This is a genomic window from Streptomyces sp. NBC_00568 (assembly GCF_026341855.1).
Lineage (GTDB): Bacteria > Actinomycetota > Actinomycetes > Streptomycetales > Streptomycetaceae > Streptomyces.
The window spans coordinates 6,265,048-6,320,672 of sequence record NZ_JAPENW010000001.1; the positions used below are offsets into that span (position 1 = coordinate 6,265,048).

58 protein-coding genes (2 of these 58 only partly in view) are annotated in these 55,625 nt (G+C 72.2%); 35 read left to right on the top strand and 23 right to left on the bottom strand.

Annotated features, from left to right (window positions below; all coding sequences use genetic code 11):
* Positions 1 to 430, top strand: the 3' portion of a protein-coding gene (locus OOK38_RS27240) for a cysteine hydrolase (protein ID WP_266756237.1). Its footprint begins 209 nt before the window's first position; the window shows 430 of its 639 coding nt (coding positions 210-639); the start codon falls outside the window, past its left edge; it ends in the stop codon at positions 428 to 430.
* 12 nt (positions 431 to 442) lie between these two features.
* Here the strand turns inward: OOK38_RS27240 and OOK38_RS27245 are convergent, their stop codons facing one another.
* Positions 443 to 892, bottom strand: a complete 450-nt coding sequence (locus OOK38_RS27245; protein WP_266756235.1) for a Rieske (2Fe-2S) protein — start codon at positions 890 to 892, stop codon at positions 443 to 445.
* A gap of 185 nt (positions 893 to 1,077) precedes the next feature.
* On the opposite strand from OOK38_RS27245, the gene OOK38_RS27250 reads away from it, so the two are divergent.
* The 7 genes from OOK38_RS27250 to OOK38_RS27280 all read left to right on the top strand — a co-directional run bounded on the left by OOK38_RS27250 (position 1,078) and on the right by OOK38_RS27280 (position 7,320).
* On the top strand, positions 1,078 to 1,851 hold the full coding sequence (locus OOK38_RS27250) for a HipA family kinase (protein WP_266756233.1): 774 nt from the start codon (positions 1,078 to 1,080) through the stop codon (positions 1,849 to 1,851).
* On the top strand, positions 1,848 to 2,231 hold the full coding sequence (locus tag OOK38_RS27255) for a DUF3037 domain-containing protein (RefSeq protein WP_266756231.1): 384 nt from the start codon (positions 1,848 to 1,850) through the stop codon (positions 2,229 to 2,231). Before OOK38_RS27250 ends, OOK38_RS27255 begins: the two co-directional genes overlap by 4 nt.
* A 204-nt stretch (positions 2,232 to 2,435) precedes the next feature.
* Positions 2,436 to 3,197 (top strand): 3-oxoacyl-ACP reductase FabG, encoded by a 762-nt coding sequence (gene fabG, locus OOK38_RS27260; RefSeq protein ID WP_266756229.1) that lies wholly within the window; start codon positions 2,436 to 2,438, stop codon positions 3,195 to 3,197.
* 17 nt (positions 3,198 to 3,214) lie between these two features.
* The gene (locus OOK38_RS27265; RefSeq protein WP_266756227.1) at positions 3,215 to 3,976 is read left to right on the top strand and encodes an SDR family oxidoreductase; all 762 of its coding nucleotides are present in this window, start codon (positions 3,215 to 3,217) and stop codon (positions 3,974 to 3,976) included.
* Between the two features lie 271 nt (positions 3,977 to 4,247).
* A complete protein-coding gene (locus tag OOK38_RS27270; protein ID WP_266756225.1) occupies positions 4,248 to 5,828 on the top strand; it encodes an ABC transporter substrate-binding protein in 1,581 nt (526 codons plus the stop codon).
* A gap of 128 nt (positions 5,829 to 5,956) precedes the next feature.
* A complete protein-coding gene (gene ung, locus OOK38_RS27275) occupies positions 5,957 to 6,640 on the top strand; it encodes a uracil-DNA glycosylase (protein WP_266756223.1) in 684 nt (227 codons plus the stop codon).
* Between the two features lie 122 nt (positions 6,641 to 6,762).
* A complete protein-coding gene (locus OOK38_RS27280) occupies positions 6,763 to 7,320 on the top strand; it encodes a hypothetical protein (protein WP_266765582.1) in 558 nt (185 codons plus the stop codon).
* Positions 7,321 to 7,459: 139 nt separating this feature from the next.
* Here the strand turns inward: OOK38_RS27280 and OOK38_RS27285 are convergent, their stop codons facing one another.
* Both OOK38_RS27285 and OOK38_RS27290 read right to left on the bottom strand, forming a co-directional pair.
* The gene (locus tag OOK38_RS27285) at positions 7,460 to 7,930 is read right to left on the bottom strand and encodes a hypothetical protein (protein WP_266756221.1); all 471 of its coding nucleotides are present in this window, start codon (positions 7,928 to 7,930) and stop codon (positions 7,460 to 7,462) included.
* Positions 7,931 to 8,112: 182 nt separating this feature from the next.
* Positions 8,113 to 8,703, bottom strand: a complete 591-nt coding sequence (locus tag OOK38_RS27290) for a TetR/AcrR family transcriptional regulator (protein WP_266756219.1) — start codon at positions 8,701 to 8,703, stop codon at positions 8,113 to 8,115.
* Positions 8,704 to 8,825: 122 nt separating this feature from the next.
* On the opposite strand from OOK38_RS27290, the gene OOK38_RS27295 reads away from it, so the two are divergent.
* Both OOK38_RS27295 and OOK38_RS27300 read left to right on the top strand, forming a co-directional pair.
* A complete protein-coding gene (locus tag OOK38_RS27295; protein ID WP_266848866.1) occupies positions 8,826 to 10,034 on the top strand; it encodes an FAD-dependent monooxygenase in 1,209 nt (402 codons plus the stop codon).
* A gap of 11 nt (positions 10,035 to 10,045) precedes the next feature.
* Positions 10,046 to 10,957, top strand: coding sequence for a Gfo/Idh/MocA family protein (locus OOK38_RS27300; RefSeq protein ID WP_266756215.1), 912 nt, complete (start codon positions 10,046 to 10,048; stop codon positions 10,955 to 10,957).
* On the opposite strand, the gene lnt is transcribed toward OOK38_RS27300, so the two are convergent.
* Together lnt and OOK38_RS27310 are read right to left on the bottom strand one after the other, a co-directional pair.
* Complete coding sequence (gene lnt, locus OOK38_RS27305; RefSeq protein WP_266756213.1) at positions 10,875 to 12,461, bottom strand: apolipoprotein N-acyltransferase; 1,587 nt, start codon at positions 12,459 to 12,461, stop codon at positions 10,875 to 10,877. The genes OOK38_RS27300 and lnt overlap by 83 nt on opposite strands.
* A gap of 175 nt (positions 12,462 to 12,636) precedes the next feature.
* Positions 12,637 to 13,122 (bottom strand): nuclear transport factor 2 family protein, encoded by a 486-nt coding sequence (locus OOK38_RS27310; protein WP_266756211.1) that lies wholly within the window; start codon positions 13,120 to 13,122, stop codon positions 12,637 to 12,639.
* Between the two features lie 226 nt (positions 13,123 to 13,348).
* Here OOK38_RS27310 and OOK38_RS27315 point away from each other — a divergent pair, with 226 nt between their 5' ends.
* Positions 13,349 to 14,089, top strand: coding sequence for an SDR family NAD(P)-dependent oxidoreductase (locus OOK38_RS27315; RefSeq protein ID WP_266756209.1), 741 nt, complete (start codon positions 13,349 to 13,351; stop codon positions 14,087 to 14,089).
* Between the two features lie 71 nt (positions 14,090 to 14,160).
* Here the strand turns inward: OOK38_RS27315 and OOK38_RS27320 are convergent, their stop codons facing one another.
* Together OOK38_RS27320 and OOK38_RS27325 are read right to left on the bottom strand one after the other, a co-directional pair.
* Positions 14,161 to 14,340, bottom strand: coding sequence for a hypothetical protein (locus tag OOK38_RS27320; RefSeq protein ID WP_266756208.1), 180 nt, complete (start codon positions 14,338 to 14,340; stop codon positions 14,161 to 14,163).
* Between the two features lie 321 nt (positions 14,341 to 14,661).
* Entirely contained in the window at positions 14,662 to 14,835 is a 174-nt protein-coding gene (locus OOK38_RS27325; RefSeq protein ID WP_266756206.1) for a hypothetical protein, read from the bottom strand.
* Positions 14,836 to 15,456: 621 nt separating this feature from the next.
* Here OOK38_RS27325 and OOK38_RS27330 point away from each other — a divergent pair.
* Entirely contained in the window at positions 15,457 to 16,092 is a 636-nt protein-coding gene (locus OOK38_RS27330) for a hypothetical protein (RefSeq protein ID WP_266848868.1), read from the top strand.
* Between the two features lie 140 nt (positions 16,093 to 16,232).
* Here OOK38_RS27330 and OOK38_RS27335 read toward each other — a convergent pair whose 3' ends face one another.
* Positions 16,233 to 17,357, bottom strand: coding sequence for an NAD(P)/FAD-dependent oxidoreductase (locus OOK38_RS27335; protein ID WP_266756202.1), 1,125 nt, complete (start codon positions 17,355 to 17,357; stop codon positions 16,233 to 16,235).
* Between the two features lie 151 nt (positions 17,358 to 17,508).
* Here OOK38_RS27335 and OOK38_RS27340 point away from each other — a divergent pair, with 151 nt between their 5' ends.
* On the top strand, positions 17,509 to 18,219 hold the full coding sequence (locus OOK38_RS27340; RefSeq protein ID WP_266756201.1) for a TetR family transcriptional regulator: 711 nt from the start codon (positions 17,509 to 17,511) through the stop codon (positions 18,217 to 18,219).
* A 415-nt stretch (positions 18,220 to 18,634) separates the two neighbouring features.
* Here the strand turns inward: OOK38_RS27340 and OOK38_RS27345 are convergent, their stop codons facing one another.
* A complete protein-coding gene (locus tag OOK38_RS27345) occupies positions 18,635 to 19,510 on the bottom strand; it encodes an undecaprenyl-diphosphate phosphatase (RefSeq protein WP_266756200.1) in 876 nt (291 codons plus the stop codon).
* 547 nt (positions 19,511 to 20,057) lie between these two features.
* On the opposite strand from OOK38_RS27345, the gene OOK38_RS27350 reads away from it, so the two are divergent.
* From OOK38_RS27350 to OOK38_RS27360, 3 genes are read left to right on the top strand one after another with little or no spacing between them, the layout of a single operon-like run.
* On the top strand, positions 20,058 to 21,413 hold the full coding sequence (locus OOK38_RS27350; RefSeq protein ID WP_323178831.1) for a Gfo/Idh/MocA family oxidoreductase: 1,356 nt from the start codon (positions 20,058 to 20,060) through the stop codon (positions 21,411 to 21,413).
* Complete coding sequence (locus OOK38_RS27355; protein WP_266756197.1) at positions 21,410 to 22,351, top strand: PmoA family protein; 942 nt, start codon at positions 21,410 to 21,412, stop codon at positions 22,349 to 22,351. The genes OOK38_RS27350 and OOK38_RS27355 overlap by 4 nt, the downstream gene beginning before the upstream one ends.
* Entirely contained in the window at positions 22,345 to 23,073 is a 729-nt protein-coding gene (locus tag OOK38_RS27360) for a cupin (RefSeq protein WP_266765581.1), read from the top strand. The genes OOK38_RS27355 and OOK38_RS27360 overlap by 7 nt, the downstream gene beginning before the upstream one ends.
* Before the next feature lie 79 nt (positions 23,074 to 23,152).
* Here OOK38_RS27360 and OOK38_RS27365 read toward each other — a convergent pair whose 3' ends face one another.
* Positions 23,153 to 23,614 (bottom strand): helix-turn-helix domain-containing protein, encoded by a 462-nt coding sequence (locus OOK38_RS27365; protein ID WP_266756195.1) that lies wholly within the window; start codon positions 23,612 to 23,614, stop codon positions 23,153 to 23,155.
* Positions 23,615 to 23,771: 157 nt separating this feature from the next.
* On the opposite strand from OOK38_RS27365, the gene OOK38_RS27370 reads away from it, so the two are divergent.
* Positions 23,772 to 24,947, top strand: coding sequence for a thiolase family protein (locus tag OOK38_RS27370; RefSeq protein ID WP_266756194.1), 1,176 nt, complete (start codon positions 23,772 to 23,774; stop codon positions 24,945 to 24,947).
* A gap of 13 nt (positions 24,948 to 24,960) precedes the next feature.
* Here OOK38_RS27370 and OOK38_RS27375 read toward each other — a convergent pair whose 3' ends face one another.
* Positions 24,961 to 25,779: a TVP38/TMEM64 family protein gene (locus tag OOK38_RS27375; protein ID WP_266756193.1), complete on the bottom strand. Its 819-nt coding sequence runs from the start codon at positions 25,777 to 25,779 to the stop codon at positions 24,961 to 24,963.
* A 49-nt stretch (positions 25,780 to 25,828) separates the two neighbouring features.
* Here OOK38_RS27375 and OOK38_RS27380 point away from each other — a divergent pair, with 49 nt between their 5' ends.
* The 3 genes from OOK38_RS27380 to OOK38_RS27390 all read left to right on the top strand — a co-directional run bounded on the left by OOK38_RS27380 (position 25,829) and on the right by OOK38_RS27390 (position 29,023).
* Entirely contained in the window at positions 25,829 to 26,563 is a 735-nt protein-coding gene (locus OOK38_RS27380) for a DNA alkylation repair protein (protein WP_266756192.1), read from the top strand.
* Positions 26,564 to 26,912: 349 nt separating this feature from the next.
* A complete protein-coding gene (gene tuf, locus OOK38_RS27385) occupies positions 26,913 to 28,091 on the top strand; it encodes an elongation factor Tu (protein ID WP_266756191.1) in 1,179 nt (392 codons plus the stop codon).
* An 86-nt stretch (positions 28,092 to 28,177) separates the two neighbouring features.
* Positions 28,178 to 29,023: a spermidine synthase gene (locus OOK38_RS27390; RefSeq protein ID WP_266756189.1), complete on the top strand. Its 846-nt coding sequence runs from the start codon at positions 28,178 to 28,180 to the stop codon at positions 29,021 to 29,023.
* Here OOK38_RS27390 and OOK38_RS27395 read toward each other — a convergent pair.
* The 3 genes from OOK38_RS27395 to OOK38_RS27405 form a co-directional block, all read right to left on the bottom strand.
* Positions 28,985 to 30,304 (bottom strand): MFS transporter, encoded by a 1,320-nt coding sequence (locus tag OOK38_RS27395; protein ID WP_266756187.1) that lies wholly within the window; start codon positions 30,302 to 30,304, stop codon positions 28,985 to 28,987. The genes OOK38_RS27390 and OOK38_RS27395 overlap by 39 nt on opposite strands.
* 167 nt (positions 30,305 to 30,471) lie before the next feature.
* The gene (locus OOK38_RS27400; RefSeq protein ID WP_266756185.1) at positions 30,472 to 31,509 is read right to left on the bottom strand and encodes a hypothetical protein; all 1,038 of its coding nucleotides are present in this window, start codon (positions 31,507 to 31,509) and stop codon (positions 30,472 to 30,474) included.
* Positions 31,510 to 31,602: 93 nt separating this feature from the next.
* Positions 31,603 to 32,616 carry a hypothetical protein gene (locus OOK38_RS27405; protein ID WP_266756184.1) on the bottom strand — a complete coding sequence of 338 codons (1,014 nt, stop codon included), beginning with the start codon at positions 32,614 to 32,616 and terminating at the stop codon, positions 31,603 to 31,605.
* A gap of 152 nt (positions 32,617 to 32,768) precedes the next feature.
* Here OOK38_RS27405 and OOK38_RS27410 point away from each other — a divergent pair, with 152 nt between their 5' ends.
* On the top strand, positions 32,769 to 33,221 hold the full coding sequence (locus OOK38_RS27410) for a DUF4442 domain-containing protein (RefSeq protein ID WP_266756182.1): 453 nt from the start codon (positions 32,769 to 32,771) through the stop codon (positions 33,219 to 33,221).
* 94 nt (positions 33,222 to 33,315) lie between these two features.
* Here the strand turns inward: OOK38_RS27410 and OOK38_RS27415 are convergent, their stop codons facing one another.
* Together OOK38_RS27415 and OOK38_RS27420 are read right to left on the bottom strand one after the other, a co-directional pair.
* Positions 33,316 to 33,720, bottom strand: a complete 405-nt coding sequence (locus OOK38_RS27415; protein WP_266756180.1) for a PaaI family thioesterase — start codon at positions 33,718 to 33,720, stop codon at positions 33,316 to 33,318.
* 163 nt (positions 33,721 to 33,883) lie between these two features.
* Positions 33,884 to 34,333: a MarR family winged helix-turn-helix transcriptional regulator gene (locus OOK38_RS27420; RefSeq protein ID WP_266756178.1), complete on the bottom strand. Its 450-nt coding sequence runs from the start codon at positions 34,331 to 34,333 to the stop codon at positions 33,884 to 33,886.
* 78 nt (positions 34,334 to 34,411) lie between these two features.
* On the opposite strand from OOK38_RS27420, the gene OOK38_RS27425 reads away from it, so the two are divergent.
* From OOK38_RS27425 to OOK38_RS27440, 4 genes are all read left to right on the top strand, one after another.
* Complete coding sequence (locus OOK38_RS27425; RefSeq protein ID WP_266756176.1) at positions 34,412 to 35,239, top strand: SDR family oxidoreductase; 828 nt, start codon at positions 34,412 to 34,414, stop codon at positions 35,237 to 35,239.
* Between the two features lie 323 nt (positions 35,240 to 35,562).
* Positions 35,563 to 38,031 carry a beta-glucosidase gene (locus tag OOK38_RS27430; RefSeq protein ID WP_266756174.1) on the top strand — a complete coding sequence of 823 codons (2,469 nt, stop codon included), beginning with the start codon at positions 35,563 to 35,565 and terminating at the stop codon, positions 38,029 to 38,031.
* A 263-nt stretch (positions 38,032 to 38,294) separates the two neighbouring features.
* Positions 38,295 to 39,395, top strand: coding sequence for an NAD-dependent epimerase/dehydratase family protein (locus tag OOK38_RS27435; protein WP_266756172.1), 1,101 nt, complete (start codon positions 38,295 to 38,297; stop codon positions 39,393 to 39,395).
* Between the two features lie 181 nt (positions 39,396 to 39,576).
* Entirely contained in the window at positions 39,577 to 40,227 is a 651-nt protein-coding gene (locus tag OOK38_RS27440) for a DedA family protein (RefSeq protein ID WP_266756170.1), read from the top strand.
* Between the two features lie 5 nt (positions 40,228 to 40,232).
* On the opposite strand, the gene OOK38_RS27445 is transcribed toward OOK38_RS27440, so the two are convergent.
* Positions 40,233 to 40,763 carry a gamma carbonic anhydrase family protein gene (locus OOK38_RS27445; protein ID WP_266756168.1) on the bottom strand — a complete coding sequence of 177 codons (531 nt, stop codon included), beginning with the start codon at positions 40,761 to 40,763 and terminating at the stop codon, positions 40,233 to 40,235.
* Positions 40,764 to 40,903: 140 nt separating this feature from the next.
* On the opposite strand from OOK38_RS27445, the gene OOK38_RS27450 reads away from it, so the two are divergent.
* On the top strand, positions 40,904 to 41,722 hold the full coding sequence (locus OOK38_RS27450) for an acyltransferase (RefSeq protein ID WP_266756167.1): 819 nt from the start codon (positions 40,904 to 40,906) through the stop codon (positions 41,720 to 41,722).
* 44 nt (positions 41,723 to 41,766) lie between these two features.
* Here OOK38_RS27450 and OOK38_RS27455 read toward each other — a convergent pair whose 3' ends face one another.
* Positions 41,767 to 42,624 carry a DMT family transporter gene (locus OOK38_RS27455; RefSeq protein WP_266756165.1) on the bottom strand — a complete coding sequence of 286 codons (858 nt, stop codon included), beginning with the start codon at positions 42,622 to 42,624 and terminating at the stop codon, positions 41,767 to 41,769.
* Positions 42,625 to 42,717: 93 nt separating this feature from the next.
* On the opposite strand from OOK38_RS27455, the gene OOK38_RS27460 reads away from it, so the two are divergent.
* Together OOK38_RS27460 and OOK38_RS27465 are read left to right on the top strand one after the other, a co-directional pair.
* Positions 42,718 to 43,290: a helix-turn-helix domain-containing protein gene (locus tag OOK38_RS27460; protein ID WP_266756163.1), complete on the top strand. Its 573-nt coding sequence runs from the start codon at positions 42,718 to 42,720 to the stop codon at positions 43,288 to 43,290.
* Between the two features lie 44 nt (positions 43,291 to 43,334).
* On the top strand, positions 43,335 to 43,892 hold the full coding sequence (locus OOK38_RS27465) for a YbaK/EbsC family protein (protein ID WP_266756161.1): 558 nt from the start codon (positions 43,335 to 43,337) through the stop codon (positions 43,890 to 43,892).
* A gap of 308 nt (positions 43,893 to 44,200) precedes the next feature.
* Here OOK38_RS27465 and OOK38_RS27470 read toward each other — a convergent pair whose 3' ends face one another.
* Complete coding sequence (locus OOK38_RS27470) at positions 44,201 to 45,283, bottom strand: cation diffusion facilitator family transporter (protein ID WP_266756160.1); 1,083 nt, start codon at positions 45,281 to 45,283, stop codon at positions 44,201 to 44,203.
* A 62-nt stretch (positions 45,284 to 45,345) separates the two neighbouring features.
* Between OOK38_RS27470 and OOK38_RS27475 the strand changes: the two genes are divergently transcribed.
* Positions 45,346 to 45,705, top strand: a complete 360-nt coding sequence (locus OOK38_RS27475) for a metalloregulator ArsR/SmtB family transcription factor (protein WP_266756158.1) — start codon at positions 45,346 to 45,348, stop codon at positions 45,703 to 45,705.
* A gap of 184 nt (positions 45,706 to 45,889) precedes the next feature.
* Here the strand turns inward: OOK38_RS27475 and ppk2 are convergent, their stop codons facing one another.
* Positions 45,890 to 46,807, bottom strand: coding sequence for a polyphosphate kinase 2 (gene ppk2 / locus OOK38_RS27480; RefSeq protein ID WP_266756156.1), 918 nt, complete (start codon positions 46,805 to 46,807; stop codon positions 45,890 to 45,892).
* 466 nt (positions 46,808 to 47,273) lie between these two features.
* On the opposite strand from ppk2, the gene OOK38_RS27485 reads away from it, so the two are divergent.
* Complete coding sequence (locus tag OOK38_RS27485) at positions 47,274 to 48,182, top strand: alpha/beta fold hydrolase (protein WP_266756154.1); 909 nt, start codon at positions 47,274 to 47,276, stop codon at positions 48,180 to 48,182.
* 86 nt (positions 48,183 to 48,268) lie between these two features.
* Here the strand turns inward: OOK38_RS27485 and OOK38_RS27490 are convergent, their stop codons facing one another.
* The 3 genes from OOK38_RS27490 to OOK38_RS27500 form a co-directional block, all read right to left on the bottom strand.
* Positions 48,269 to 48,709 (bottom strand): GNAT family N-acetyltransferase, encoded by a 441-nt coding sequence (locus OOK38_RS27490; protein WP_266756152.1) that lies wholly within the window; start codon positions 48,707 to 48,709, stop codon positions 48,269 to 48,271.
* An 83-nt stretch (positions 48,710 to 48,792) separates the two neighbouring features.
* Positions 48,793 to 49,200 (bottom strand): CoA-binding protein, encoded by a 408-nt coding sequence (locus tag OOK38_RS27495; protein ID WP_266756150.1) that lies wholly within the window; start codon positions 49,198 to 49,200, stop codon positions 48,793 to 48,795.
* A gap of 55 nt (positions 49,201 to 49,255) precedes the next feature.
* Complete coding sequence (locus OOK38_RS27500) at positions 49,256 to 49,534, bottom strand: hypothetical protein (protein ID WP_266756148.1); 279 nt, start codon at positions 49,532 to 49,534, stop codon at positions 49,256 to 49,258.
* A gap of 101 nt (positions 49,535 to 49,635) precedes the next feature.
* On the opposite strand from OOK38_RS27500, the gene OOK38_RS27505 reads away from it, so the two are divergent.
* The 5 genes from OOK38_RS27505 to OOK38_RS27525 form a co-directional block, all read left to right on the top strand.
* Positions 49,636 to 50,394: a hypothetical protein gene (locus tag OOK38_RS27505; protein WP_266756146.1), complete on the top strand. Its 759-nt coding sequence runs from the start codon at positions 49,636 to 49,638 to the stop codon at positions 50,392 to 50,394.
* A complete protein-coding gene (locus tag OOK38_RS27510) occupies positions 50,391 to 50,933 on the top strand; it encodes a histidine phosphatase family protein (protein WP_266756144.1) in 543 nt (180 codons plus the stop codon). Before OOK38_RS27505 ends, OOK38_RS27510 begins: the two co-directional genes overlap by 4 nt.
* Before the next feature lie 418 nt (positions 50,934 to 51,351).
* Entirely contained in the window at positions 51,352 to 51,978 is a 627-nt protein-coding gene (locus OOK38_RS27515; protein ID WP_266756143.1) for a YigZ family protein, read from the top strand.
* A gap of 108 nt (positions 51,979 to 52,086) precedes the next feature.
* The gene (locus tag OOK38_RS27520; RefSeq protein WP_266756141.1) at positions 52,087 to 53,250 is read left to right on the top strand and encodes an exonuclease SbcCD subunit D; all 1,164 of its coding nucleotides are present in this window, start codon (positions 52,087 to 52,089) and stop codon (positions 53,248 to 53,250) included.
* A 55-nt stretch (positions 53,251 to 53,305) separates the two neighbouring features.
* Positions 53,306 to 55,625: the 5' portion of an SMC family ATPase gene (locus OOK38_RS27525; RefSeq protein WP_266756139.1), read on the top strand. The gene runs 686 nt beyond the window's last position; only the first 2,320 of its 3,006 coding nucleotides appear in the window; it begins with the start codon at positions 53,306 to 53,308; its stop codon lies beyond the right edge, outside the window.

A 55,625-nucleotide genomic window follows, 5' to 3' on the forward strand; every position in this document is an offset into this window, starting at 1 on the left:
GCGCCGCCCCGACGGTCGCGGCGCGAACCGCAACGCCCGGCTGTTCCGGGCCGCAGAGCGGTTGCCCGTGCAGCAGTTGACCGGTTCGACGGCGGTACGGATCGCGCCGCCCATCGAGGTCGCCGAGGAGGACTTCGTCGTACGCCGGCTGCACGGTCTGTCGCCGATCGCGGGCACCGACGTCGACCCGCTGCTGCGCAACCTGGGCTGCCGCACCCTCGTCGTGACCGGAGTCTCGGCCAACATCGCCATCCCCAACGCCGTGTTCGACGCCGTGAACCGCGGCTACACCGTCGTCGTGCCCGCGGACGCCGTCGCGGGGGTCCCCTCCGAGTACACCCCCGCCATGATCAGGAACACGCTCGCGCTGGTCGCCACGATCACGACCACCGACGACGTGCTCGCCTGCTTCAAGCGGCGCCGCCCCTGACATCGCGGGCGGTCAGGCGAGCATGATCGAGTCGCCTTCGACGGTGATGGTCTTGGCGGCCAGCGCGCTCGTCGCCGGCCCCTTCTTCACACTGCCGTCGGTGGCGGAGAACTCGCTGTGGTGGCAGGGGCAGTTGATGACACCGTTCGCGATGCCCTTGACCGCACAGCCCATATGGGTGCACTTGGACGAGAAGGCCTTGAAGGTGCCCGCCGTCGGCTGGGTCACCACGACGCCCTGGTCGGCGAAGACCTTGCCGCCGCCCTCCGGGATGTCGGAGGTCTTGGCGAGTTCCGTGCCGCCCGCGTTCCCGGCCGCGCCGTTGTCGGAGCCCACGGTGTCGGAGGCATTGTCGTCCGCCCCGCACGCGCTCAGCGCGACGGCGAGCCCCGCCGCGCCGACCGCCGCCACGACGGTGCGCCGGGCCGGTGCCGGTGCGGGGTGAAGCGATTCGCTGGTCATGCTGGCTTTCCCTTCAACGGGCGAGATGTGGATCTGCCCAGAAGTACGGTCCCGCCCCGCACGCTGTTCAGGGGATGGAGACTTCTTGACCGGATCGACAGCGTCCCGACAGGAGAGCCGCCGCGATCCGCGGACCGCTCCCGGGCAGCGTCCGCCGGGCGGGACCACCCCAGTAACCTGGGGCGATGCTCAAGGAAGTGAACGCCACCCGCTACATCACGCCGCTGCGTGAGGGCGGCTCGCTGCCGGGACTCGTCGAGGCCGACGACCTCGGGACGTACGTCATGAAGTTCACCGGCGCGGGACAGGGGCGCAAGACACTCGTCGCGGAGGTCGTCTGCGGCGAACTCGCCCGGCGGCTCGGCCTGCGGGTGCCGGGCCTGGTGACGATCGGCCTCGACCCGGTCCTCGGGCTCGCCGAACCGGACCAGGAGGTCCAGGAGCTGCTGAAGTCGAGCGGCGGCCCCAACCTCGGGATGGACTTCCTCTCCCGCGCCATCGGGTTCGACCCGCTCGCCTTCGAGGTGAGCGCCGAGGAGGCCGGCCGGATCGTCTGGTTCGACGCCCTGGTCAACAACGTCGACCGGTCCTGGCGCAACCCCAACCTGCTGATGTGGCACGGCGACCTGTGGCTCATCGACCACGGCGCCACGATGATCTGGCACCACCACTGGCCCGGCGCGGAGGCCTCCGCCGCCAAGCCGTACGACGTCTCCGACCACGCGCTCACGCCCTTCGGCCCGGACATCGCCTCGGCCGCCGCCGAGCTGGCCCCGCTGGTCACCGAGGACCTGCTCGCCGAGGTCACCGCGGAGATCCCCGAGGCATGGCTGGTGGACGAGCCCGGCTTCGACTCGCCGGACGCGCTGCGGCGCGCCTACGCACGGCCGCTCCTGGCGCGCGCCGGCGTCATCCACGAGCGGATCAAGGGCATCGACGGCTTTGAGGGGGACAAGTGAGCGAGCGGGACGTCTTCGAGTACGCGCTGCTGCGCGTGGTGCCGCGGGTCGAGCGCGGCGAGTGCTTCAACGCGGGGGTGCTGGTGTACTGCCGGGCCCACTCCTTCGTCGCGGCGCGCACCCATCTGGACGAGAACAAGCTGTTCGCGCTCGACCCGGACGCGGACGTGGTGGGCGTAAGGGCCGCGCTGCGCGCGGTCGAAGGTGTCTGCACCGGAGGAAAAGCCGCTGGTCAAGCGGCGGGCGACGACGCCGGACGGCGATTTCGCTGGCTGATCGCGCCGCGTTCGACGGTGGTTCAGCCGGGTCCCGTGCACACCGGCCTGACCGCCGATCCGCGCGCCGAGGCCGACCGGTTGCTCCAGTTGCTGGTCAGGTAATGGATCACACGCGCGCGGTGTGCCGTTGACACCGAGTGCCAGGGCTTCTAGCGTCACGTCTGCTGAAGGTACTAAGCGGTCGCTCACTGGATGGGCGTACCGTATGAGCCGCAGGTCTTTCGGGACCACCGAAGGCGCCGCAAGGTTGTCGAGACAGCTTGGCCGGGCTTGGGCCGGCTTTTCCAAGGGCGAGGAGAACCAGCAATGTCCACCACTGAGCAGCGCGTCGCCGTAGTCACCGGTGCCGCGCGCGGCATCGGCGCCGCGACCGCCGTACGTCTGGCCGCGGAGGGCCGCGCCGTCGCGGTGATCGACCTCGACGAGGCCGCGTGCAAGGACACCGTGGAGAAGATCACCTCCGCCGGTGGCAAGGCCATCGCCGTCGGCTGCGACGTCTCCGACGAGGCCCAGGTGGAGGCCGCCGTCGCGCGGATCGCCGAGGAGCTCGGCGCGCCGACCATCCTGGTGAACAACGCGGGTGTCCTCCGTGACAACCTGCTGTTCAAGATGAGCGCGTCCGACTGGGACACCGTCATGAACGTGCACCTGCGCGGTGCGTTCCTGATGGCGAAGGCCGTCCAGAAGTACATGGTGGAGGCCAAGTTCGGCCGCATCGTCAACCTGTCCTCCTCCTCGGCGCTGGGCAACCGCGGCCAGGCCAACTACTCCACGGCCAAGGCCGGTCTCCAGGGCCTCACCAAGACCCTGGCCATCGAGCTCGGCAAGTTCGGCGTCACCGCGAACGCCGTGGCGCCCGGCTTCATCGTCACCGACATGACCGCCGCCACCGCCGCCCGCGTCGGGATGGACTTCGACGACTTCCAGGCCGCGGCCGCGACCCAGATCCCCGTGCAGCGAGTCGGCAACCCCGACGACATCGCCAACAGCATCGCGTTCTTCACCGGCGAGGCCGCCGGATTCGTCTCCGGCCAGGTGCTGTACGTCGCCGGCGGACCGCTCAACTAGGGCCGGGGGAAAAGCACATGACCACTCTCCCCGAACTCTCGGGCAAGGTCGCGCTCATCACGGGCGCGAGCCGCGGCATCGGCTACGGCGTCGCGGAGGCCCTCGTGGCCCGCGGCGACCGCGTCTGCATCACCGGCCGCAACGAGGACGCCCTCAAGGAGGCCGTCGAGACGCTCGGCGCCGACCGCGTCATCGGTGTGGCCGGCAAGGCCCACGACGAGGCCCACCAGGCCGTCGCCGTGGAGCGCACCATGGAGGCCTTCGGGCGCATCGACTTCCTGGTCAACAACGCCGGTACGAACCCGGTGTTCGGGCCGATGGCCGAGCTGGACCTCAATGTGGCGCGCAAGGTCTTCGAGACCAACGTCGTCTCCGCGCTCGGCTTCGCCCAGCAGACCTGGAAGGCCTGGCAGAGCGAGAACGGCGGCGCGATCGTCAACATCGCCTCCGTGGCAGGCCTCGCCCCCTCGCCGTTCATCGGCGCGTACGGCGTCAGCAAGGCCGCGATGATCAACCTGACCGTGCAGCTGGCGCACGAGTTCGCGCCCAAGGTCCGGGTCAACGCGATCGCGCCCGCCGTGGTGAAGACGAAGTTCGCGGCCGCGCTGTACGAGGGCCGTGAGGCGGAGGCCGCCGCGGCCTACCCGCTCGGCCGGCTCGGCGTGCCCTCCGACATCGGCGGCGCCGCCGCGTTCCTCACCTCGCAGCAGTCGGACTGGGTCACCGGTCAGACGCTCGTGGTCGACGGCGGGATCTTCCTCAACGCCGGAGTCGAGTGACACGACGTCCGTGCGGACGCTGTCCGCGCGCCGGGGCCCTGCGCCCCGCGCGCGCGGGCAACCGGCCGGCATCTTGTCGGGAGTTGACGGAATCGGTGTCCGCTTCGAGGAGCGAGAAGTCCGGTATCCGGCGATTCGGCGGATTCACAGAGCTCTGACAACGTAGTCACAAATGTGCTGATCAAGTGCCCTGCCGGGAACATGGTTCCCCCGGCGGGGCACTGCGGTATGGTCTGCCGACCCTTGGTACGGCAGATCGAGGAGCGTGCGCGTGTTCAACCGGAACCGGTGTCTTCGACAGCTTGCGGCGGTCACGTCCATAACCTTGGTGGCCGGGTGCGGCGTTCTCTCCTCGGGATCGTCCGACGACGAGGGACCGATCGTGGTGGGCACCACCAGTGCCCCCAGCACGCTGGACCCGGCCGCCTCCTGGGACGGCTCGTGGGAGTTGTTCCGCAACATCTACCAGACGCTGCTGGGCTATCCCACCGGCTCGGTCACCCCGAAGCCCGACGCCGCCAAGAGCTGCGGGTTCACGGACGGATCCAATCGGACCTACCGCTGTGTGCTGCGTCCGGACATGAAGTTCTCCGACGGGGACCCCCTCGACGCCCGGGCGGTCAAGCACTCCATCGACCGGATCAGGAAGATCGGTGTACGCGGAGGCCCCGCCGGCCTGCTCGGCAGCCTCGACCGGGTCCAGGCGCTGAGCGAGCGCGAAGTCGTCTTCCACCTCAACAAGCCGGACGCCACGTTCCCGTTCGTCCTGGCCACGCCGGCGATGTCGATCGTCGACCCCGACGACTACCCCGCCGACGCCCTGCGCAAGGACAACAAGGTCTTCGGCTCCGGGCCCTACAGCCTGCGGTCCTACAAGGAGGGCCAGCAGGCCGAACTCGTCAGGAACGATCACTACGACGGCTTCGCCGAGCGCAAGAACAACGCGGTCACGATCCGTTACTTCCCGAGCTCGGCCCAGATGGTGAAGGCCCTGAGGGACAAGAAGATCGACGTCACCTACCGCGGCCTCGCCGCCGCGGACATCGTCGCCCTCCGGGGGCGAGGCTCCAAGTCGGAACTCCAGCTCATCGACGGCACGGGCACCGAGATCAGTTACCTGGTCTTCAACCCGAAGGACAAGTGGGCCGGGAAGCTCGCGGTCCGCCAGGCGATCGCCCAGATCGTCGACCGGCCGGCCATCACGCACAAGGTCTACAAGGGCACCGTCGACCCGCTCTACTCGATGGTCCCCGCCGGCCTGATCGGGCACACCACCGTCTACTTCGACGACTACGGCAGGCCGAGCGCGCCCAAGGCCCGCAAGATCCTGCGGGACGCGGGCATCAACGAGCGTGTCCCGCTCACCCTCTGGTACACCACGGACCGCTACGGCTCCGAGACGGCCCCGGAGTTCCGCGAACTCAAGAGCCAGCTCGAAGGCTCCGGCCTGTTCACCGTCACGCTCAAGAGCCGCCCCTGGAAGACCTACGAAGCGGGCTACCGCGACGGGGAGTACCCGGTGTTCGGCCGAGGCTGGTTCCCCGACTTCCCGGACGCCGAGAACTTCATCGCGCCCTTCGTCGGTCAGCAGAACGCGCTCGGTACGCCTTATCCGGCCTCGCGGATCACCGACGACCTGCTGCCCGAGTCGCGCGGCGTCAGCGACCGGGCGGCGGTGGTCAAGGAGTTCGAGGAGGCCCAGCAGATCCTGGTCGACGACGCCCGGCTGCTGCCTCTGTGGCAGGGCAGGCAGTACGTGGCCGCGAACGGGGAGATCTCGGGCGCCGAGCGGGCGCTCGACCCGTCGACGATCATGACGATGTGGGAGCTGGACCGTAAGACCAGCTGGTAGCGGACCCGGGGACCGGTTGCCCGCAGAACAGGGCAACCGGTCGGTGACGCGGGTGACGGGAACCGATTGTCAGTGGGCGACGGTAGGTTCTGTGGTCTGGAAGTCACCGCACATCGAAGGAAGTTGACGTGACCGATATCGCCATGCTGCCCGAATCCTGGCGCGGCGTCCTGGGTGAGGAGCTGCAGCAGCCCTACTTCAAGGAACTCACCGAGTTCGTCGAGGAGGAGCGGGCGAAGGGTCCCGTCTATCCGCCGCGGGAGGAGGTCTTCGCCGCGCTCGACGCCACCCCGTACGACCGGGTGAAGGTGCTCGTCCTCGGTCAGGACCCGTACCACGGCGAGGGCCAGGGGCACGGCCTGTGCTTCTCGGTCCGTCCGGGCGTGAAGACGCCGCCGTCGCTGCGGAACATCTACAAGGAGATGAAGGAGGAGCTGGGCACCCCGATCCCGGACAACGGCTATCTGATGCCGTGGGCCGAGCAGGGCGTGCTGCTGCTCAACGCGGTGCTGACCGTCCGCTCCGGCGAGGCGAACTCGCACAAGGGCAAGGGCTGGGAGAAGTTCACGGACGCGGTCATCCGCGCGGTGGCCGACCGCCCCGACCCCGCGGTCTTCGTGCTGTGGGGCAACTACGCGCAGAAGAAGCTCCCGCTGATCGACGAGGAGCGGCACGTGGTGGTGAAGGGGGCACACCCCTCACCGCTGTCCGCGAAGAAGTTCTTCGGCTCGCGTCCCTTCACGCAGATCGATGAGGCCGTGGCCGCCCAGGGCCATGAGCCGATCGACTGGCGCATCCCGGACCTGGGCTGACCGCCGAGCCGCTGGCCAGGACCGTCACCGGCCTGGCCCAGCGGCGTACGGGGGCGCCTGAGCGGGATTGCCAGTGGCTCCGGCTAGCGTCGTGAAGGACAGTGACGAGCCTGGAGGACGCGGTGGCGGAGCAACAGGAGCAGGCGGCGCCGGACGCCATGATGACCCGGATCGGACAGGCCGTCATGCTGCACCACGCCGGTGACCGCGAGGAGGCCCGCGGCCGCTTCCTGCACCTGTGGGGTGAGATCGGCGAAGGCGGCGACGCCCTCCACCGCTGCACGCTGGCGCACTACATGGCCGACACCCAGGACGACCCCGCTGACGAACTCGCCTGGGATCTGCGGGCCCTGGCGGCGGCCGAGGAGCTCACCGGCGACCGGATCGCCGAACGCCACCAGTCCCTCGCCGTCCGCGCGATCTACCCCTCGCTTCATCTGAACCTGGCCGCCGACTATGTGAAGCTCGGCCGCTCGGAGGCCGCCCGTACTCATCTGCGCCGGGCCCGTGGCGCGGTCGGCGTCCTCGGGGACGACCGGTACGGGGACGGCGTCCGCGCGGCGATCGGCCGCCTGGAGCTTCGCCTCGAGGACACCGGCACCCCGGCGGAGACCGGCGGACCCGACCGTTTCGGCGGCCCCGGCGGCGAGACACTGGGACCGCCCAGACAGCGGCCCTGAACCCTGTCCCGCCCCGGCGCGTGGCCTCGAAGGCCGCCTCTCCGGGGTGTCTCACCGACCGACCGACCGGCTGGCTGGCCTGGCCCGCGACCGGGCCCGCGTCCTGGCCCGCGGTCCGGACAGGGTGCGGCGGGCTGCGTCAGTGTCCGTACGTCTTTGCGCAGATGACCGCCTCCGGGCTGTCCGCCGTCCAGCCCCCGTACTTCCTGCCGAGGGCGCAGAGATCAGACCTCTTCGGCAGGTCGGAGGTGCCGGGCGGGCGGGCGACGCGGGGTTTCGGATGCCGCGGCTCGGTATGCGGGGCCGGGCGGGAGCGCTGCGGAGGGGGCGCGGGAGCCACGGCCTGCGGTGCCTGGGGCGGGGGAGTCGCCCGGTGCCGGGCCGCCTCGTCGGGTGAGGGCTTCCATGAAGGGCCGACGCGCTCCAGTGCCTCCCGCGCCGGCGCCTGCACGATCTGAGGCCCCGCCTTGCTGTCCGGACGGGGCACGCCGGTCCCGGACGGTGCGGAAGGAGAGCCGGAGGCGGGCACCGGCTGGACGGTCATACAGCCGGAGAGGGCGGTGACTGCCACGGTGACCAGGAGCGTTGCGGTCGTCGTCGTTCGATACACCCACACAACTCTGCTGGTTCCGGGCCGCTTTGGGGAGCGGAGAAGCCCAGGATGCCCCGCACGAGTGATCCTTCCGCTCCTCCGGCGGACGCGGAGACCGGCGAGCTGACCCGCCGCCGGGGTGCGCGGGTTCCTCCGGGGCGGGACCGGAGCCCCGGACGACCGCGGCGCCTGCCGGTGCCTCAGGGCGCCAGCATCCCCCTCAACAGCTCTCCCAGGCTTTCCCGCAGTGCGTCCAGGCCCGGCACCGAATCGTGGAACGACCCGGCCACGCACGAGAACATCAGCCCGTCGCACCACGCGGCCAGCGACAGGGCGTGCCGCGCGGGATCGTTCGAGCCGCCCGCCGTGACGAGCGCGGTCACTGGATCCCGGAAGCGTTGCCCGGCCGCGTCGAAGAACTCCCGCAGCTCGGGGCGCCGGGTCGCCTCGAGGGCGAGCTCGTAGCGGGCGACGCACAGCTCGCGATGACGGGTCAGGTACCGGTGCAGTGCCAGGGCGAGACCATGGGCGAGGGCATCGGGTCCGCCGCTCGGATCAGGCATCTCGTCGAGCGTCAGCACCTGCGCCTCGCGCTCCGCGAGCCTGCGTACCGCGGCCTCCAGCAGGGCGAGCCGGGTACGCGCGTGGTTCGAGGTCGAGCCCTGGGGAAGTCCCGCCGTCTCGTCGACCGCGCGGTGGGTCAGACCGCGCATCCCGCGTTCGGCGAGCAGACCGAGGGCGGTGTCGGCGATGAGCTCGGCGCGGGACGTACCGGGGTTGCGTACGGGCATGGAGCCAACCTACCCCGCTCACTACATCTGTAGTACGGTCAAGGCGTTCCTTCACTACAGCTGTAGTGAGGGGGTGGAGCGGCCGTCGCGCACCCGCGACGGCCGGGGGCCGAGGAGGAGTCATGGCACAGGCACAGCCGGCGGCAGCGCGCGCCGTCGTCGTCGGAGGCGGCATTGGAGGCCTCACCGCGGCGGTGGCCCTCCACCTGCGTGGCTGGCGGGTCACCGTCCTCGAGCGCTCACCATCGCTCGCGCCGGTCGGCGCCGGAATCTCGCTGGCTCCCAACGCGCTGCGCGCGCTCGACGTGATCGGAGCGGGCGACGCCGTCCGGGAGCTCGCCGCCTGGCAGGGCGACGGCGGCATGCGCACCCCGAAGGGCCGCTGGGTGTCCCGGATCGACTCCGCCGCCCTCGCCGAACGTTTCGGCGGCCCCCTCGTGGTGCTGCACCGGGCCACGCTCATCGACAAGCTGGCCGCCCGGCTCCCGGAGGGGACTGTCCGCATGGCGGTCGCGGCGACCCTGGTCGACCCCGGCACACGAACGCGCCCTGCCCTCGTCCGCACACCGGACGGCGATCTGGAGGCCGAGCTGGTCGTCGGCGCCGACGGCATCCGGTCCGCCGTACGCCGGACGCTCTTCCCCACGCACCCCGGGCCCGTGTACTCCGGCTTCACCACCTGGCGGATCGTGACGCCTGCGCCGGAGCTGCCCTTCGCGGCGCACGAAACCTGGGGCAGGCGCCGGATCTGGGGAACGCAGCCGCTCAAGGACGGCCGGATCTACGCGTACGGGGCTGCCCTCGCCCCCGCCGGTGAACGGGCCGCCGACGACGAACGACAGGAACTGCTGCGCCGCTTCGGCGACTGGCACGAGCCGATCCCGGCGCTGATCCGTGCCGCCGCCCCCGCGGACGTACTGCGTCACGACGTCCACCACATCGCCGAACCGCTGCCCGCCTTCCATCGCGGGCGGGCCGCCCTGCTCGGCGACGCCGCCCACGCCATGGCGCCGACCCTCGGGCAGGGCGGGAACCAGGCCATCGAGGACGCGATCGTGCTGGCTCACCACGCCGAACCGGCAGGGAGCGCCGACCTGGCTGCCTACTCGGCGGACCGGGGACCCCGCACGGCAGCCATCGCCCGAAAGGCCCTCCAGGTGGCCCGGATGAACATGATGGACAACCGCGCCGGCATCGCCCTGCGCAACACGGCGATCACGGCCTTGTCCAAGGCGGGGCCCGCGCTCTTCCTGCGGAGCTTCGACGGAATCGCCGACTGGCGCCCGCCGCAGCGGCCGTATGCTTCCGACGGGACCCGCGTCGGCAACTGAAGGAGATCTCCGTGAAGGTCGGCTGCATCGGACTCGGCGACATCGCGCAGAAGGCGTACCTGCCGGTGCTCGGTGTGCAGCCCGGGGTCGAACTGCATCTGCAGACCCGGACGCCCGCCACGCTCGACCGGGTCGCCGACAGCCTTCATCTGCCGCCGACGCAGCGCCACACCGACCTGGCGGACCTGCTGGCACAGGACCTCGACGCGGCGTTCGTGCACGCGGCCACCGTCGCCCACCCCGAGATCGTCACGCGCCTGCTGGAGGCGGGCGTACCGACGTACGTCGACAAGCCGCTCGCCTACGAGCTGGCCGAATCGGAGCGGCTGGTACGTCTGGCGGAGGAGCGGAACGTCAGTCTCGCGGTCGGATTCAACCGGCGTCACGCGCCCGGATACGCGCAGTGCGTCGAGCACCCGCGCGAGCTGATCCTCATGCAGAAGAACCGCATAGGGCTGCCCGAGGAACCCCGCACGATGGTCCTCGACGACTTCATCCACGTCGTCGACACCCTGCGCTTCCTGGTGCCCGGTCCGGTCGACGACGTCACGGTGCGCGCCCGCACCGAGGACGGGCTGCTGCACCATGTCGTGCTCCAGCTCGCCGGAGACGGATTCACGGCACTCGGTGTGATGAACCGGCTGAGCGGCTCGAACGAGGAGATCCTCGAGGTCTCGGGCCAGGACACCAAGCGACAGGTGGTCAACCTCGCCGAGGTGATCGACCACAAGGGGCAGCCGACCGTGCGACGGCGCGGGGACTGGGTGCCGGTGGCCAGACAACGCGGCATCGAACAGGTGGTCCTCGCGTTCCTCGACGCCGTGCGCGCGGGGAAGGTGCTCAGCGCCCGGGACGCGCTGGCGACTCATGAGCTGTGCGAGCGGGTGGTACGAGCCGTTCAGGAGCAGTCCGCCGCAGCCTGAACGCCCGCGCGCCCTCCGTCACGCACAGCGCCGCCAGCACCAGCAGGGCCGCGTGCACCGGCCAGTCGCCGAACCGGACGTACGGCGTGACACCCCGGGCCACCGGCACCTCGTACACCGTCGCCCCGCTCGCACGGGTGCCGAGCCAGGACCCGATGCGCTCACCGCTCGGGCCGTAGACGGCGGAGACGCCGGTGAGCGTCGCGTGCACCATGGGGCGGCCCGTCTCGGCGGCGCGCAGCGCGGCGAGCGAGGCATGCTGCTCGGGCGCCCAGCTGTGCTGGAAACTCGACGTCGAGGACTGGGCCAGCAGCACCTCGGCGCCGTCCTGGGCGAGGTGGCGGCTCATGTCGGGGAACGCCGTCTCGAAGCAGACCATCGGTCCGACGCGCAGCCCGTGTCCGGCGTTCATCACCACCTGCTCGGTGCCCCGCATACGGTCCTCGCCGGCCGCCTTGCCCACGGAGGTGGCCCAGCCGAGCAGGGAACGCGCGGGAACGTACTCGCCGAACGGGACCAGCCGCATCTTGTCGTAGCGGTCGCCGGTCGGACCCTGCGGCCCCACCAGGACCGAGCTCTTGTAGATGCCGGGCCGGTCGGAGCGGCGCGCGTCGACGTTCACCAGGATGTCGGCGCCGACCTCCCGGGACAACGCCGCGACGCGGTGCGCCAGATCGGGCCGGTCGGCCAGGTCGAATCCGACGCTGCTCTCGCCCCAGACGACCAGGTCGGCGCCCCGGCCCGCGAGTTCCCGGGTGAGCGACTCCTCGCGCGCGAACCGCTTGTCGCCACTCGCGCTGCCGTCCACGACACCGGGCTGCACGACGGCGATCCGTACCCGGCCGTCGACATCCGGGCGCGGCGACCACACCCACGCCGCCGAGGTCGCGGCGGCCGTCGCGACCAGTCCGGCCACGGCGGGCATACGGGACTCACGCACCGAGACCAGCACGGCGACCGCGACGTTGACCGCCACCACCAGGAAGCTGAGCAGCCACACCCCGCCGACCGAGGCCAGCCGCAGCGCGGGCTCCACCTGCCACTGGCTCGATCCCAGCAGACCCCACGGACCGCCCAGGCCCTGCCAGGACCGGGCGAGTTCCACCATCAGCCAGCCCGACGGCAGGACGAGGAGGGCGGCGCCGACCTGGCCCGTTGACGGCACACCCGCCAGGAACCGCCGGACGAGCCAGCCCCAGGGGGCCCACAGAGCGCCGAGCAGCGCCGCTATGACCACCGTGAAGACATGCAGGCTCGGCAGCAGCCAGTGGTGCACGGCCAGCATGAAACCGAGTCCGCCGAGCCAGCCGTCGTACGCGGCACGCCGGCCCGTGGGAGCCGAGCGGGCCAGCAGGATCCAGGGCACGAGCGCGATGTACGCGAACCACCACCAGGACGGCGCGGGGAAGGCGAGCATGGGCAGCGCACCCGCCAGCGCGGCGACGAGGCCGCGCCGCCAAGGGGAGTCCAGCCATCGGCCGAACCAAGCGTCGGGCCTCTTCATCCTTCGCCTCCCTCCCCGGTGGTCCCTCCAGTGTGCGCGTCGGCGGCGATCTCCGACAGGGGGCAATGAGACCGGGAGGGGGCGCGCCGACGGGAGGGCGCCCCAGGTCGTGACGCGGGGCGAGCCCACGTCGGCGGGGTCAGCGGTCCGGGTGGTGAGGGAGTCGGAGGCAGACTCAGGTGCTCGCGGGTGCGTGCCGGGGCTGTGGCATCCGGCGCCACTTCTCCTGGACGACCACCTCGCGCAGCCGCCAGCCGTCGTCGGTCCGCAGCAGACCGAAGGCGTACCGCCCGCCGCACACGAAGTCGGGCGCGGTGGATTCGCCGTCCTGGCCCGCGAACCGCATCGGATTGATGTAGTCCGCCTGGACCCGGGCCGTGTCGCCGGAGTCCTGATCCAGCACGCCGAACCGCAGGCGCCGGTTGACGATCAGATGCTGGCGCATCGCGAACAGTTCCATGCTCTGCGACAGCCACCCGGTGACCTCGGTGGCGTCGCCCTCGATGCCGCCGGCCGAACGGTAGTCGGCGCGTCCGTCCGACGTGAACAGCCCTCGGTACGCCTCCCAGTCGCCGTCGTCCACTGCCACCGCGTACGCGGTGACGATCTCGTCCACGGCGAACCGGTCCAGCACGGTCGCGAGCTCCACACGCTGCGTCATCGGCTCAGTGTTGGCCACGGGGCCTGCCACGCCAAGAGGCTGGGCGGGGATATTCGATGTCCGGGGGATTCGGTTCCGCATCCGCCGCCACCGTGCGGGTGGGTACGGCGGTGTCGTGGCGCCGCCCGTACACCTGCCTGCCGATCCTGGAACGTGAGACGTCGTGTCGAGGGCGGCGCGGATCTGCGATCGTTGGTGATCCACTGTCCGTACCAGGAGGCTCCCCATGGCACGTCCGGTCACGATCGTCACGGGTGGCAGCCGGGGGATCGGAGCCGCGGCCTGTGTCCGACTCGCGGCGGACGGGCATGACGTGGTGGTCGGCTATGTGAGCGACGCCGAGGCCGCCGAGCGGACCGCGACCGCCGTCCGCGCGGCCGGGGCGCGCTGTGTCAAGGTGCGCGTGGACACCTCCGACGAGGCCGACGTCGAGCGGCTCTTCGACACGACCGCGGACCGGGTGGGCCCGGTGACAGGGCTGGTGAACAACGCCGGGGTGACCGGACCGCTCGGACGGCTCGCGGACGCCGACCCCGCCGACCTGCGGCGCGTGATCGAGGTCAACCTGCTGGGCACGCTGCTGTGTTCGCGTCGCGCGGCCCGGTCCATGGCCGCCCTCGGAGGCGGCGCCATCGTGAATGTGTCCTCGGCGGCCGCCACGCTCGGCAGTCCCGGCGAGTTCGTGCACTACGCGGCGAGCAAGGCCGCCGTCGACGCGCTGACCACGGGACTCGCCAAGGAACTCGGTCCCGACGGCATCCGCGTCAACGCGGTCGCTCCCGGCATGATCGACACCGAGATGCACGCGACCATGGGCGACCCGGGCCGCGCCGAGCGTGCCGCCTCGTCGATTCCGCTGCGCCGCGTCGGCCGGGCCGAGGAAATCGCCGCCGCCATCGCGTGGTTGATGTCGCCCGACGCGTCGTACACGACGGGGGCGGTGGTGCGGGTGTCCGGCGGGCGGTGAGCCCCGGCTGCTCTCCCGGCGTCCAAGTCGACGTATCGGTGGGGTGGTTGTACCGGCGTGCCGGGACGGCCCTACGCCGCCTCGATGATCTCCCCGCGGATCGCCTCGGCCCACTTCACGACCAACAGCTCGTACTCCGCCCGCTCCTGTGCGGACAGGGAGCCGCCCGCTCGCGTCCACAGAGCGCGGATCTGTTCGTTCAACGCGGCGGCAGACCGCACGGAACCAGACGGAGTGAAATCGGGGGACATGCGCACCAGCCTAGGGGCAAGGACTGACACTGCGCTACCGGACGGCTACGCAAGCCGTATGCCCTTCGTCACGGCGCACGCGACCGACGCCCCGCCGTTCGTCCGACTCCGCGCCCAGGGCTACGGGCGCCCCGGGCGGCGGCCCGGGGCGCTCGACGATGCCGACGGGGTAGCCGGCGGTCGAGTTCCCGCCGCCCGGGCGACGCGCTCACGTTTTGCGAGACCGTCGCCGGGCGTGCGCGCCCGCCGGCATCGTCCGCGCCGGCGGCGTGGAGACTCGGATGCCGCCGCCCGGAGTGATCCGGGGCTTCCGCTGCGGGCTCAGCCCTTCGGCACGCCCGCCTCCGGCCGTTCCGCCCACACCTGCGCGGCGAGCGCATCCGCCTCGTCCTGAGGGATCCCGGCCTTCACCAGGATGATCCCGCGGCTGCCATCCGGAAACTTCACACTGCGCGCTTCCATGCCCAACCGGCCCAGCGTTGGCTCCTTCGGCATGCTCCACCTCCAGTCGTGGAGACCACGCTAAAGCGGCCCCGCCGCAGTCGGCAGAAGATGTTCGGCCAGACGGCCTACTGCCCCCCTCACCTGGTACATCGCCCGTGGCATCCAGGGCGGAACCGGGCTCGCCGGCCCGGGCGTCGCCCGCCCGACCAGGGCCGGCCCCGTGGCACGGAAAGGAGCAGACTGCCGCCCCTGACGCCGCACCCCCGCCGACGGAGCCGGGAGCGGTGGCCGAGGGTGCCGGGAGCCCTACGTCCACAGAAGCCGTGCCGTCGCGCGGTCCCGGTCGGCGGCCGACGACGGTGCGAGCGAAGCCGTCCTCTCCGCGACGACGGCCGGCGCATGACGTTCCTTATGCGAGGCTTCGGTCGAGGTCGCGATGGTGCGTGACGAGGAATCAATGGGGGGCGAGTGATCACTCCAGCACCGCCGAGGCGGGCATGTGTCCGCTACGGCGCCGATGGGGTCAGGTGCGGCAACGCCACGAACCGGGCCGACGGCTGGTGCGGACAGTGCGAGGGGTACACGACACCCGAGCCGCCGACCGCCGACGCCGGGGCTAGGCAGCGTCGCTCCGCCTGGCGTTGGGGACCCGGGCACTGGACGCCCGCCCCCTTGGGGATGGACTCCGACGAGGCGTACGAGATCGACGTCACGCCAGGGGCTGCGGCCGTCTACGCCAGGGTCCACGCGGTCGAGCCGCAGAACGCGGAGACGCAGATCCGGTCGCTGTTCGAGGATCTCATAGCCGACCACGCGGCCACGGAGCGGAACGAGGCCGGCGCCTGGCGCGTCTACTTCCCGAAGCACGGTTACGGCCTGCTCATCAGCGAGGACCGCAGCCACATCCTTCGGTACTGCACCCGGCACATGGAACGGACCTGGGCCCAGTACCGGACCGGCGTCGCCTCCCGCATCACCGGACCGAACCGCATGCCCGCCTGGAAGCGCGAGGGAGTGGCGAGGCACATCGACCTCGCGGTCGGGGGGAAGGTCGTGGACCTCTACGCCCGGCACAAGCTGGGGCTCAAGGTCACGTCGGAGAACATCGACGAAGTGGCGCGGAGGCTCGCCGCCCATGTGAACGAGAACGTCCTGCCTCAGTGGCGACACGGTGACGACGAGTCGATCGACGACGGGGGCGGCAACACCTGGCGCCTCGTCCGCGACGAAGAGCACCCCGGTGGACTGATCCTGGCCACCTACGCCACCGGCGGCACCTCTCCGCAGGACCGCGGTGAGACGCCATGAGCACGGACTCCGTGCCTGACGGGCCAGTGGACACCGCGTCGATGGAGGACGACGAGGTCCCGCGGTAGACGACGTCGGGCCCCGGTATCAGGACCTGGCCGGTTCATCGGTGCGCCGGGGCCCGCACGGCGCGTGGCTCATCAGGCCTCCTCGTGTCCGGTGAACATGCTGATCAGGCCGTGGGGCGCGTTGTCGCCGAAGAGGAGCTCGTGGAGCTCGGCGCCGCCGGTGGCGGCCGCGGCGCTGCGGGGGAACAGGGCCCGCTCGTACGCGGTGAGCGCGGCCTCGAGGTCGTCGGGGTGCGCCGCGATGGCCTCGCCGAGTTCGGCGCCGTCGTACATGGCAAGGTTGGCGCCTTCGCCGTTCGGGGCCGAGAGGTGGGCGGCGTCGCCGAGCAGGGTCACCCCCGGCACCCGGTCCCACCGGTGCTCGTCGGGCAGGGCGTTGAGAGTGCGCAGGACCGGCGGGGTCTCACCGTCGGTGATCAGCGCGGTGAGCTCCGGGGCCCAGCCGTCGAACTCCTGCGCGATCCGCGCGGTGGCCGCGGCGGCATCGGTGAAATCGATACCGGCGAACCAGTCCTGCGGCTCGGAGAGCGCCACATAGGTGTGGAGGGTCCCGCCGCTCTCCCGGTGAGCCTGGATGCCCTTCCCCGGGGCGAGCGCGAACAGCGCTCCGGCGCCGACCGCCTTCGCGCCGGCGGGGTGCCGGGTGTCGGCGTCGAACAGGTAGGTCTCGATGAACGATCGGCCGATGTACTCGGGTGTCGCATCGGAAAGCAGCGGCCGGACCCGGGACCACGCGCCGTCCGCGCCGACCAGCAGGTTCGTGACGGTGGTGCCGCCGTCGGCGAAGGTCACCTCGTGGCGCCCCGCGCCGAGGGTGCGGACGCCGCTGACCTTGTGGCCCCACCGGACGGTTCCGGCCGGGAGCGAGTCGAGCAGGATCCGTCGCAGCTCGCCACGCAGCACCTCGGGGCGTCCACGCGTGCTGTCGTCGTCGTACAGGACGGTTCCGTCCGGGGCGAGGACCCGTGTCGCCTCGCGGCCCTCCAGGATGATGCCGCGGAACTCGTCCATAAGATCCGCCGCCTGGAGAGCGGGCTGGCCGGTGTCGTCGTGGATGTCGAGCATGCCGCCCTGTGACCGCTGGTCCGGAGAGGCCTCCGCCTCGTAGATCGTGGCCGGGATTCCGTGGACGTGCAGGACGCGGGCGAGCGTGAGGCCGCCGAGTCCGGCGCCGATGATCGTGACGGGAGTGGTCATGGTGCTTCCTTCCTGATCGCGGACCGCTGGGCGAACACCCTCCACCCGGCGGTCACCTGCTGGAACGCCGTTCCAGCGACTCCAGGATGGAACGGTGTTCCATTGCCTGTCAAGCTGGAACGGCGTTCCAAGGAGCGTCTAGGATGGGGGCATGGCAACGGGAACGCGCCGGTCACAGCGGCGCACGGAGGCGCTCTCGCGGGAGAGCATCGTCGAGGCGGCCGTCGAACTGCTCGACGGCGCGGGCGAGGGCGGGCTGACGTTCCGGGCGCTGGCCGAGCGCCTGGCCACCGGGCCCGGGGCGATCTATTGGCACGTGGCGAACAAGGGCGAGCTGCTCGACGCCGCGACCGACGCGGTCGTCGCCGCCGCTCTGGCCGTCGAGCCCGCCGAGTCCCCGGGCTCGCCGCGGGACGAGATCCGCGTCGTCGCGCTCGGCCTGTTCGACGCGATCGAGGAACACCCGTGGCTCGCCACGCAGCTCTCGACGCATCTCTCCCGCAGCCCCTGGGGCTCGGTCACGCCGCGGATCTTCGAAAGCGTCGGTCGGCAGGTCCCCGAACTGGGCGTGCCCCAGGACGGCTGGTTCACGGCGACCTCGGCGTTGGTGCACTACATCCTCGGCGCCGCCGGCCAGAACGCCGCGAACACCGCGAGCGCCCGCACTCTCGGGGCCGGGGTGGGCCGCACCGAGTTCCTCGACTCCGTGTCGAAGGCGTGGGAAGCACTCGACCCCGACGACTACCCGTTCACCCGGGCCGTCGCGGACCAGCTGCGCGACCACGACGACCGCGAGCAGTTCCTCGCCGGTATCGACCTCGTCCTCACCGGCATCACCGCTCGCCGGCCGCCCGGTGAATAGGCGCACGCCGGCCACCATCCGAGCTGGGGCGATGTCGGATGGCGGCGGCCTGTGACGACCCTGTTGTCAGTGGCGGCTCGTAGGCTGGTGCCAACATCCCAGCGATCCAGTCGGGTTGTTGCTGCTGGGGCCCCGCCGGAGTGATGCCCGCGCGGGGCACTCGACCTGCCCGCCCGGCTCGTCGACCACTCGACCTGCGCGCCCGCGTCGACCGCAGGGATCAAGCCCGACGCCGGAACGGCCGGCGGTCCCTGCTCAGCGGTGAGCGCGCTCCGCTCGGCGGCGGACATGGTCGTCCTGGCGCGTGGGAGACGACTGGGAGAACGAGCCCCCAAGTCGCCCCGTCCCGCTCCCTGACCGTGCGACCGGCGCGAGTTCGGGCGCGTGACGCAGTCCTGGAGGGGGAGCCGCTGCCTCAGCCGGCGGATTCGGCGGCGTGCGGGCTGAGGACGTCCGTGCTGACCAGCGCGATGATGACGATGCCGAGCGCGATCCGGTACCAGACGAACGGCATGAAGCTCTTGTGCGAGATGAACTTCATGAACCAGGCGATCACCGCGTAACCGACGGCGAACGCGATGATCGTCGCGAAGATGGTGGGGCCCCAGGACACATGGCCCTCCGCGGCCGCGTCCTTGAGCTCGAAGGTGCCGGAGGCGAGGACGGCCGGCATGGCCAGGAGGAAGGAGTAACGGGCCGCCGCCGCGCGGCCGTAGCCCATGAAGAGGCCGCCGCTGATGGTCGCGCCGGACCGGGAGACGCCGGGGATCAGGGCCATCGCCTGGCAGAGGCCGTACAGCAGGCCGTCCCGGGTGTTCAGGTCCTCAAGTCCCTTGCGCTGCTTGGCTGCCCGGTGCTTTCCGCCCGACTCGTCGCGTGCCGCGAGCCGGTCGGCGATGCCTATGACGATGCCCATCACGATCAGCATCGTGGCCGTGACCCGCAGATCGCGGAACGGTCCCTCGATCTGGTCCTTGAGGGTGATCCCGAGCACGCCGATCGGAATCGAGCCGACGATCACCAGCCAGCCCATCTGGGCGTCGTGGTTGCTGCGCATCGCCTTGTTCGTGAGCGAGCGGAACCACGCCGACAGAATCCTTCCCACGTCCTTGCGGAAGTAGATCAGCACCGCGGCCTCCGTGCCGAGCTGCGTGATGGCGGTGAAGGCCGCACCGGGATCCTCCCAGCCCGCGAACGCCGCGGTCAGCCGCAGATGCGCGCTGGAGGAGACAGGAAGAAATTCGGTCAGCCCCTGGACGAGTCCGAGGATGAGGGATTCAAACCAAGACATGAAGTTACGTGGTCCAAGTGCTGGTCGTGGAAGGGCGACGGGCACGCCGTATCGCGGTGCGGGGTGATCACGGGTGTCGAGGGCAGCGTAGCGTCCGCGTGCGACAGCCCGGTCACAGGGGTTTCGCAGCCGGACGCGGCCGCCCTCCGCCGTCCCGGTGCGGGGCGTTGTCGTCCCTGGTGGCGGGCCCGCGGGTGGTCCTTCGCGAGCCAGGGTCCGGCTCGGGTGCCGCCGAGGTCGGGCCGAGGTCCCTCCTGAGGTCCGGTTCGGCTCCGGCCCAGGTCCGACCCGGGGCCGGACCGGTTCCGGACCCGCGGCGTGATGGGGAGTGACCGTGCGGTGGCCGGGGGTGTTGACCGGCCGCCGGGCCGCCGCTTACGTTGCTGCGGCAGGGAAAGCGCTTGCTGTCGCCGAGGGGCACGCGTTCGGTGGCGCCAGGCGTTGGCCGACGTCTGACATCACGTCCGATGGAGCGCTGATCAGGTAGATGACCTCATCCCGTACCGCAATCGATCCCCAGGCCTCTCCGAGCCGCACCGCGGACCCCGTGACCACCCCGAGCAGGGCGGGCACCCCTCTCGGCGGTCGCCGTATCAGGGCCGCCGTCGTCGGCGCGGGTGCCATCGCGCGCGGGAGTCACCACCCCGCACTCGCCCGGCTCGCCGAGGAGGGCGAGACGGAGATCGTCGCGGCGGTGGACATCGCCGAAGGCGCGGTCCGGGCGTTCTGCGCCGAGGCGGGCATCCCGCACGCGTACACCGATCTGGACCGGATGCTCGAGGAGCAGCGGCCCGATCTCGTCGCCGTCTGCACCCCGCCGACCCTGCACCGTGAGCAGACCGTCGCCGCGCTGCGGGCGGGCGCGTGGGTGTGGTGCGAGAAGCCGCCCGTGCCGGCGCTCGCCGACTTCGACGCCGTCGAGGCGGCGGAGGGTACGGACGGCGGGCCGTACGCCGCGATCGTCTTCCAGCACCGCTTCGGCTCGGGCGCCCGGCACGTACGGCGCCTGATCGCGGAGCGGGCCATGGGCCGGCCGCTCGTCGCGCACTGCCAGACCACCTGGTACCGCAACGCCGACTACTACGCCGTCCCCTGGCGCGGCCGCTGGGCGACGGAGGGCGGCGGGCCCGCGATGGGGCACGGCATCCATCAGATGGATCTGCTCCTCGATCTGCTGGGGCCGTGGACCGAGGTGCGCGCGATGACCGGTCGTCTGGTGCACGACGTGGAGACGGAGGACGTCTCGACCGCCCTGGTCCGCTTCGCGAACGGCGCCCTGGCGACCGTCGTCAACAGCGTCCTGAGCCCCGACGAGGTCAGTCGTATCCGCGTCGACTGCGAGCGCGCCACCGTCGAGCTCACCCACCTCTACGGTCACAGCAACGACAACTGGCGGATCACTCCGGCGCCCGACGTGCCGGAGGCCGATGTCGCCGCCTGGCGGGATTTCGGCGCGGACGTGCCCAGTTCGCACCTCGCGCAGCTGCGGGACCTCGTCGCGAGCATGCGGGCGGGGGAACGGCCGCGCAGCAGTGGTGCCGACGGGCGCAGCAGCCTGGAACTGATCACCGCGCTCTACAAGTCGGCGTTCACGGACACGACCGTCCGTGCGGGGGAGATCGGTCCGGGAGACCCGTACTACACGGCGCTGCACGGTGGCGCCCCCGGCTGGGCACCCGCCGGGACCCGGGCACCCGCCGGGACCCGGGCACCCGCCGGGACCCGGGCACCCGCCGGGACCCGGGCACCCGCCGGGACCCGGGCGCCGGACGGGACCCGGGCGCCGGACGGGACGGGGCCGTCGGATGCAGCGGATGCCGGCGGGCGTCCGGCTGTGCCGGGCGGGGCCGGGCCGTCCGGGGTCGAGGCGTCCGGGGCGGTCGGCGCGGAGGTACGGGCATGAGCGGGTCCTCCGACCAGGGGCTGCGGCTCGTCCACACGCACGGGGAGCGCATCGCGATCAGCGAGGTCTCCACCGGCGTCGAGCTGGTGAGCTATGTCTACCGGCCCGAGGCGGCCTGGGAGTCCCCGAAGCCCTATCTCCATCCCCTGCGGACGCTGGCCGGCAACGTCGTCACGGACTACCGCCCGAACGACCACCGCTGGCACAAGGGCCTCCAGATGACGGCCTCGCACCTCTCCGGCCAGAATCTGTGGGGCGGCAACACATACGTCCACGGAAAGGGATATCTCGAACTCCCGGAGCGTGTCGGGTCGATGGCGCATGTCGCCTTCGAGGAGGTCACCGCGGAGGGCGGTGCCGCGGTCATCGCCGAGCGGCTCACCTGGCATCCGTACGACGGTGAGCTGTGGGCCGAGGAGGAGCGCCGCGTCGAGGTGCGTGACGTCGACCCGGAGGCGGGCTCCTGGGCGCTGACCTGGAGCTCCGCTGTCACCAACCGCCGCGAGGAGCCGCTGCGCTTCGGCAGTCCGACGACCGCGGGGCGCGAGATGGCCGGCTACACGGGTCTGTTCTGGCGCGGACCGCGCTCCTTCCGGGACGGGCGGGTCATCGGTCCGGAATCCGAAGGGCCCGACCTGATGGGGCGGCAGGCGCCCTGGCTCGCGTACTCGGCCGAGCACGACGGCACCGACGGTCACGCGACCCTCGTCTTCGCGCACGCCCCCGAGAACGACCACTCCGGGTCGCGGGGCACCCACCCGGCCCACTGGTTCGTGCGCAACGAACCCTTCGCGGCGGTCGCCCCGTCCCCGGCCTTCTTCGAAGAACTGGAACTCGCTCCCGGTGACACCCTCGCCCGCCGCTACCGGGTGGTCGTCGCCGAGGGCGCCTGGGAACGCGAGGACGTCGTCAAGTACCTGGCGGAGCACCCCTGGTGAGCGCCGTGACTCCCGGCTTCCCGGGGCTCCCGGGAGCCGTCGCCGTGTCGCACCTGCGGGTGTACGACTGGCCCGCGGCGGACGGCGTGTGCGGCGGAACCCCCCATCTCCACCTGACCTGTTCGGAGGCGTACGTCGTCACCGGCGGGCGGGGTTCCGTCCAGACGCTGACGGCATCGGCGTACGAGGTGACGCCGCTCGTGCCCGGCACCGTCGCCTGGTTCACCCCGGGCACGATCCACCGGCTCGTCAACGAGGACGACCTGCGCATCACCGTGCTCATGCAGAACAACGGCCTGCCGGAGGCGGGTGACGCGGTCATGACCCTGCCCCCGGAGTACCTCACCGATCCCGGGACCTACGCTGCGGCGACCGTCATTCCGGCGGACGCGCCGGAGGGAGAGCGGGCGCGCTTCGCCCGCGCCCGGCGTGATCTCGCCCTGGAGGGCTATCGCGCGTTGCGTGACGCGGACGGCCCCGCTCCGCTCGCGGCGTTCCACCGGGCCGCCGCGGCCCTGGTGCGGCCACGCCTCGCGGAGTGGCTGGCGCGGTGGCGACGCGGCGCCGAGGCCGCCGTCACGGCCACCGAGGACCAGCTCGACCGGCTGGAGCGGGGCGACGCCTCGCATCTCGCCGGTGCCGTCGTGCGGGCCGAACGGCCTTCTGCGCGAGGCCGGTTCGGCATGTGCGGGCGGCTCGACGTCTACGAGGGGGCCGAGTAGGGCAGGCGTACGGCCCCATCCGCGAGACGGCACACATCGCTCTCTGCCGGACTCCGCGTCGCCGGCGCCCTGCCCGCGGTCACGCCACCGCGGGCCCCGTCACCGTCCAGCCCGGGGCCTGGGGGTGGGCGGTGAGGGCGTCGTGTTCGACCTGCTCCCCGCACTCCCGGCAGACCACCTGGGGGACCAGCTCGTGGCCGCAGGTGTGCTCCAGCACCATGGGACGGAAGCCGCCCTCCTGGAGGTGCCGGTCGCCCCATGCCATGAGGGTGAGCAGGACGGGTTCCAGTTCGAGACCCGCCCGGGTGGGCCGGTACTCGTAGCGCTTGGGGCGGTCGCTGTACTCCGCCTTCTCCAGCAGCCCGGCGTCGACGAGGCGCTTCAGCCTGGTCGTCAGCACGTCACGAGGGGCGCCGGTGTTGCGCACCAGCTGGTCGAAGCGCGTGGCGCCGAGCGACACCTCGCGCAGGACCAGCAGGGAGTACTTCTCGCCGACGAGAGCGAGCGTCGCGGCGATCGAGCAGGGGCGGGCGTCCTTCATGCCATCAGTCTACCGAGTGGGTTGGAACTTCCAACCCACTCGGTTACTCTTGGGTCACTTGGAGAGTTGGAAAATCAAACTCACTGACTCGCCGAGTTCGAAGACCGGACGCACCCGGTCGCCGGTTCCCCGACCTCACAGATCTGAGAGGCATCCCATGCGCGACGCCGTGATCGTCGAAGCCGTACGCACCCCGGTGGGCAAGGGCAAGCCGAACGGCTCCCTCGCCCACGTCCACCCCGTGGAACTCCTCGCCCACACCCTCCGTACGCTCGTCGAGCGCTCGGGGATCGACCCGGCGCTGATCGACGACGTCATCGGCGGCACCGTCGACCAGGTCGGCGAGCAGGCCATGAACACCACCCGGTACGCCGTGCTCTCCGCGGGATTCCCCGAGTCGGTGCCCGCGACCACGGTGGACCGTCAGTGCGGCTCGTCGCAGCAGGCCGTGCACTTCGCCGCGCAGGGCGTCATGTCGGGGGCGTACGACATGGTCGTGGCCTGCGGTGTGGAATCGATGAGCCGTGTGCCGATGTGGTCCAACGTGCCGACGGGCGCGGATCCCTTCGGGCCCGGGGTCGCCGAGCGCTACCCCGAGGGGCTGGTGCCGCAGGGCATCAGCGCCGAACTCATCGCCGCCAAGTGGGGCATCACCCGCGAGCGGATGGACGCCTTCGCCGTGGACTCGCACCGGAAGGCCGCCGAGGCGTGGAGCGCCGGTCTGTTCGAGGCCGAGGTCGCGCCCCTGGAAGGTGTCACCCGGGACGAGAGCGTCCGTCCCGGCAGCACCCCGGACATACTCGCCGGGCTGAAGCCCGCCTACTACGACCCCGCCTTCGGCGAGCGTTTCCCGCAGATCGACTGGTCGGTCACGGCCGGGAACGCGAGTCCGGTCAACGACGGCGCGTCCGCCGTGCTCATCACGTCGAGCGAGACCGCCGCCCGTCTCGGCCTGCGGCCCGTCGCCCGTCTGCACAGCTTCGCCGTCACGGGTTCGGACCCGCTCCTGATGCTCACCGGCGTCGTCCCGGCCACCGAGAAGGTGCTGCGCAAGGCAGGGCTCGACCTCGGCGACATCGACCTCTTCGAGGTGAACGAGGCCTTCGCCGCCGTCGTCCTCGCCTGGCAGCAGGAGACCGGCGCGGACCTGTCCAAGGTCAACGTGCACGGCGGGGCGATCGCGATCGGCCACCCGCTCGGCGCGAGCGGCACCCGCCTCACCACGACCCTCGTCCACGCGATGCGCGCCCGCGGGGCCCGCTACGCGCTGCAGACGATGTGCGAGGCGGGCGGACTGGCCAACGCGATGATCCTGGAAGCCGTGCGCCCGTAGCGGCCGTCGTGCCTCAGTGACCGCGCAGGTGGTGGCGCTTGCGCCAGGCCACCACCGCTCCGGCCAGGGCGGGGAGCGCGATGAAGGCCATCGCGATCAGGAAGGCCGGGGAGGTCGGTGACGACGCACGGGCACCGGCGACGGCGTACGCGGCGGTGTTCGGGATCGAGCCGAGCGCCGTCGCGAGCAGGAAGGGCAGCCAGCCCATGCGGGAGACGGCCGCGCAGTAGTTGGCGGCCCAGAACGGCACACCGGGGAACAGCCGGGCCGCCATCATCGAACGGAAGCCGTGCCGGCTGAGCTGACCGTCCGCCGCCTTCAGCCAGCGGGCCCGCAGCAGCGGCCGCAGCGCGTCCTGCCCGAGGATCCGGCCGAGCCCGAAGGCGACACCGGCACCGAGCACCGTGCCCACCAGGGCGGTGCCCAGGCCCAGTTGGGACCCGAACAGGGCGCCGGCCGCCAGATTGAGCAGAGGGCGGGGCACGAACGCGACCGTGCACAGCCCGTACGCCACGGCGAACGCGACGGCCGCCGCGGCGCCGCCGAGCTGGGGCGGCCAGCCGTCGGCGAGCAGCCGCTGCGGTTCGAAGAGCAGCACGCTCGACGCGGCCGACGCGAGCAGCACGACCAGCAGGGAGAGCCGCGACCACGGCGAGAGCAGCGCTCTCAGGCAGAGCCCGGCCGGGCCGGTGCGTGCGGCGGTCGGGTCTACGGGTGCGGCGACGGCAATCTCCGAGGCGACGACCAGGTCGGCGGCGACGGTGAGCTCCGTGGCGGCGGCCTGGGGAGTGGCCGTGGCGGTGCCCCCAGAGCGGGTGGTGGCATCGAGCATCCGGTGACACTAACCGACAGACGTGTGTGATCGCCGTATGGTTCGTCTCATGGGCGTCACAGCTTCCGGAACGTCAGGTGCCCGGTTCGAGGTGCCGGACAGCCCGCTCGCGGACACCGTCCTGGACCGGCTCACAGCTGTCTACGCGGCTGCCGCCGACCCCCGTCGGGCCGCGTCGATGCGCGCCTACATGAAGGACATCGCCCCCTTCCTCGGGCTGACGACGCCCGAGCGCCGCGCCCTGTCCCGCACCGTGCTCGTGGATACCGCCCGCCCCGGCGAGGCGGACTGCACGGCGATCGCACTGCGCTGCTGGGAGCTGCCGGAACGCGAGTACCAGTACTTCGCCGTCGACTATCTGCGCCGCCATGTGGCGCGCCTGTCGCCGGGCTTCCTGCCGGTGGCCCGGCACCTCGTCACCACCGTCTCCTGGTGGGACACCGTCGACGCGCTCGCCGCGCACGTGGTGGGAGGCCTGGTGGCCGCCGACCCGGCACTGCGGACCGACATGGACGCCTGGATCGAGGACGACGATCTGTGGGCCGCCCGCACCGCTCTGCTCCATCAGCTCCGCTACAAGGAGGCCACCGACACCGGGCGCCTCTTCGCGTACTGCGTCCGCCGGTCCGGCCATCCCGACTTCTTCATCCGTAAAGCGATCGGATGGTGTCTGCGCGAGTACGCCAAGACCGACCCGCGGGCGGTGCGGGACTTCGTCGCCGCGGAGCGGGAGAGACTCGCGCCGCTGTCCGTGCGCGAGGCGCTCAAGAACATCGGCCCCTGACCGCCGACGGCCGGCCGAGCGACCCCTCGGCCCCCTGAGACACCGCCCGCACCACGCCCGTCCCAGGGGCCCGGAAAACCATTCGACGTGGGCAGACGCGTCGGCAATGATCTCCTCATGTTCCGGTACGCCTTCCTCCTCGCAGCATCCGCAGTCGCGGATGCGCCGAAGGCTGCCGTCCAGATCATCACGGCAGCCGTAGACGGCGCCCGAAGCTGACCCTTCCCGGATTGTCCGGCGGACCCCGCAGGGGGAGGGTCGGGAAGTCCTCGGGGTCCCCGTCCCGGCCCGTTCGCGCCGGGGCCATCACTCAGCTCAGCTGACACTGAAGAGGCTTCGAGGTACAGCCATGCCCAAGACGGCTTACGTGCGCACCAAACCGCACCTCAACATCGGCACCATGGGTCACGTCGACCACGGCAAGACCACCCTGACCGCCGCCATCACCAAGGTCCTCGCCGAGCGCGGCTCCGGCGGCTCCACCCGCTACGTACCGTTCGACCGGATCGACCGGGCGCCGGAGGAGGCCGCGCGCGGCATCACCATCAACATCGCGCACGTCGAGTACGAGACCGACACCCGGCACTACGCGCACGTGGACATGCCGGGCCACGCCGACTACGTCAAGAACATGGTCACGGGCGCGGCCCAGCTGGACGGGGCGATCCTCGTCGTGTCCGCGCTGGACGGGATCATGCCCCAGACCGCCGAGCACGTGCTGCTCGCCCGGCAGGTGGGTGTCGACCACATCGTGGTCGCCCTCAACAAGGCCGACGCGGGCGACGAGGAGCTCACCGACCTCGTGGAGCTCGAGGTCCGCGAGCTGCTCTCCTCGCAGGGCTACGGGGGCGACTCGGTACCCGTCGTACGGGTGTCCGGCCTGAGGGCCCTCGAGGGGGACCCGCGATGGACGGCGGCGATCGACGCGCTGCTCGACGCCGTGGACACCTACGTGCCGATGCCCGAGCGCTATCTCGACGCGCCGTTCCTGATGCCGGTCGAGAACGTGCTCACCATCACCGGACGCGGAACGGTCGTCACCGGTGCCGTGGAGCGCGGCACGATCCACGTCGGCGACCGCGTCGAGGTGCTCGGCGCCGCGGTCGACACCGTGGTCACCGGGCTGGAGACCTTCGGCAAGCCCATGGAGGAGGCGCAGGCCGGCGACAACGTGGCGCTGCTGCTGCGCGGCGTGCCCCGCGACGCGGTCCGCCGCGGGCACATCGTCGCCGCGCCCGGCAGTGTCGTACCCAGCAGTCGCTTCACGGCGCAGGTGTACGTCCTGTCGACGCGCGAGGGCGGCCGTACGACAGCCGTCTCCACCGGGTACCGGCCGCAGTTCTACATCCGCACCGCGGACGTGGTCGGCGACGTCGACCTCGGCGAGCGGGCCGTCGCCCGGCCCGGCGACACCGTCACCATGACGGTCGAGCTCGGGCGCGAGGTGCCGCTCGAGCCGGGCCTCGGCTTCGCGATCCGCGAGGGCGGCCGGACGGTCGGCGCGGGGACGGTGACATCGGTCGGCTGACGCCCGGCCCGGTACGGCGACGCGGGTGCCCGCCCCGAGAGGGCGGGCACCCGTGCGCGCCGTTGTCGGTACCGCACAATGGAGCCGTGGACGAGCCGATACCCGTGACGCGGGCCGTGGATCACGGGACCGCGAAGCTGATGCCCGACGTGGACCGCGAGCGGGCGTGGCTGCTGACCGTGGACGGCGCGCCCCAGTCGTACGTCGATCTGGACGAGCCGACACATCTCGAGTTCGAGTACACGCGGCGCCTCGGGCACGTGCTGGACACGGTGACGGAACCGGGGCGCGCGCTGGACGTGCTGCATCTCGGCGGCGGGGCGCTCACCCTGCCCCGCTACGTCGCGGCCACCCGGCCCGGTTCGCACCAGCACGTGGTGGAGGCGGACCAGGGCCTGCTGGCCCTGATCGGTGAGTATCTGCCGGTGCCCGGCGGGGCGGGTATCGAGGTGCACGGCGCCGACGCCCGCACCTGGATCGAAGCCGCCGCCCCCGACTCCGCGGACATCCTGATCGCGGATGTCTTCGGCGGCTCGCGCGTACCGGCGCACCTGACGTCCACCGCCTACGCGAGCGCCGCCGAACGTGTGCTGCGCCCCGACGGGGTCTACCTCGCCAATCTCGCCGACGCGGCGCCGTTCGCGTTTCTCCGCTCCCAGCTCGCCACGTTCTCGACGGTGTTCGAGGAGATCGCCCTCATCGCCGAACCCGGCGTGCTGCGCGGACGCCGCTTCGGGAACGCGGTGCTCGTGGCCTCCCACCGCCCGCTCGACACGGCCGCCCTGGCCCGCCGTACCGCGGCCGACGCCTTTCCCGCACGCGTCGAACACGGCCCCGGGCTCCGGGACTTCATCGGCGGGGCCGCTCCGGTGCGCGACGAGGACGCCGTTGCGTCACCCGAGCCGCCCGGCGGAGCCTTCGGCATCGGCTGACGCGGGCTCCGCGTCGGCCGATCCCGGGATGCCCTGCGCCACCGGCCGGGTCCGCCGCGTCAGATTCCGGACGTCCGGGACGCACAGCACCGCCGCCGTGACCACCACGACCAGCGTCGCGCAGCCCCACAGCGCGGGCGTACGGCCGAAGGCCTGCTCCGCGGGACCCGCCAGCGCCGTGGCCAGGGGGACCATGGCGATCGAGCCGAACCAGTCGTACGCCGACACCCGCGAGAGCTTGTCCTCGGGGATCTCCTGGTGGAGCGCCGTCATCCAGGACACGCCGAACACCTCGATCGCCAGACCGCTGACGAACATCACGGCGTACAGCGGCCCCACCGGCACGGGGACCGCGAGCGCCGCGGCCGGCGCCGCCAGCGGGAAGACGCACAGGGTGCCCGCGAACAGCAGGCGACGGGGCTTCCAACGGGTCATGAGCAGCGCGCCGCCGACGGTCCCGGCGCCGAACGCGCCGAGTGCCAGCCCCCAGGGCCCCGCACCGCCGAGACTGTCCCGGGCGACCAGCGGACCGTAGACCGCGTCGGCGGCTCCGACGACCGCGACCACCACGGAGAACTGCGCGACGATCGTCCACAGCCAGGGCCGCCCGACGAACTCGCGCCAGCCGTCGCGCAGATCGGCGAACAGGCCGCCGCCGGGCTCACGCGGCGGTATGTGGCTGACGTCGAGGAACGAACGCAGCGCCCCGGCGACCGCGAACGCCACCGCGTCCACGGCCAGCACCCAGCCCGGCCCGATCACGGCCACCAGTACGCCGCCGAGGGCCGCGCCGCCGAGGCCCGCGCCCTGCATCGCCATCCGGAACATCGCGAACGCGCGGCTCGCCTGCTCACCGCGGACCGAGGACATCAGCATGCCCTCGGCGGCCGGGTTGAAGAACGCCTGCCCGGTGCCGCCGAGCGCGGACAGCAGCATCATCTGCCACAGCCGCGCCTCACCGGAGATGACCAGGACGGCGAACACCGCCTGCGACACACAGTTCAGGGCGTTGGCCGCGACCATCACCCGATGGCGCGGCAGCCGGTCCGCGACCGCCCCGCCGATCAGCAGGAACAGCACCAGCGGCAGGGTCCGCGCCGCGGCCACCAGGCCCACGTCGCCGCCGTCGCCACCCGTTTCGAGCACCGCGAACGCTGCCGCGATGAGGGCGCCCTGGCTGCCCAGGTTGGTGACGACCGCGGCCGCGGTCAGCAGGGTGTAGTTCCGGCCCGCCCAGGAAGGGCGGCGGGAGGGTCGGCGCAGGTCGGCGGCTGAGGTCACCGGGAGACTATCGCCGCCCGGTGCTCGACTTGCCAAACCGATTGCACACGCACCGAGCGCGAACTCCGCCCGGCCGGGGCCCCGCGCCCCTCCTCACCGGGCCGGGGAAGCCCGGCGGGAGGCCGGGAGACCCGGGCGTTCCCGCGTGCGCCCAGGTCCCGGCAGGATCAGGAACCCGTCGGCTCGCCGTGCAGCCGTACGGTGCTGAGGATCTTCTGGACGGTCGCGTCCGAGACCTCCTCCGACACACCCTTGGCGCCGTAGAACGACCAGGACACGAAGTCGCCCGACGAGTTCTTGAAGGCGAACGTGGTCGCCTTGCCGTCGGAGTCGCACTTGCCCTTCTTGGCGACACCCGAGGAGTACGTCGTCGCGACACTGCCCTTGACGCCCGACGCCGTGGTGTACGCCTTGGGCTTGCCGATCTTCAGCAGCTTCTTCGAGGCCTTCTTCTGGTCGGTGTAGCCGCCGAAGACCCACCACGCGGAGTCGTTGCGTGCCACGTCGTCGGTGTTCTTCGCGCCGCTCTGGCCCTTGGTGCCCGCGGCGGCCAGGGACGTGTCACTCGAATAACCGTCCTTGTCGTCGTCGGACGTGCACCACTTTTCCTTGAGGAACGCGGGCGCGGACATGCCGATGAGCACGGAGCCGTCGCCCTTCTCGTCGTCCTCGAAGCCTATGAAGGTGCCGGACGTCTCGACCTTCCAGTCCGCCGGTACGTCGAAGGCGGTGCCCCACTTCGGGTTCACCACGACCTTCCAGCCGGCGATCGTCGCCTTCTCCTCGTCGCCGCCGCGCGGGTTGTCGTCACTTCCGCTCGCGCTCGGCGACGTCGAGGCCGACGCCTTCGGGGACTTGGACGGGTCGCCGCCCGCGTTGTCGTCCTTGCCGCCACCGCCCAGGACGAGGGCTCCGGTCACCCCGGCGGCGATCACGACGGCCGAGGCCGCGATAATCGCGGTGATCTTGGTCTTGTTGCCGCCGCCACCACCGCCTCCGGGCGCCTGGGGCGCGCCGAGGGGATCCGACGGGGCACCCCACTGCTGCTGCCCCGGCTGCGGTCCGTACGGATTCGGCTGCTGATACCCCGGCTGCTGGTATCCGGGCTGTTGGTACGGATTCGGCTGCTGGTACCCCGGCTGCTGGTACGGGTTCTGGTCCTGCGGGTTCTGCTCGCCCCCGGGCGGCTGCTGTCCTGGCCACATGGCCGGTAACGATAGAGGGGGGCGGGACCCGAGTGCCACGGCGGTACCCGAAAGGGCCGGGCCGCCAGGGCACTTGTCCCCTTTGATCCCGGCTCAGGCCCCCGTCGGATCGCCGTGCAGGCGTACGGTGCTCAGGATCTTCAGGATCGTCGCGTCGGGGATCTCGTCCTTCACGCCGGTGGCTCCGTAGAGGTTCCACGCCACGTAGTCGCCCGCGGAGTTCTTGAACCCGAACGTGACGGCCTTGCCGTCGCTCGCGCACTTCCCCTTCTGGGGCGTGTTCTTCGACCTGGCCCAGGCGACGCTGCCCGTGACGCCCGATTCCGTGGTGTAGGGCTTGGCCTTCTCGTCGAAGGTGATGCTCTTCTTGTCCGGCTGGGTGTAGCCGCCGAACACCCACCAGGGCACCTGGTTCACGGCGACCTCATCGGTGTTCTTCGCGCCGCTCGCGCCCTTGGTGCCCACGGCGCCCAGCGCGGTGTCGTCCGTACGGCCGTCCTTGTCGTCGTCGGACGAGCACCACTTGGACTTGAAGTAGGCGGGCGCCGACATCACGATGATGGGCTTGTCGCCGGCCTTGGCGTTGTCCTTCTCGAAGCCGATCGAGGTGCCCGGCGACTCGACCTCCCAGTCCGCGGGGACGTCGAAGGCCGTGCCCCACTTGGGATTGACGACGACCTTCCAGCCGGCGACCGTCGGCTGCTCGCCCTCACCGCCGCGCGGGTCGTCGTCGGAGGGCGACGCGCTCGGGTCCTTCGGAGCGCTCGTGGTGGGCTTCCTGTCCTTGCCCGTGTCGCCGCCCACGGCCTTGTCGCCCTTGTCGCCGCCGAGCACGAGGACGCCTGTCACCCCGGCGGCCACGACCACAGCGGTGGCCGCCACGATCGCGATCACCTTCGTCCGGTTCCCGTTCCCGCGCGGCGGCTCGGGCGCGCCCGCGGGAGAGGGCGTACCCCACTGCTGCTGTCCGGGCTGCGGTCCGTACGGGCCCGTCTGCTGGTATCCGGGCTGCTGATAGGGGTTCGGCTGCTGGTACCCCGGCTGCTGGTACGGGTTCTGGTCCCTCGGGTTCTGCTCGCCCCCGGGCGGCTGCTGTCCTGGCCACATGGGCAGTCACCTTAGTGGCGCCTGTGAAACGTTTCGGTCACCGCGTCTCGTCAGGCGTGTACCGGAGAGCGGCCCCTCCCGCGCCGTTGATCGACTTCGGCGGCGGGCGGTGGGGCTGGTCAAGAATTGCTACCCATGGGTAACATCGCGGTATGAGCGCAGACCAGATGACGATCGGCGAGATGCTCGCCGCGACCGTACCGATGGCCCGGACCCTGAACCTCGAGTTCGTGGAGACCACTCCCGAGAAGGCCGTCGTGGCGCTCCCGGACCAGGGCGACTTCCACAACCACGTCGGCGGACCGCACGCCGGAGCCATGTTCACGCTGGGGGAGTCGGCGAGCGGAGCGATCGTCCTCGCCGCCTTCGGGGACCAGCTCTCCCGTGCGGTGCCGCTCGCGGTCAGCGCCGAGATCGCCTACAAGAAGCTCGCGATGGGTCCCGTCACGGCCACCGCGACGCTCGGCCGGCCCGCCGCCGACGTCGTCGCGGAACTCGATGCCGGCCGGCGCCCCGAGTTCCCCGTCGCCATCGCCATCCAGCGCGCCGACGGCGCTGTCACCGGCGAGATGACGGTGGTGTGGACGCTCCGCCCGAACGGCTGAGACCCACCTCGCCCGCAGGGCCCTGATCGGGGAGTACGACCTGATCGGGGCCCTCGGCCGTTGTGCCGGGGCCCGCCCCAGGGACCGGGGCCGGTCAGCCGCGCGGCGCTCGTACGGTGACCGTCTGCGTGACCCGGGTGCAGAGCTGCCGCCGGTCGTTCTCGATGTCGCACTCCACGACCGCCGTGTCACGTCCCACCCGCAGCACACGAGCCTTCGCGTACGCGGCCCCCTCGCGCACGGGCCGCAGGAAGTGCGTGGTGGAGGTGGTGGTCGCGGGAACGGCACCCGCGGGGCCGTTCAGCGCGGCGCACACCGCCGAGGCCACATCGGCCAGGCCCATCAGCGCACCCCCGTGCAACCCGCCGCCCGCGGTGGACAGTTCGGGCACGAAGTCGAGTTCGGCGTCGACTCCCTCGGCCGACAGGGCGGTGAAGCGCACGCCGAGGGTCCTGGCGTAGGGGGCCATGGCGTAGATGTCTTCGGCGGTGACGGTCACATCAAGCTCCTTGTGGGAGGGCCGGGACGGAAGTCGGTGATCCTTTCTATCAACTCCCTTGCGTGCGATGGGAGTTCCTGGAACGTCCTCGCCCGGGGGAATGCCCGTCCGTGGCCGGCGGGAGGACCGCTTCGGCGCCCCCGCGCGTGCCGGGGCCCGGCGGTCAGTACTTGAGCTTGAGGAGGATGCGGGCCAGTTCTTCCAGCTCGGCCGGCTCCAGCTTCTCCGTCAGGGCGGGTGCCAGGGCCTCGCGGCGGGCCCGGTCCGCGCGCTCGAAGAGGTCCCGGCCCTCCTCGGTGATGGTCACCTCGACGGAGCGGGCGTCGGCGGTCGAGGGGGCGCGGGTGACCAGGCCCCGGGACTGAAGCGCGTCGATGACCCGGGAGACCTGGCTGCGGCTGATCAGCGCGCAGGAACCCAGATCGGTCGCCGAGAGGGGACCGCCCTGGTGGTAGAGCCAGAGCAGCACCTCGAACCAGGACGCGGGCAGCCGGAAATCGTGCTCCAGGCGGGCGCTCGCCCGCGCCGTGAGGGCGGCACCCACGCCGACGATGCGGTAATACGCCTGGTCCTCGACCGTCAGCTCCGCCTGCTTCAGCCTGATCTCCGTCACGACACGAGTCTACCCAGTTGCGTGCGTGCACACGCAACTCTAATATGTGTGTGTACACGCAATCATGGAGGACCCGTCATGAAGATCGCCCTTGTCACCGGTACGTCCACCGGCATCGGTCTGGAGACCGCCGTCCTCGCCGAGAAAGCGGGCTACAAGGTCGTCGCGACCATGCGGGACACCGGCAAGGCCGGGCCCCTGCGCGAGCGGCTGCCCGGCGTCGACGTCCGGCGGCTCGACGTCACGGACCCGGGCTCGGTCGCCGCCTGCGTCGAGTCGGTGATCGCCGACCACGGACGGCTGGACGCCCTGATCAACAACGCGGGCGCCGGCCACCTCGGCACCATCGAGCTGGAGAGCGTCGACGACGTCCGCGACGTGATGGAGGTCAACTTCTTCGGTGTCGTCCAGGTGACCAAGGCGGCACTCCCGCATCTCCGCGCGTCCAAGGGCCGTCTGATCACGGTCACGAGCGTCGGCGGCGTGGTCGGCCAGCCGTTCAACGAGGCCTACTGCGCCGCCAAGTTCGCCGTCGAGGGCTGGATGGAGAGCCTCGCCCCGGTCGTCGGCAGGCTCGGCGTCGCGGTCAGTGTCATCGAGCCCGGCGCGGTGGCCACCGAGTTCGTCGCCAACGTCCGCGCCGACCGTGACATCGAGGCCCTCGTCGCCGGGGCGGGTGTCTACCGGCCGGTGATCGGCGCCTATCTCGACCGCACCACGAAGTCGTTCTCCACGGCGCAGAGCGCACGCGAGTGTGCGGAGGTCGTCGTCGGCGCGCTGACGGCCGACGAGCCCAAGTTCCGTTACCAGAGCTCCGACTGGGCGGCCGGCTTCACCGGGGTCAAGCTCGCCGACGCCGACGGCTCGGCCGTGCAGGACCTCACCGGCTCCTGGCTGGGGGAGTGAGTCCGGGGGAGTGAACAGGGGGCGGTGCCGCTCCGGCCGCCGTCCTCTCGCGGCCGGAGCGCACGGCTCGTACGGGCGCGACGGCCTCCTGGGCCGGCCGGCTCGCGTGCCTCCTTCGGTTCTTGTCGGGCGACAGGCTGTTTCCGTTCATTTCATTGACACGAGTCACCTCCAGTCATAGCTTTCGCGCCGTACCCGTGGTTCCTGACGGTCGGTCAAGTCGTCTCGACGCCCAGCGCGTTCAAGGGCCGAACGCGACAGCCGCCGACAGGTGTCCACGCGGTTCACGACGGCGTGCCCGCGCACCGAAGGAGTGACGGCTCATGTCCCCGACCTTTTCCCGGCGATCGGCCCTGCGACTTGTGGGTGGTGCCATCGCGGTCGCCGCGGCGGCCACCTCCGCCGGCCCCGCCCCGCTCGCCCACGCGGAGTCCGTGTCCGGCGCGGGCCCTCGCGTGGAGGGGCTGATCGGCAGACTCACGCTCGACGAGAAGATCTCCCTCCTGCACGGCACGACCGACCCGGACCCGCTCGGCCAGGCCGGCTACGTCCCCGGCGTCCCGCGCCTCGGCATCCCCGCCCTGCGTCTCGCCGACGGCCCGGCCGGCGTCCGCGTCACCCGGCACGCGACCGCGCTGCCCGCCCCCGTCCTGCTGGCCTCCGCCTTCGACCCGGCCCTGGCCCGCCGCTACGGCCAGGTCATCGGACGCGAGGGCCGCGCCCTCGGCCAGGACGTCCTGCTGTCCCCGATGGTCAACCTCATCCGCACCCCGTACGCGGGCCGCAACTTCGAGACCTTCAGCGAGGATCCGCTGCTGGCGGGCGACCTGGTCGCCGCCGAGATCCGCGGCATCCAGGGCGAGGGTCTCATCGCCACCGTCAAGCACTTCGCGCTGAACAACCAGGAGAAGGACCGCCAGTCCGTCGACGTGGTCGCGGACGAGCAGACCCTGCACGAGGTCGAACTGCGCGGCTTCGAGGCGGCGGTCGAGGCCGGTACCGGCGCGGTCATGGGCGCCTACAACAAGGTCGGCGGCGTCTACGCCTGCGAGAACCCGATGCTGCTGACCGGCATCCTCCGGGAGCGGTGGGGCTTCGGCGGCTGGGTCATGACCGACTGGTTCGCCGCCCACAGCACCGCCGCCGCGATCACCGCGGGTCTCGACATGGAGATGCCCGACGGCACCTACTTCGGCGCCGCCCTCAAGTCCGCGGTCCGGAACGGAGGCGTGCCCGAGGCGTACGTGGACCGGGCCGTGCGCCGCGTCCTCGCGGTGATGGACCGCTTCGGCCTGCTCGGCGGGAGTGTCCCGGCCCGTCCCGCCCGCGACGCGAAGGCGGGCGCCGCCGTGGCCCTGGAGGTGGCCAAGGCGGGGGCCACCCTGCTCCGCAACGAACACCGGGCGCTGCCCCTGACCGGCGCGGCGGCCCGCAGCGTCGCCGTCGTCGGGCCCACCGGTTCGCTCCCCTTCGTCAGCGGCGGCGGCAGCGCGCATGTCGTCCCCGACCACGCCGACAGCCCTCTCGACGCCATCAGAACCCGCGCGGGCGGAGGTGCCCACGTCTCCTACTCCCTGGGCGAGGACCTGTTCGGCAAGCCCGTCCCCGCGAGCGCGCTGAGCCCGGCCCTCTCCACCGAGGGCCAGGACGTCGCCGCGGGGCGGACCTGGACGTACGGGGGGACCCTCACCGTCGCCGACGCCGACGAGTGGACCCTGGTCATCCACTATTCGGGCGAGCGCCCCAAGGTCCTGCTCGACGGCGAGGACCTCTTCCCCGTGGCGCCCGGCTACGGCGAGTACTTCTCCGGCGGACTCGTCTCCGCCGCGCCCGACGGCCTGTCGGTGCGGCGCAGGACACTGAACCTCGCCAAGGGCGCGCACAAGGTGGAGATCACCGCGAAGGGCGGCACCGGCGGACAGCTGTTCCGGCTGAGGCGCATCACCGGCGCCACCCGCGCCCAGGACGTCGCCGAGGCGGTCGCGGCGGCGCGGGCCGCGCACAGCGTCGTCCTGTTCGCCTACGAGGACGCCACCGAGGGACTGGACCGCACGACCATCGCGCTCCCCGGTCACCAGGAGCGGCTGATCGAGGCGGTGTCGGCGGCGAACCCCCGGACCACCGTCGTCCTCAACACCTCCTCGTCGACCTCCATGCCGTGGCTGCGGAGGACGGCCGCCGTGCTCCAGATGTACTACCCGGGCCAGGAGGGCGCGTCCGCCACCGCCGCCGTCCTGTTCGGCGACTGCGACCCCGGCGGACGGCTCACCCAGTCCTTCGCCGTCGACGACGCCCATCACCCGGTCGCCGGGGACCCGCGGCGCTACCCGGGCGTCGACGGCACCGAGGAGTACTCCGAGGGAATCCACGCCGGCTACCGCTGGTACGACGCCGAAGGCGTACGGCCCCTGTTCCCCTTCGGCCACGGACTCTCGTACACCTCCTTCGCGTACGACGGCCTGCGGGTCCACCAGGACCACCACGGCCTGCGGGTGAGTTTCACCGTGCGCAACACCGGGCGTCGGGCCGGGATCGAGGTCGCGCAGGTCTACGTCGGGCCGTCGCCCGATCTCGGACTCGACCAGGCGGTGAGGGTGCTCGGCGGCTACCAGCGGCTCGCGCTGCGGGTGGGGGAGCGGCGGCGGGTCACCGTCCGCGTCGCGGCGCGCACGCTCTCCTCCTGGGACCCGAGGAAGCACGCCTGGGTGCTCGGCACCGGGCGCCGAACCCTGTGGGCCGGGGCCTCCTCGGGCGACCTGCGGCTCAGGACGGCGGTGGAGGTACGGGCCTGACACCCGACGGCGAAGGAGGCTTCCGCCACGACAGCGATCCGGCCGCTCGTCCATCCGCGGCGCCCTGACGCGACGGTGGTCCGACGCCGGTGACGAACGGGACCGCCCGAGGCGAGACGGCTAGGGCCGGTGCGCCGCGGCGGCCCCGGGGCGCACGCCTGTTCCCTTCCGGCCGTCCATGCCCGACGCTGGCCTGTGGGCGGTGCATGCCGCGTCGCCCGTGGGCCGGGGCGCCGGTCCCCGGACCGGCGAGGAGTGCGGGCGTGGGCGTACGCGGGCGGACGGCCGTCCTGGTGACCGGTGGCAGCGGATTCGTCGGGAGCCATCTGGTCCGGCGGCTGCTGGAGCGGGGCTACACGGTCCGCACCACCGTGCGCGGGACCGCGAGCGCGGCGAAGACACGGCCACTGAGGGAGATGCAGGAGGCCTTCCCCGGCCGGCTGGCGCTGTTCGAGGCGGACCTGCTGACCGAGGGGTCCTTCGACGCGGCGATGAGCGGCTGCGGCGTGGTCTTCCACGTGGCGTCGCCGTTCCTGATGCCGGAGCGGATCAAGGACGGCCGCAGGGACATGGTCGACCCGGCCCTGCTCGGCACGCGCAACGTGCTGGCGGGAGTGGAGCGGACGGCGACGGTCGAGAAGGTCGTCCTCACCTCCACCGTCGGCGCGGTCTTCGGCGACTACATCGACGTCCGGAGCATGGACGGCGGGGTCCTGTCCGAGCGGTACTTCAACACCACGAGCACGGTCGAGAACAACCCGTACCACTACGCGAAGACGCTCGCGGAGCGTGCGGCGTGGACGGCGGAGGCGGCCCAGGACCGCTGGCGCCTGGTGTCCGTCAACCCGGGCCTGATCCTCGGCCCGTCCCTCACCCCCACATCGGAGTCCGGCAGCCTGTTCCTCCTGGAGGAACTGTTCAAGGGCTACTTCTTCTACGGCGCACCCGATTTCAGCTTCACCACGGCGGACGTCCGCGAGGTCGCCGACGCGCACATCGCGGCGGCGGAGCGCCCGGACGCCAAGGGCCGCTACATCGTCGCGGCCGAGACCATGACGTCCTTCCACGACATGGCGCGCATCGTCCGGAGCCGGTATCCCCGCGGTCTCCGGCTGCCCCGCACCGCGCTCCCGCACTGGCCGGTCCGCATCCTGGGTCCGGCCTTCGGACTGACGCAGGACTACATCCGCAAGCACCTCGGTATCCGGTTCCGCGTGGACAACAGCCGGAGCGTGCGGGAACTGGGGATCACCTACCGCCCGGTCGAGGAGACGCTCCTCGACCACTACGAGACCTGGCGGCGGCAGCGCGGGGCCGCCGACGGCAAGGAACGGACGCGTGCCGACCGGGTCGGCGCGTCCTGATCGATCGAGGGCACCCGAGCGCGGACGCCGCACGGGATCCGACGGGGCGAGTCCCGCGTCCGGGCGGCCGTTCAGAGCGACCAGGTAGGCTTCCCGGCGGGCGCTCCGGGGAAGCGCACCCCGGGTGATCACGCGAAACGCGTCGCCCGGGTCACGTACAGCCAAACGGGAGGAACCGGCGTTGCACGTCCAGGACTGGCTCGAGACGGTGCCCGCGGTCAGTATCTACGCGCTCGTGGGCCTGGTCATCGGCCTGGAGAGCCTGGGCATTCCGTTGCCCGGAGAGATCGTCCTGGTCTCGGCGGCGCTGCTCTCCTCACAGCACGAGGGCATCAACCCGGTCATCCTCGGCGCGTGCGCCAGCGTCGGGGCGATCGTCGGCGACTCCATCGGCTACGCCATCGGCCGCAAGGGCGGACGCCCGCTGCTGGCCTGGCTCGGCGCGAAGTTCCCCAGACACTTCAGCGAAGGCCACGTCGCCACGGCCGAGCGTTCCTTCCAGAAGTGGGGCATGTGGGCCGTCTTCTTCGGCCGCTTCATCGCGCTGCTGCGGATCTTCGCGGGCCCGCTCGCCGGTGTGCTGCGGATGCCGTACTGGAAGTTCCTGATCGCCAACGTCTTCGGCGGCATCATCTGGGCCGGCGGCACCACCGCGGTCATCTACTACGTCGGGGTCGTCGCCGAGTCCTGGCTGAAGCGCTTCTCGTGGCTCGGTCTGGTCGCCGCGGTGCTCATCGGACTCGCCTCGATGCTGATCGTCCGCCGCAAGGCGAAGAAGGCGGCGACGGAGCACGCCGCGGCGGAGCCGGAGCCCGTCCCCGCCGCCGAGTAGAGCGGCTACTCGTGGATCTCGCGGTGCGCCTTCGCCAGTTCCACGTAGAAGGTGCCGTTCAGCGAGAGGCCCTCGCGCTCCTCGTCGGTCAGCGGGCGCCTGACCCTGGCGGGGACACCCGCGACGAGTGAGCCCGGCGGGACCCGCATCCCCTGGGGCACCAGTGCCTGCGCCGCCACGAGCGAGCCGGTCCCGATCACGGCTCCGTTGAGCACCGTGGCGCCCATGCCGATCAGACAGTCGTCCTCGACGGTGGCGCCGTGCACCACGGCGTTGTGCCCGATCGAGACCCGCTCCCCGACGGTGATGGGGAAACCGGGGTCCACGTGCAGACTGCAGTTGTCCTGCACGTTGCTGCCGGCGCCGATGACGATCGGGCCGCAGTCGGCGCGCAGCACCGCGCCGTACCAGACACTCGCGCCCGCGTGCAGCGTGACGTCTCCGATGACCACTGAGGTGGGCGCCACGAACGCCTCCTGGTCCACCTGCGGCTCCTTGCCGCCGATCCCCTTGATCAGCGCCTGCTGCGTCGTCACTCGTGTCACCGTCTCGTCGTCTCGTTGTCCGGTCCCGCTGGGTACACCGGCACCGTATGTCATCACCCCCGCCCCCGGTGGGGCGAAGATCACAGCCGTGCGGCCTCATCGGCACAGCCCGCTCTGAGTACCGTGAGCGGGTGCCCAGGAGCAAGAACACGTTCTCATCATGGCGGCGACGCCTCGCGCAGCGCGCCGTCCACGCGGGCTGGGCCTGGGCGCAGCGCAAGGGCGCGGTCACGGCCGAGCACCCGGGGCGGTTCCGCTTCGGTGCCATGGGAGCCAACACCCGACTGGCCTTCCCGCTCGGCACGGTCTTCGGCGAACCCTGGATCCACATCGGCTCGTACTGCATCGTCGCCGAACAGGTCACGCTGACCGCGGGCCTGATGCCCGATCTCGACCTCGGTCCCGAGCCGATCCTGCGCATCGGGAACGGCGTCGTGCTCGGCCGCGGCAGCCACGTCATCGCCGACACGACGGTCACGATCGGCGACGACTGCTACTTCGGGCCCTATGTGTACGTGACGTCCACGAACCACTCGTACGACGATCCGCACGAGCCCATCGGCAAGCAGTGGCCGCGCATGGAGCCCGTGGAGATCGGGCCGGGCTGCTGGATCGGGACCAACGCGGTGATCCTGCCGGGTGCGCGGATCGGGCGGAACGTCGTGGTCGCGGCCGGTGCGGTGGTGCGGGGCGTGGTGCCGGACCACTCCGTGGTCGCCGGAGCCCCCGCACGTGTCGTCCGGCGCTGGGACCCCGTGGCCGGATGGCAGCCGCCGCTGCGCACGCCGCCGCCGGTGCCGATTCCCGACGGGGTGACCCCGGACCAGTTGCTGGCGCTCTCGGAACTGGACGAGGAGACGGTCGCGCGACTCGCGGAACTGGACCTCGACGCGCGGGACGCCTCAGGGGACCTCCACGCGCGGCCCGCGGACATCCGCGCCGATTCCTGAACCGACGGCCGGTCCGCGGCCGAGCTCTGGACCGGAACCCTGGCTCAGCCGGTCGCCAGGAGAACCGTGCCGAAAAGCGCCAGCCCCGCTCCGGCGGCCTGCACCGCGCGCAGCCGTTCCCTCAGGAGGCCGCGTGCGGCCAGGGCCGTGACCACCGGGTAGAGCGAGGCGAGGACGGCGGCGACGGTGACCGGGCCGTGCTGGGCGGCGACCGAGTACGTGCCGTTGGCCGCGACGTCGGCGAGGCCGACGAAGGCGAGCGCGGGCAGGGACGCCCAGGGGAAACCGCCCTCGGGGAGGGCGGGCGCGCCGCGCCGGACGGAGACGGCCAGGGCCGCGCCACCGGTGACGACGTTGGTGACGCGCTGGACGAACAGCGCCAGGAAGAGCCCGGTGACCGAGGACGACGCCTCCGCGATCAGCACGAACACGGTGCCGAAGCCGGCCGCCGCGATCAGCGTGAGGAGGATCGCCTGCCGCTGCACGGGCGCGCCCCGCAGCTGGGGCCCGCCCGCGAGGACGACACCCGCCACCGCGACCGCGATGCCCGCGATCTGCAGCAGCCCGGGGCGCTCCCCGAGGAACAGGCCGACGCCGATGGGGACGGCCACGGCCAGCGATCCGAGCGGGGAGACCACGCCCATCGGTCCGAGCGCGAGCGCCTTGTAGAAGGAGAGCAGCGCGATCGGACCCACCAGTCCCGCGGCGACCGCGAACCACAGCTGTGGCCCCGCCGTGCTCCAGCCGCCGGTGGCCACCACGATCGCGCCGAGGACCACCGCCGCGATCGACTGGGAGGCGACGACCACCGTGAGGGCGGGCGTGCGCCGGGTCAGCAGACCTCCGCCGAAGTCGGCCAGGCCCCACAGGAGGCTGGTGGCCAGGGCGAAGAGTGCTGTCACGGGGTGCCTCGCAGTACAGTTCGGTGAACGATCAGGTGCACCACACGATAGTTCATCTGATTGAACTCTGTCATTCAAAATATTGGACGGAATGTGTCGGATCTCGACCTGCTGACTCAGTCCCTGGCGCGCAACGTGAAGCGCTGGCGCACCGAGCGCGGCTTCACCCTGGAAGCGCTCGCCGCCCGCGCCGCAGTCAGCCGCGGCATGCTCATCCAGATCGAGCAGGCCAGGACCAACCCCAGCCTGGGTACCGTCGTCAAGATCGGCGACGCCCTCGGCGTCAGCATCACCACCCTGCTCGACTACGAGCAGGGGCCCAAGGTCCGGATCGTCCCCGCCGAACAGGCCGTACGTCTGTGGCACACCGAGGCGGGCAGCTACAACCGGCTGCTGGCCGGCACCGAGGCGCCCGGCCCGCTGGAGATGTGGGACTGGCGGCTGATGCCCGGAGAGGGCAGCCCGTCCGACCCGCACCCCTCCGGCACCGTCGAACTCGTGCACGTCATCGCGGGCGACATGACTCTCACCGTCGACGGCGTCGAGCACGACGTCCCCGAGGGGGCGAGCGTGTCCTTCGAGGCCAACACCCCCCACACGTACGCCAACAAGGGCGAGGTCCCGGTCGAGATGGTCATGGCCGTGTCGGTCCCGCTCGTGCACTGACGGCCTCCGGCGGGCCCCCTCCGCGCGGCTGTTAGCGTGCCGTCATGCGCGCTCCCATCGGACACTTCGACCACGCCGTCCCCGCCCCCGACTGCCTGGACGAGCTCACCCGCCCCGTCGCCGACGCCGTGCGCGACTGGCGCGGGACCACCCCCGCCGGGCAGATCGTCTACGTCGACACCGACCCCGAGTGGGCCGACACCGCCACCTTCGTCGAGCACTACGGCAAGGAGCTGCTCGACGTGTCCGCCAACTGTGTGGTCGTCGCGGGCAGGCGCGGTGGCGAGACCACCCTCGCCGCGTGCCTCGTCCTGTCCACCACCCGTGTCGACGTCAACGACGCCGTACGGCGTCAACTGGGTGCCCGGAAGGCCTCGTTCGCCCCGATGGACACCGCGACCGGGGAGACCGGCATGGAGTACGGCGGCATCACACCCGTCGGACTCCCGGGCGACTGGCCGGTGTTGGTGGACTCGGCCGTCGTCGACCTGCCGTACGTGCTCGTGGGCAGCGGCCGCCGGCGCGGCAAACTCCTGGTACCGGGCAAGGCGTTCGCGGAGCTGCCGAACGCGGTCGTGCTGGAGGGGCTGGGGATCGCCTGATCCCGCACGCAGGGGTGTGACGGGTCGGTGCGGGAGGGGCTCTGCCCCCCCATCAGGCATGGGCGCCCTGGGTCGCGCTGAAGCGTGACGGGTCGGCGTCCTCTGAAGTTCCGTGCTCGCCGTGCTCGCCGTGCTCGCCGTGCTCGCCGTGCTCGCCGTGCTCGCCGTGCTCGCCGTGCTCGCCGTGCTCGCCGTGCTCGCCGTGCTCGCCGTGCTCGCCGTGCTCGCCGTGCTCGCCGTGCTCGCCGTGCTCGGCGCCGGTCCCGCGTGTGGGCTTACCAGCGGCTCCCCGATGGCCGACGACGGTTTCACGCCTGGGCGTGGTGTGCCAGCGTCCGATGAGGATCCGCCTCCCCGGGCTCCGGTGCCGGATCGGCGTGGACCAGGGCGGCGGTCAGCTTCGGGACGGCGTGCAGCAGGGCGTGTTCGGCCTCGACGGCGATGTCGTGGGCCCGGCGCACGGTCGCCTCGCCGTCCACCACGACCGCCACCTCGGCGCGCAGCCGGTGTCCGATCCAGCGCAGCCGCAGTTCGCCCACGTCACGCACGCCCTCGACCTGCCGCAGCGCCCGCTCGGCGCGGTCCACCAACTCCGGTTCCACGGCGTCCATCACGCGCCGGAAGACCTCCCGGGCGGCATCGCGCAGCACCAGCAGGATCGCGGCGGTGATCGCCAACCCCACGAGTGGGTCGGCGAGTTGCCAGCCCAGCGCCGAGCCGCCCGCGCCCACCAGCACCGCGAGCGACGTGAATCCGTCGGTACGGGCATGGAGTCCGTCCGCGACCAGCGCGGCGGAGCCGATCTCGCGACCGACCCGGATGCGGTGCCGGGCCACCCACTCGTTACCGGCGAAGCCGATGAGCGCGGCGGCGGCGACCACGGGGAGGTGCCGCACGGGGTGCGGGTCGAGCAGTCGGCCCACCGCCGCCCAGGCCGCGAAGGCGGCGGACGCGGCGATCGTCAGCACGATCACGATGCCCGCCAGGTCCTCCGCCCGCCCGTAGCCGTAGGTGAAGCGCCGCGTCGCGGCTCGGCGGCCCAGCACGAAGGCGACCCCGAGCGGCAGGGCGGTCAGCGCGTCGGCCGCGTTGTGCACGGTGTCGCCGAGCAGCGCGACCGACCCCGACATCACGACAACGACCGCCTGTGCCAGGGCCGTTGCGCCGAGGACGGCCAAGGAGACCCAAAGGGCCCGCATGCCCCGGGCCGACGACTCCAGCGCGGAGTCGAGTTTGTCGGCGGTTTCGTGGGAGTGAGGCGTGAGGAGGTGGCGCAGCCGGCTCGTGAGCCCGCGCGGATGGCTGTGCGCTCGGGGAATCGTGTGGCCGTGGCCGTGTGGGTGGCCGTGCTCGTGCTCGTGGCCGTGTTCGTGATGGTGCGGGTCGTTCACGTGCGTCCCCTTCCGGCGTGCGGGAGTGGACGTGCGGGCGCCCACGACGCCATTATGTGCGTATGAGCGCACGCATGCACCTATCACCTGCGCACGATGCGCACCCGCGCACCCCCGGCGAGGAACAGTTCGCGCTCGCCGCCGAACTCCTCGCCCTTCTCGGTGATCGCACCCGCCTCGCGCTGCTGCACGCCCTGACCGGTGGCGAGGCCGATGTCTCGACCTTGACCGAGACATGCGGAGCGGCCCGTCCGGCCGTGAGCCAGCATCTGGCCCGGCTCCGTCTCGCCGGGCTGGTGAACACGAGGAAGGAGGGGCGCCGGGTGATCTACTCGCTCGGGGACGGACATCTGCGCCGGGTCGTCGACGAGGCGTTGAGCCTCGCCGACCACCGGCTCTCCGACCGGCCGGCGCACGACTGAGAGCACTCGCGGAGACTCGGGCCCGCTCCGGAGCCGACCTCGGGGTGAGGCCGCGACGCGTCCGCACCTGGCCGGGCTGACGTGCGGGCGAGTCCGCCCATGGCCGGGCTGACCTGCGGGCGAGTCCGTGTGCGGCCGGGCTGACGTGCGGGCGAGTCCGTGTGCGGGGGCTGATGTCAGGGGGTCAGGGTGTCGCCGCGTGATCGCCCGGGGGCGCCACGTGGTCCTCGCCCTCCTCGCCCTCCTCCAGCAGGTTCGCCGCCGCGCCCACGATGCTCGGGTCGGGGCTGCCGACGACCTCCTCGTCCTTGTTCTCGTAGGCGAAGCGGGCCAGGACGCTGCGCATGGCCTCGACGCGGGCCCGCTTCTTGTCGTTGCTCTTCACCACCGTCCAGGGCGCCTGCTCGGTGTCCGTCTCGCGGAACATGGCGACCTTGGCCGCCGTGTAGTCGTCCCAGCGGTCCAGCGAGGCCAGATCCATGGGGCTCAGCTTCCACTGCCGTACCGGGTCGACGTGGCGGATCGTGAAGCGGGTGCGCTGCTCACTCTGGGAGACCGAGAACCAGAACTTGATCAGGTCCACACCGTCGTCGACGAGCATCCGCTCGAAGGCGGGCGCCTGCCGCATGAACCGCCGGTACTCGTCGTCGGTGCAGAAGCCCATCACGCGCTCCACACCCGCCCGGTTGTACCAGGAGCGGTCGAACATCACGATCTCGCCCTCGGTCGGCAGGTGCTCCACGTATCGCTGGAAGTACCACTGCCCGCGCTCCCGCTCGGTCGGCTTCACCAGCGCGACCACGCGCGCGCCGCGCGGGTTGAGGTGCTCGGTGAAGCGCTTGATCGTGCCGCCCTTGCCGGCCGCGTCGCGCCCTTCGAAGACGATGACGAGCCGCCGGCCGGTCTCCTTGATCCAGCTCTGCAGCTTCAGCAGCTCGATCTGCTGGAGCCGCTTGTGCCACTCGTACTCCTTGCGCTCCATGCGCTGCTCGTACGGGTAGTTCTCCCGCCAGGTGTCCACCGGACTGCCGTCCGGCCGGATCAGTACGGGGTCGTCGTGGTCGGTGTAGTCGACCCGCATGCCTGCCAGCAGTTCCGTCATCCGGCCCTCCTCTTCCCCTGTTCCGATTGTCCGCCGATCGGCTTCTTCCCGCCGTGTCAGTGGACCCGCGGCACGATCAGGTGGATGCCGTACGCCTCCACGGCCGCGCAGCCCAGGAAGCACAGCCCGGCCTGCGCGAACCCAGGGTGTCGCCCCCGGGGCCGTCCGGATGATCCGCCGGCCGCCCAGGTGGGTGCCCGGCCCGATGGCGAGGCCCGCCGACGCGATGATCCACACCGGCGCACCCCGCGTCATGGCCGAGCGCGCCCGCCGTGATGTGGTCCATCCCCCAAGGGAAGCAATCGGAGGCGTACGTACGGAGAACCGGAGGCAAAACCCTCGCACGTCCGAATGGGGGTGAACGTGCGGTCGCGGGCACAACGGACAACCGCGCTTCGTTCCAGAGATCCTGATGATCCATCAAATCGCTTGCCCGCAACGCGAAGCGCTGAAGATGATGACGGCCATGCCGCTCTTCACCGCCCCTGACGGAACCCGACTCGCCCATCACACAAGGGGCGAGGGCCCGCCGCTGCTCTGTCTGCCCGGCGGACCGATGCGCGCCTCCGACTACCTCGGTGACCTCGGCGGACTGACACTGCACCGTCGGCTGCATGTGCTCGATCTGCGAGGCACCGGCGGCTCCGCGCCTCCGGACGACCCGGCGACGTACCGCTGCGACCGGCAGGTCGACGACGTCGAGGCGTTCCGCGCGCACCTCGGGCTCGACCGGGTCGATCTGCTCGCCCACTCGGCGGGCGGCGACCTCGCGCTCCTCTACGCCCTCCGGCACCCCGGGCGGGTCCGCTCCCTCACCCTGGTCACCGGACGGGCGCGGGCCCTCGGCGTCGACTTCACCGCGGAGCACCGCGCGGAGGGCGCGGCGCGGCGTTCGGCGGAACCGTGGTTCGCGAGCGCGCACGAGGCGTACGGGCGGATCTGGGCCGGCACCGCGAACGACGCCGACTGGGACGCGGCCACCCCGTTCTTCTACGGTCGCTGGGACGCGGCGGCGCGGGCGCATGCCGCAACCGACGTCGACCAGACCAACGAGGAGGCCGCCGATCACTACGCGGCCCCCGGCGCCTTCCGGCCCGCCGAAGCGCGCGAGGCCGTGGCCACCTGGGACGCGCGCGTACTGATCGTCGCGGGCGAGCTGGACAGCGGTCCGCTGCCGCGCGTCGCCGCCGCCGTCGCGGACCTCTTCCCCCGGGCCGAACTGACCGTCCTGCCGGGCGCCGGCCACTTCCCGTGGCTCGACGACCCGCGGGGCTTCCGTGAGGCGGTCGCGGGATTCCTCGACCGGGAGGCCAACGGGAGGGACAGCCGGACGGACGCCCGGTGGGGCAGCCGGAAGGACGGCTCGCGGGACTGACGGGCGGGGGCGTATCGCACGTGTGCACCGGCCGCCGGACCGGCGGCGGTACGGTACGGCCGGGCCGACCGCCGGGCCTCCGCCGCTCAGGTCAGCCGCAGGTCGATCCATTCGGCGGTCTCGCCCGGCAGGACATAGCGCTCGATCTCCACGAAGCCGTGTCGCTCGGCGAAGCGCAGCCCCTCCTCGTTGGCCGCGAGGACGACCGTCTCGATCTTCTCCGCGCCCAACGCCCGCGCCTGCTCCAGACCGCGTGCGTACAACTCCTCACCGAAGCCCCGCCCGCGGTACTCGGCGAGCACGCGGGCGATCACGGTCGCCGTCGCGCCGTCGTCGGTGGGCGGACGCACCGTCGTGCAGCCCACCAGGACGTCGCCGAGGTACGCGACCTCCAGACGGTTGCGCCTGACCCGCTCGCGTACGTCGTCGAGCGACATCGCGGCGGGCGGGACGATCACGTTGTGGACGTGCTGCCAGTCCGCGACACGGGCTTCGTCGTCCGGCTGTTCGATGCGAAGGATGGGCACCGCAGCAGGAAACCGGTGCGGGCCGTGCGGCGTCAACAGCATTTGCGCGCGGGTGCGACGGGGGCGGCGGTGCCCGGCGGGGGTCAGCCCAGGCGCGGGATCTCGATGGCGGGGCAGCGGTCCATCACCATGTCGAGTCCGGCGGCGCGCGCCCGGTCGTACGCGGCCTCGTCGATCACGTCGAGCTGGAACCAGACGGCCTTGGCGCCGATGGCGACGGCCTCGTCCGCGACCGGCCCGGCGAGGTCGCTGTTCACGAAGACGTCGACGACGTCGACGTCGAAGGGGATGTCCGCGAGGGACGCGTACCCCTTCTCCCCGTGCACGGTCTCGGCCTTGGGGTGCACGGGCACGATCCGCTTGCCGTACCGCTGGAGCACGTCGGCGACACCGTGGGCCGCGCGGCGCTGGTTCGACGAGAGTCCGACGATCGCCCAGGTGTCGCCGAGCTCGGTGAGGATCTTGCGGATCGTTGCCTGGTCGCCGTACACGGTCGGCCTCCCTGTGGTTCCTGGCATGGCTGCTCAGCGGGGAGAACAGCGCGCGTCACGCGGTGATTCCCGGCAACTCTGCGTTGCGGTCGCCCGGGCCGCCCGCCCACTCCTCCTGGACGCCGGCCGGGTGCGGATCGGTGAACGGGACGAAGCAGGCGAGCGGGGTACGCCGGCCCTCGCGTCCGGGGCGGGCGGCGGCGAGCTCCTCGCGTACGACGACCGGCCGGCCGGGGCCGGAGACCAGCCGCCGGTAGCTGCCGGGGCGGGCGGGGCCGCCGAGACGGGCGGTCGTCTCGAGCGTGGTGGCCGCGGTCTGCGCCGCCGGAGTCACGTGCGGGGCGGCCGGGTCACGGGCACCCGTTGACGCGAGCGACTGTCCGGAACGGTCCCCTCCTCCCCACCGCCGGCCGTTCGCCCGCCTAGGCTCACCTCGTGCTCCGTATCCTCGACGCCCGCACGGGCGAACCCATCGACGCAGCCCGCGCCCGCCGAGGCCTGGTCCGTGTCCACGCGCACGTGCCCGGGTTCGGCGCGACAGGTCTGCGCGTGCTCCTCTTCGCCGACGTCCTGGTACGGGCGCTGGAGATCGGGGGCAGTCCCGTCTGGGCGACCTTGACCTCGGCGGCGGACCCGGCCGATCCAGCGGATGCCGCGCGCCTTCGGGCGAGCGCCGCGGACCTCGGTATCCGGCCCTTCGAGGACCACCACGACGCCGGACCGGGACCGGCCGCGACACAGACCATCGACGTCCTCGTGCCCGAGGGCACCGCGACGGACGGCGTACGGGTCGAGGTGGCGCCCGTCGACACCGACGGCTCTCCCGGAACGGACCTCGGCGCCGGTTCCGCTCCGGCGGATTCCACCGTGCTGCGTCTGGCGCTGCTCGCCCGGCGCAGAGACCTGCCCGTGCGCCTCGACGCGGGCGCCCTGGCGGAGGCCGAGGGCACACTCGAGCGCTGGCGCGCCGCCGTCGCAGGATGGGCCACCCGGCCGTCCAAGCCGGTCCCCGACGACGTACGCGCACGGTTGCGCGGCGCCTGGGAGGACGACCTGGACGTGCCCGGCGTACTGGACGTACTGCGGTGGGTGGAGACGTCGGACCTCGCGGAGGGCGCCCGCTTCGAGACGTACGCCTACGCCGACCGGCTGCTCGGCCTCGAACTCACCCGCGAGATCGGGGCGTCGCTGTGAACGCGCGCGTCGCGTCGGGTCCGCGGCGAAGGCTGGTCGTGCTGCGGCACGCCAAGTCTGCCTGGCCCGACGGAGTACCGGACCACGAGCGGCCGCTCGCGACGCGCGGCCGCCGCGACGCCCCCGCCGTCGGACGCGCCATGGCGGACGCCGACCTGCTGCCGGACCTCGCGTTGTGCTCGACCGCCGTACGCGCCCGGGAGACCTGGCAGTTGGCCGCGGAGCAGTGGGGCACTCCGCCGCCCGTACGGCACGATGGCCGGCTGTACGGCGCGGACGTACCGGAGTTGCTGGAGGCCGTGCGCGAAGTCCCGGAACACGTCCGCACCTTGCTGCTGGTCGGGCACAACCCCGGACTCGAGGAGCTGGTCCTCGAACTGGCCGTGGACGGCCTCGACGACACACTGGCCCTGGTCCGGACGAAGTTCCCGACCTCGGCCGTCGCCGTCCTGGTCTGGCACGGCAGCTCCTGGCGCGAACTCGGCTCCGGCGAGGCGCTGTTGACGGACGTGGTCGTGCCGAGGGGCAAGAAGGAGTGAATCCCGGCCGACGTGCACCCGGCGACCTCGGTCCGGACCGGACGCGGCGCTGCGGAGCACCTCGCGGGGGACCGGCTCGATCGCGCCGTCGTCCAGGACGGGGACGCGCGCCGGGCTGATCGGGGTCAAGACCATCGTCGGTGCGGTGCGGTGCGGTGCGGTGCGGTGCTGGGTAGGGGTCGGACCGGTCGGGGGCGGGCCGGATCGGAGCGGGCCGGGTTCGGCTGGGCCGGATCGGAGCGGGCTGGGTCGGACCGGAGCAGGGCGGGCTGCCGGGCCGGAGGTCGCTGTGGTCCGGCGGTGGCCGGGGTCGTGCCCAGGCCGCGACCGAGCGTGGAGAGGGCGTGACCGGCGCCGCGGGGGCGGGGCGCGAGGCCTGCCGTCGGCCACGCGCGCGTGCAGCGCATACGCTGGCGTGATGCAGGACGAGTACCGCACAGTGGCCCGCCCGGGCGTGCACGAGACCGAGGTCAACCGCTCCCGTTTCCTGTGTGCCCTCGCCCCGGCCGCCACCGAGCGGGAGGCACAGGACTTCATCGCCGCCGTCCGCAAGGACCACGCGGACGCCACGCACAACTGCTTCGCGTACGTCATCGGAGCCGACGCCGCCGTGCAGAAGGCGAGCGACGACGGCGAACCGGGCGGCACCGCGGGCGTCCCCATGCTCCAGATGCTGCTGCGCCGCGACATGCGGTACGTCGTCGCCGTCGTCACCCGCTACTACGGCGGGGTCAAGCTGGGCGCCGGCGGACTGATCAGGGCGTACGGCGGCTCGGTGGGCGAGGCGCTCGACGCGCTGGGCTCCATCACCCGGCGCCGGTTCCGGCTGGCCACGGTGACGGTCGACCACCAGCGGGCCGGCAAGGTGCAGAACGATCTTCGGTCCACCGGGCGCGAGGTACGTGATGTGCGTTACGGCGAGGCGGTCACCATCGAGATCGGGCTGCCGGACGCCGATGTGGAGGCCTTCCGGGCGTGGTTGGCCGACGCGACGGCGGGGACGGCCCGGCTGGAGCTGGGCGGAGAGGCCTACGGAGACGCGTGACAGTCCGGGCAATCGGGATGAATCGGTCAACTCCTGTGTCCGTCATGACCGGCCGATACGGGAGTAACCGCCCGTGATGTCAGACCCGGCCGTTACCCTTCGGGGATCATGAGGCTCCTGCACACTTCCGACTGGCATCTCGGCCGGGCGTTCCACCGGGTGAACATGCTCGGCGCCCAGTCCGACTTCATCGGCCACCTCGTCACGACCGCGCGCGAGCGCGAGGTGGACGCGGTGGTCGTCTCGGGAGACGTGTACGACCGTGCCGTCCCGCCGCTGGCCGCCGTCCAGCTCTTCGACGAGGCCCTGCACCGGCTCGCCGACCTCGGCGTGCCCACCGTGATGATCTCCGGGAACCACGACTCGGCCCGCAGGCTCGGCGTCGGAGCCGGACTCATCGGGCGAGCGGGCATCCATCTGCGGACCGACCCCGCGGGGTGCGGCACACCCGTGGTGCTGGCCGACGCCCACGGCGACGTCGCCTTCTACGGCCTGCCCTACCTCGAACCCGCCCTGGTGAAGGACGAGTTCGGGGTGGAGAAGGCGGGCCACGAAGCTGTCCTGGCCGCCGCCATGGACCGGGTCCGCGCCGACCTCGCCACCCGTGCGCCGGGAACCCGCTCCGTCGTCCTCGCCCACGCCTTCGTCACCGGCGGCGAGGTGAGCGACAGCGAGCGGGACATCACCGTCGGCGGCGTCGCCTCCGTGCCCGCCGGAGTCTTCGACGGCGTCGACTACACGGCCCTCGGCCACCTGCACGGCAGCCAGATCATCGGCCAGCGCGTGCGCTATTCGGGCTCCCCGCTGCCGTACTCGTTCTCGGAGGCCGGCCACCGCAAGACCATGTGGCTCGTGGACCTCGGCCCCGACGGCTCCCTGGCCACGGAGCGGATCGACTGCCCCGTGCCCCGGCCGCTCGCCCGTGTCCGCGGACACCTGGTCGACCTCCTCGCCGACCCGGAGCTGGAGCGCCACACCGGCGCCTGGGTCGAGGCGACCCTCACCGACCCCGTGCGGCCGGCCGACCCCATGGCGCGGCTCGCCGAGCGCTTCCCGCACACGCTCAGCCTCGTCTTCGACCCCGAGCGCTCCCCGCAGGCCCCGGACATCTCCTACGCCCGCAGGCTGGCCGGCCGCAGCGAGCAGCAGATCGCCGAGGACTTCGTGGCCCATGTGCGCGGCGCGGGCCCCGACACCCACGAACAGGCCGTGCTCCGGGACGCGTTCGACGCCGTCCGCGCCGACGAGACCGTACGGGAGGTGGCCCGGTGACCTCACGTCCGCCGTACACCCAGGGGGCCACCCGCCCGGAGAGCGAGAGGACCCGATGAGGCTGCACCGCCTGGACATCACCGCCTTCGGCCCCTTCGGCGGCGCCCAGCGGGTCGACTTCGACGAACTGTCCACCGCCGGGATCTTCCTGCTGCACGGACCGACCGGTGCGGGCAAGACATCCGTCCTCGACGCCGTCTGCTACGCGCTGTACGGAGCCGTCCCCGGCGCCCGGCAGAGCGGTCAGGGCCTCGGCCTGCGCAGCGACCACGCGGAACCCGCCACCCGTACCGAGATCCGCCTCGAACTCACCGTCGCCGGACGCCGGCTGGAAGTCACCCGGCAGCCGCCCTGGGAGCGCCCCAAGAAGGGCAACCGGCCCGGTACGACCGTCGACAAGGCCCAGACCTGGTTGCGCGAGTACGACGCGACCGCCGCCTCCTGGAAGGACCTCAGCCGCTCCCACCAGGAGATCGGCGAAGAGATCACCCAGCTGCTCGGTATGAGCCGCGAGCAGTTCTGCCAGGTCGTGCTGCTGCCCCAGGGCGACTTCGCGCGCTTCCTGCGGGCCGACGCCGAGGCCCGCGGCAAGCTGCTCGGCCGGCTCTTCGACACCCACCGCTTCGCCGAGGTCGAGAAGCGCCTCGCCGAGCGGCGTCGCGCGGCCGAGGCCGAAGTGCGGGCCGGTGACGCCGCGTTGCTGGCCGACGCGCACCGGATGCACCAGGAGGCCGGGCCCACCGCCGAGGAACCGCTGCCCGACCTCGCGCCCGGCGATCCGGGCCTCGCCGAGTCCGTGCTCTCCTGGGCGGCGGTGGCCCGCAGCACCGCTCGCGAAGAGCTGGACATCGCCCGTTGCGCCCGCGGGTCCGCCGAATCGGCGCAGGCCGCGGCCGACCGCGAGCTCGACGACGTCCGCGAAGTGGACCGGTTGCAGCGCCGGTTCACCGAGGCACGGGAGCGCGCCGCGCGGCTGGAAGGACGCGCCGACGCCCACCGGGACACCCAGGCGCGGATGGAGCGCGGGCGCAAGGCCGAGGCGGTGGCCCCCGCACTCGACCTGCGGGAATCCGCCGAGGCGGAGCACCGGCGGGCGGCCGCCGCGGAGACCCGGGCGCGCGCCGCCCTGCCGGAGACGTTCGCCGACGCCGGAGCACCCGGGCTCACGGCCGCCGCGCGCAAGGCCACCGAGGAACTGGGCGGCCTGGAGTCGGCACGGCGCGCGGAGCGGCGCCTGTCCGAACTGGGCACGGAGCGCGCCTCCTTGGACCGCCAGGAGCGCGCCGACGAGGACGTCCTCCAGGACGCCGAGAGCTGGCTGGCCGGCTGGGAGGACACCCGCGCGGGCCTCGAGGCGCGGATCGAGTCCGCCCAGGAGGGCGCCGCCCGCGCCGAACAGCTCGCCGTCCAGCGCGAACCGGCTCTCAAGCGGCTCGACGCGGCCCGCCTGCGTGACGAGTTGGCCAAGGACACCGAGAACGCCCACGCGCGCGGCCTCACCGCGCGCGAGCACGCGACAGCGGCGCACGCCCACTGGCTGGAACTGAAGGAACAGCGCCTCCAGGGCATCGCCGCCGAACTCGCCGCCGGTCTGGTCGACGGCGCGGCCTGCGCCGTGTGCGGCGCCACCGAACACCCCGCGCCCGCCCGGAAGATCGCCGGTCACGTCGACCGCGAGACGGAGGAGAAGGCCCTCGCCGCCTACCGGCGCGCCGACGAGGAACGCACCGAGGCCGAGCGCAGGCTCGGCGTCGTCCGCGAGGCGCTGGCCGCCGCGACCGCCGAGGCGGGGGACACCCCGACCGGGCAACTCGCCGAACGAGCCCAGGAGTTGGAGCGGCTGCACGGCGAGGCCCGCGCGGCGGCCTCCGGGCTGCACGCCGCACGCGAGGCCCGCGAACAGGCCGAGCGCGAACACGAGCGGCGGTTGACCGCCCAGCAGGAGGCCGCCCGCCGGGTCGCCTCACGGGCCTCGCTCAGGGATGCCCTCGACCGCGAAAAGACCTCGCTGGCCGGAGAGTTGGAGCAGGCTCGGGGCACCGCCGGGAGCGTGTCCGAGCGGGCCGCGCAGCTGGAGCGGCGGGTCACGCTGCTCACCGAGGCCGCGGACCGCGTTCGAGCGGCCGAGGACACCGCGCAGCGCCTCAAGGAGGCCGACGCCCGACTCGCCGACGCGGCCTTCCGCGCCGGGTTCGAGACCCCGCAGGCCGCGGCCGCCGCGCTGCTCGGCGACGCGGCCCACCGCGATCTGCAACGACAGCTCGACGCATGGCAGTTGGAGGAGTCCGCGGTTCGGTCCGTGCTCGCCGAGGCCGACACCACGGCCGCGGCGCGGCGCCCGCCCGCCGACCTGCGGGCCGCCGAGCGGACGGCCG

Bases quoted from the DNA above. Each gene is read 5' to 3' on its own strand.
- OOK38_RS27245 (WP_266756235.1), bottom strand. From the start codon at position 892: ATGACCAGCGAATCGCTTCACCCCGCACCGGCACCGGCCCGGCGCACC.
- OOK38_RS27250 (WP_266756233.1), top strand. From the start codon at position 1,078: ATGCTCAAGGAAGTGAACGCCACCCGCTACATCACGCCGCTGCGTGAG.
- fabG (WP_266756229.1), top strand. From the start codon at position 2,436: ATGTCCACCACTGAGCAGCGCGTCGCCGTAGTCACCGGTGCCGCGCGC.
- OOK38_RS27265 (WP_266756227.1), top strand. From the start codon at position 3,215: ATGACCACTCTCCCCGAACTCTCGGGCAAGGTCGCGCTCATCACGGGC.
- OOK38_RS27290 (WP_266756219.1), bottom strand. From the start codon at position 8,703: ATGCCCGTACGCAACCCCGGTACGTCCCGCGCCGAGCTCATCGCCGAC.
- OOK38_RS27295 (WP_266848866.1), top strand. From the start codon at position 8,826: ATGGCACAGGCACAGCCGGCGGCAGCGCGCGCCGTCGTCGTCGGAGGC.
- lnt (WP_266756213.1), bottom strand. From the start codon at position 12,461: ATGAAGAGGCCCGACGCTTGGTTCGGCCGATGGCTGGACTCCCCTTGG.
- OOK38_RS27310 (WP_266756211.1), bottom strand. From the start codon at position 13,122: ATGACGCAGCGTGTGGAGCTCGCGACCGTGCTGGACCGGTTCGCCGTG.
- OOK38_RS27315 (WP_266756209.1), top strand. From the start codon at position 13,349: ATGGCACGTCCGGTCACGATCGTCACGGGTGGCAGCCGGGGGATCGGA.
- OOK38_RS27320 (WP_266756208.1), bottom strand. From the start codon at position 14,340: ATGTCCCCCGATTTCACTCCGTCTGGTTCCGTGCGGTCTGCCGCCGCG.
- OOK38_RS27325 (WP_266756206.1), bottom strand. From the start codon at position 14,835: ATGCCGAAGGAGCCAACGCTGGGCCGGTTGGGCATGGAAGCGCGCAGT.
- OOK38_RS27335 (WP_266756202.1), bottom strand. From the start codon at position 17,357: ATGACCACTCCCGTCACGATCATCGGCGCCGGACTCGGCGGCCTCACG.
- OOK38_RS27340 (WP_266756201.1), top strand. From the start codon at position 17,509: ATGGCAACGGGAACGCGCCGGTCACAGCGGCGCACGGAGGCGCTCTCG.
- OOK38_RS27345 (WP_266756200.1), bottom strand. From the start codon at position 19,510: ATGTCTTGGTTTGAATCCCTCATCCTCGGACTCGTCCAGGGGCTGACC.
- OOK38_RS27355 (WP_266756197.1), top strand. From the start codon at position 21,410: ATGAGCGGGTCCTCCGACCAGGGGCTGCGGCTCGTCCACACGCACGGG.
- OOK38_RS27365 (WP_266756195.1), bottom strand. From the start codon at position 23,614: ATGAAGGACGCCCGCCCCTGCTCGATCGCCGCGACGCTCGCTCTCGTC.
- OOK38_RS27370 (WP_266756194.1), top strand. From the start codon at position 23,772: ATGCGCGACGCCGTGATCGTCGAAGCCGTACGCACCCCGGTGGGCAAG.
- OOK38_RS27375 (WP_266756193.1), bottom strand. From the start codon at position 25,779: ATGCTCGATGCCACCACCCGCTCTGGGGGCACCGCCACGGCCACTCCC.
- OOK38_RS27380 (WP_266756192.1), top strand. From the start codon at position 25,829: ATGGGCGTCACAGCTTCCGGAACGTCAGGTGCCCGGTTCGAGGTGCCG.
- tuf (WP_266756191.1), top strand. From the start codon at position 26,913: ATGCCCAAGACGGCTTACGTGCGCACCAAACCGCACCTCAACATCGGC.
- OOK38_RS27400 (WP_266756185.1), bottom strand. From the start codon at position 31,509: ATGTGGCCAGGACAGCAGCCGCCCGGGGGCGAGCAGAACCCGCAGGAC.
- OOK38_RS27405 (WP_266756184.1), bottom strand. From the start codon at position 32,616: ATGTGGCCAGGACAGCAGCCGCCCGGGGGCGAGCAGAACCCGAGGGAC.
- OOK38_RS27410 (WP_266756182.1), top strand. From the start codon at position 32,769: ATGAGCGCAGACCAGATGACGATCGGCGAGATGCTCGCCGCGACCGTA.
- OOK38_RS27425 (WP_266756176.1), top strand. From the start codon at position 34,412: ATGAAGATCGCCCTTGTCACCGGTACGTCCACCGGCATCGGTCTGGAG.
- OOK38_RS27430 (WP_266756174.1), top strand. From the start codon at position 35,563: ATGTCCCCGACCTTTTCCCGGCGATCGGCCCTGCGACTTGTGGGTGGT.
- OOK38_RS27465 (WP_266756161.1), top strand. From the start codon at position 43,335: ATGCGCGCTCCCATCGGACACTTCGACCACGCCGTCCCCGCCCCCGAC.
- OOK38_RS27475 (WP_266756158.1), top strand. From the start codon at position 45,346: ATGAGCGCACGCATGCACCTATCACCTGCGCACGATGCGCACCCGCGC.
- ppk2 (WP_266756156.1), bottom strand. From the start codon at position 46,807: ATGACGGAACTGCTGGCAGGCATGCGGGTCGACTACACCGACCACGAC.
- OOK38_RS27485 (WP_266756154.1), top strand. From the start codon at position 47,274: ATGCCGCTCTTCACCGCCCCTGACGGAACCCGACTCGCCCATCACACA.
- OOK38_RS27515 (WP_266756143.1), top strand. From the start codon at position 51,352: ATGCAGGACGAGTACCGCACAGTGGCCCGCCCGGGCGTGCACGAGACC.
- OOK38_RS27520 (WP_266756141.1), top strand. From the start codon at position 52,087: ATGAGGCTCCTGCACACTTCCGACTGGCATCTCGGCCGGGCGTTCCAC.